Source organism: Sphingomonas crusticola (assembly GCF_003391115.1).
Classification (GTDB): Bacteria; Pseudomonadota; Alphaproteobacteria; order Sphingomonadales; family Sphingomonadaceae; genus Sphingomonas_I; species Sphingomonas_I crusticola.
This window is the reverse complement of the sequence record NZ_QTJP01000001.1, coordinates 2,871,737-2,929,002: the sequence shown is the minus strand read 5'-3', so window position 1 is coordinate 2,929,002 and position 57,266 is coordinate 2,871,737. Positions and strand designations below refer to the sequence as shown.

Here is a 57,266-nt window from a genome sequence, read left to right as displayed (position 1 = left end):
GATCCTTGGCGCGATCCTTCATCCCCATCGCCCGGATCGCGTCCGCCGGCGGACCGATGAACGCGATGCCGGCGGCCGCGCAGGCGTCGGCGAAATCCGCGTTCTCGGATAAGAAACCGTAGCCCGGGTGGATCGCGTCGGCGCCGGTGGATCGGGCGGCTTCGATTATATGATCGATGCGTAGATAGCTTTCGCGCGCGGCGGCCGGCCCGATGCAGATCGCCTCATCGGCCATGGTGACATGCAGTGCATCGACGTCGGCTTCCGAATAGACTGCGACCGTCTGTTTTCCCAGAAGGCGGCAGGACCGCATGATCCGGCACGCAATTTCGCCGCGGTTGGCGACCAGAATCTTGCCGAGCCTTCGCATCAGTCTAACTCGAGCACCGCGAGCAGCTGATCCTCGGCAACGACGTCGCCGATCGCGACCGATATCGTGCCGACGCGACCGGCTCGCGGGGCGGCAACCGGGATCTCCATCTTCATCGATTCAAGCAGGATGAGCGTGTCGCCCTCCTCCACCTGCGTGCCCGGGGAGGCCTCGACGGCGATCACGACCCCCTGACACTCATTGACGACCTTGAACTCGCGCACGGACATTCCTTCCTGGTTAGAGCGTGGCCCGAGTGCCGAAGAGAGCGGTGGTCTGGGCGGAAAGCAGGCCGCCATTGCCGTGCGCCAGCGCGATCTGAGCGCCCTCGATCTGGCGCTGGCCTGTGCCACCACGCAACTGCTCGACCGCCTCGATGATGGCGAAGATGCCGTACATGCCGGGATGGACACAGGCGAGGCCGCCGCCATTGGTGTTGACCGGAAGCGCTCCACCGGGAGCGATGGCGCCACTGGCGACCAGCGCCCCGGCCTCGCCCTTCCGACAAAAGCCAAGGTCCTCGAGGAACAGGAGGACGTTGATCGTGAAGGCATCGTAGAGTTGCAGCACGTCGACATCGGTCGGTTTGAGCCCCGCCATCGCGAATGCGCGAGGCCCCGACTGGGCGGCGGCGGTCACGGTGAGGTCCGGCATCTGGCTGATCTGCCGATGGGTCTGCGCGCTGGCGCAGCCGAGCAGATAGACCGGCGCAGCATGGTGGTCGGCCGCGCGATCCGCCCGGGTGAGCACGACCGCGCCTGCCCCATCGGTGACGAGGCAGCAGTCCAGCAGGCTCAGCGGATCCGAGATCATCCGGCTCGCCAGCACATCCTCGATCGTCAATGGATCGCGCGCGAAGGCGGCCGGATTGAGTTGAGCCCACTTGCGCGCCGAGACCGCTACCAACGCCAGTTGCGCGCGGGTTGTGCCGAACTCGTGCATGTGGCGGGCGCAGGCAAGCGCATAGGACGAGATCGGCTCGCGCGGCCGATAGGGCGTCTCGTAGGGCGGCGCATCGGGCGGCGGTCCGGGTCGGCTGCGCTGGGTGCTGCCGTAGCAGATGAGTGCATAGGTGCATAAGCCAGCCTGCAGCGCCAGCGCCGCCCAGAGGAGATGGTCGACGAAGGAATTGCCGCCGGTGTTGGTGCCGACGGCGACGCTCGGCGACACGCCGAGATACTCGCCTACCGCCAATGTCGGCAGGATGTTGGCCATGTTGGCCGTGAACAGCCCGTCGATGTCGGTCATGCGCAGGCCGGCGTCGGTCACCGCCTTGTGTGCAGCGATCCCGATCAGATCGAGATGCGTGAAGCCGGAAGCGTCGCCAAGGCCAGCCAGGCCGGCCCCGATCACGGCGGTCGTGCCGCGGATGTTCGCGCTCATAGTTCGGCCGCCTTGAAGATGATGAGCGGCACGTCATTCTCGCGGATGATCGCGGCATCGACAGCCATGCCAATGTGGACATCCGCCGGAGGCACCCCTTCCACCCGCGACAACATGCGCGCGCCCTCGGTCAGTTCGACGATCGCTACGTTATAGTCGCCGCCGCGATCCGGTCGCTGGCGAACGGTGGTGGTCGAATAGACCCGCCCGGCACCGCTCGCGCGGCGCCATTCCAGCGAGATGTCACCGCAATGCGGGCAAAGCGTGCGCGGATAAAAGATCTGGCGATCGCACGACGTGCACCATTGCAGCCGCAGCTCGCCCTCGGTCAGCCATTTAAGGTAGGTCGCGCCGGGCGGCTCGGCCGCGCCAGTCAGATCGGTCATGCGTCTCGTTCCCCGGTCATGGCAAGGAGGTGGTTGGTTCCGGCAGTTCGGCGCGATCCCTGCTGGGGTCGGCGAACAGCTGCACGAGCCCGTCGCGGGTCGCGCTCTGCCGATGCGGTGCCGCAGCGCGATCGTGCCTTATGAAATCCTCGAAGATGCGGCGCGCGAACAGAGCGGTCGTGTCGGTCTGGACGTGGTAGTCCTGCGGTTCCGCCGGCAGCGCTGCGACCATCTGCTCGAGCGCCTCGACTGCGATGATGTCTTCAGCCAGGACCGCCTGCCCAGCCTGCCTGAGCGCTGCCGAGAAATCGGCATTTCCCAAGGCGAAGTCGCGTCCGCTGGCGAAGAAATAATGGGTCGTGTTGCGCGTGGCTGGGGTGATCGCGTGATAGATACGGAATGTCGCGAGATGGCGCTCGGTGTCGGGCGCGCCCGGCGCCGCGGTGCGGTCGAAGCGATCATAGCCCACGTGCAACGAAGGACAGATCAGTGTCAGGCCGAACGCACGGTCGACCCGCCCGTCATAGCCCAACATGTCACCAAAAAAGGGCGGGCAAGGTTGGCGCTTAAGGGTGCGGTGACTGCCGATCCAGTCGGCGCCGCGATGCCTCACTTCTTCGGCGGATCCGATATCGTCCGATCCGATGCTGCTTTGGTGCAGAAAACTGAGATGGGTCAGGTCAGCGAGATTGTCGTGCAACGCCATGTACCGGCAGCGTACGAGGTGGTGAATGCCGCAAACCATCTCGCTCTGAGGATCGCCCAGCCCGAGCAGCATGTGGTCAGGGATCAGGCTCGCGTCGGCCAGTTCCGGATCCCCCATCCAGATCCAGACCCACTGCCAGCGCTCCGCGACCGGATAGCGATTGATATGGCAGGCAGCAGGCACTGTTTTCTGCCCGGGGACGCTCACGCATGTGCCGTCCGGGGCGAATGTCTGTCCGTGATAACCGCAACGAATATTGTCGCCTTCGACGATGCCGCGCGCGAGCGGGAAGTGGCGGTGGGGACAGTGGCCGGACAGCGCGACCGGGCTCCCTTTCGCATCGCGATACAGAACGACCGGTCGATCTAGGAACCAGCGCTCCATCGGTGCGCGTGTGATCTCATTCGACCAGGCCGCGACATACCAGCAATTTTCCGCGGCGAAGAGGCCTTCGGCGAGTGGATACATGGCTAACCGCCATTCGCGCGAGGCGCGTGGCAGCGATGCCGGCGGCGGCACCGGTCATGCATCGATTGGCACCAGGTCGGCCACCGGACGCGTGGCGCGACCCGCCCGGATCGGCGTGCAATCCACCGGAAAATCCTGCGAGAAGGTGACCCCTTCATCAATCAGCATGCCCAGAAATGTGTCGAGCTGCTGCATGGCGCCGGTCGGCAGATCATGCAGCACCGGCACGGCCCATTCATGTTGCCGGCACAGCTCAAGCGCCGGCGCCATCCACGCATCCGGCCGCTCCCATTCGCGGCAGATGACGTTCCAGACCACGCAGGTATAATTATGCCGCTCGAGATATTCCCACACCTGCCGATTGAGCAGGTGGTGGCCGATGGTCGCGCGGCCGAACGGCCGGAACAATCGCTGGTCGCCGGCCAGGCATCCGAGCGCGCCTTCCGCCCGGATGACTTCTGCCACCGCGTCGAGGGGGTCGGGCATCAGCCCGAGCGGCGTGGTGTGCGTGTAGGAGTGATTGCCGAGCTGATGCCCCTCATCGTGGGCGCGCTCGGCGATGCTGCGCGCTTCACGACCAGCGAGATTGCTGCCGACCAGGAAAAAGGTCGCGCGCACGCCTCTTCGAGCAAGCGTATCCAGAACCGCAGGCGTGATTTGCGGGGTAGGACCGTTGTCAAAGGTGAGCGAAATTCGCATGAAAGCCCCGATTTCACGCAGCGAACTGCAAACGTTTGTCGAAGCATTATAGAAGCGCCGCGATGATGTAAACGGGGCGGTCTAGTTTTTTTAGGGGAGCGGCCAGCGGCCGGGAAAGCGCCCGGCGGGCCTCAAGAGGCGGGAGCGGTGGTGCCCCGGAGGATCAGATCATACCCCATGGCCAGCCGGGTCTTGCCATCGGCCTTGTTCAGCGGGTCGGCGATCTGGGCCTGGAGTAGCGAGAAGGCGGTTTCGCTCACCCACTCGAGCGGTGCGTTTAGGGTGGTTACGCCCGGGCCCCACAACCGGAACAGATCGCCATCGCCACACCCAATGAACGAAAGCGCCTTGGGCACTTTAGCGCCCGCTCTGGAGATGGCGTCGAGCGCTCCCACCGCGAGCACCGAGTTGCCCGCGATGATAGCCGTCGGCGGCTGGCGCAGCTGTAATAGCGCACTCGTGGCCGTGCGGGCCGCATCGGCGCGCAACGGTACGCTTACCAGCAAGCTTTCATCGATCGGGATTGCCTCCTCCACCATCGCAGCTTTCACGCCGGCGACGCGGTTAGCGGACGTGGTCAGCGCGCCGGGCCCGCCGAGGAAGGCAATCCGGCGGTGGCCGAGCTGGATAAGATAGCGCGCCGCGCTGTGGAAACCTTCATGGTCCTCGGTCGTCACGGACGGAATATTGAGGTCGTTATTGCGCAGCGCGAGCTGCACTGCCGGGACGGCCGCCAGCAGCCGCTTGGTTTCCGGCAAGGTGCCGGCGCTTGCTGCTATGACGAGGCCGGCGACCTGCGCTTCGCGCATGGCCTGGACATGACGCAATTCGGTTTCGGGGTTGTCGTCCGAGATGGAGAGGACGAGCTGATAACCAAGCTTGCTGCAATGATCAGCGAGCACCTTCGCGCACGTGGCGAACAGCGAGTAATTCTGGATATCGGGCACGATCAGGCCGATCTGCATGCCCGGTGATCCGCGCATCAGGCGCGCAGCGGTATTGGGAACATAGCCCATCGCTATGGCTGCGTCGCGCACACGCTTCTTCATCGCCTCACTGGTGTGAGGATGATCGTTCAGCGCCCGTGAAACCGTAGAGTAAGCGATTCCCAGGGCGTTCGCGACGTCCTTGATGGTGGCCATCGCTTTACGTCCCGGCTCGTTCTCGCTCACCAATCCCCCGCGGCTGTCGGCCTGCTTGCAAACCTTGTCTTAAACTGGACCCGAGCGAGTTCCAACAGCTCAATTCTGCAGCCGTTTGCACGCACTACCTACTCGGCAGCGTTCGCCAATTTCGCCGCAACAAGTCGAAAAGCAGAATACGTTTGCAGAAAGTTTTTGGTTCTGCTTGAAGGCGGGAGCAAAGGGAGAGATTGAATGCGGCTTATCGCCTATCAGCGCGGCAATGAGGCCCAAGTCGGGGTGCTCGATCGGGATAACGGCTGCGCCGAGCTTGCCTCGCGCGGCGAATTCTGGGGCGATGTTGACGGGTGGGTGGAGCGCGCGCGCTCCGTTACCGATTTCCCGCTCAAGACGCTGGATCTGACGCTGCTCCCACTCGCGCCGCCGAGCGCGCGCGTCGTGTGCATCGGGCTCAATTATAAGGCGCATGCCGAAGAGGCGGCGATGGCGGTTCCCGAGCGGCCTGCGGTAATCGGCCGCTGGCCCGCTTCGCTTGCCGCCCACGGCACGCCTGTTCCAGCGGTTGAGGACTGGATGGATTGGGAAGGAGAACTTGCCGCGGTGATCGGCCGCTCCGCCGCCCGCGTGACGCCCGAGCGGGCGCTGGACGCGGTGCTGGGATATGCATGCTTCAACGATATCAGCGCACGCACCTATCAGCTTCATTCGCCACAATGGACCTTGGGCAAGAATTCAGATGCGACCGGGCCGCTTGGGACGCTCGTCACCCGCGACGAGGCCGGTGATCCGGTCGCCGGGCTCGACCTGACCACACGGGTGAATGGCCGGCTTGTGCAGCAGAGCAGTACCTCCGCGATGATCCGCTCTGTTGCCGAAATTGTCGCTTATCTGAGCGAGGCGCTGACGCTCCATCCCGGTGATGTGATCGCAACCGGGACGCCGGCCGGCGTCGGCTTCTCACGCGAGCCGCGCGAAGCGCTGAAGGTGGGCGATGTCGTGGAAGTCGAGATCGAGACGCTGGGCATATTGCGCAACCAGATGGTGGGCTGGAACGCCTGACGCACCGGAAAGGACCAGATATGGATCTCGGCATAAAGGGCAAAAAGGCGCTCGTCTGCGCATCGTCACAAGGCCTCGGCTTCGCATGTGCCGAAGCGCTCCTCGCCGAGGGTTGCGGCGTGACCATCAATGGACGTGATGCGGCGAAACTGGAGCGCGCGGCCGGCGATTTGCGCGAACGCACCGGCGGTGACGTCGCGATCATCGTCGCCGATCTGATGACGGACGAAGGGCGTGGCGCCTTGGTTGGTGCCTGCCCCGATGCCGATATCCTCGTGACCAACAATGCCGGCCCACCGCCGGGGCGCATTGGCGATTGGGACCGCGACGTGTGGATTTCCGCCCTCGAGGCGAGCCTGCTCGCGCCGATCCTGATCATTCGCGAACTCCTGCCGCACATGCGCGCCCGCAAATTCGGACGCATCATCAACATCACGTCCGCGATGGTGAAGGCGCCGCACCCGATCATGGGATTATCGAGCGCGGGCCGGGCGGGTCTGACCGCGGTCTGCAAGTCGATCTCGCATGAAGCTGCCGCGGACAATGTCACGATCAACAACCTGCTGCCCGAACGCATGGACACGCCGCGCCAGGAATTCATGGCGCAGCGAATGATCCGCGAGCAGGGAATTACACGCGACGAGGCGCGCGAGCAGATGGCGGCAAATATCTCCGCCAAGCGGCTGGGTCGTCCGGCCGAATTTGGCGCGGCCTGCGCTTTCCTGTGCAGCGCACAGGCCAGCTTCATCTCGGGTCAGAATCTTCAACTCGACGGCGGTTCCTATGAAGGGCTGATTTAGGATGCGGAAAATGACCAACCGGCGAAGCTTCCGATGACCGCTGTCACCTTGCAAGATCTGCAGGCGCGCATTGGGCAGGTGATCGGGCAATCAGCGTGGCTCACGCTTGATCAGCAGCGGATAGACGGGTTTGCCGATCTCACCGAAGATCACGAATTCATTCATGTCGACCTCGAACGGGCTGCACAGACCCCGCTCGGGAGCACGATCGCGCATGGCTTCCTGACAATGTCGATGTTGTCGCGCATGGCCGAGGATGTCGTGCCGGCATTGGCCGGGTCCGACATGTCGCTGAATTACGGGCTCGACCGGCTGCGTTTCATCACGCCAGTGAAATCGGGCGCGCGTGTGCGAGGTGTGTTCACGCTCCTCGAGGTGAATTCGCGCGGGATCGATCAAGTAGTGACACGCTGGGCCGTGATCATGGAGATCGAAGGAGAGCCCAAGCCTGCGCTCGCGGTGGAATGGCTCAAGCTCAGCTATCTTGCCAGCGGCTGAAGGCGGCAGCTCAATCTCGGCCATGATGCCATGCTCGTAAGAGCATCAATGTGTGTTCCGAAGCTCCGCTGGGAGAAGATCCTTCGCGACAACGGCCGCCGTGGGGGCGCCCCATCGTCCCCGGGGGAGGGTGGGGATGCAATTACTTGGGACTTAAGATGCGTCTGCAACCCCCGATCTTGTTCGCCATCGTCGCCGGCGCGACAGCCGCATGGCCACAGACAAGGATAGCTCCCACTGCGGCACCGGATGCGCGCGACGTGGTGGTCACCGCCACGCGGCGCGCCAGTCTCCTGGCGGATGTGCCGATCGCGGTCTCCGCCGTGACGGCGAAACGGCTGGCCGAGACCGGCGCTACCGACATCCGGCAGCTCAACCAACTCGTTCCATCGCTGCTGGTATCGTCGACTTCGTCGGAGGCGGGCGGCGGCGGCGCGCGCATCCGTGGCATCGGCACGGTCGGCGACAATGCTGGTCTGGAAAGCTCGGTCGCGACCTTCGTCGATGGCGTCTACCGCAGCCGCGTCGGCGTGGCGCTGACCGAGCTCGGCCCGCTTCAGCGCATCGAGGTGTTGCGCGGGCCGCAGGGCACGCTGTTCGGCCGCAACGCTTCCGCCGGGCTGATCAACATCGTCACTGCCCGCCCCGACTTCGCTCAGTCGGAATATGGCGAGGTGAGCGTCGGCAACCATGCCTATCGCCGCCTTGGTGCAGGCTTGACCGGGCCGCTTTCATCCAGCCTCGCTTATCGCCTCGACGGTGTCTGGCAGAAGCGCCGCGGCTTCATCGAGGACGTCATCTCCGGCCGCCACCTGCAGAATCGCGATCGCTGGCTGGTCCGCGGTAAATTGCTCTACAAGCCGACCGACAGTCTCTCGCTGCTCGTCTCGGCCGATTTTTCCAGGCGCAACGAGGAATGCTGCGTCGGCCCCTATCTGCCCGCAGCCGACGTCACCAGCTCGACGCCGGGTCGGCCAGGCGGCCAGCCGCTCTATGGCCCCTCCTCGATCGAGGCGATCCTCGGCCGCACGCTCTCGGCGGTGCCGAGCGCTGGCGCGGGCCGGGTTCTGGACGATACGTTCGCCCGCAAGGTGGCGCTTACGCCGGGCCGCAGCTTCCGGCAGGACGTGACCGATGGCGGCGTCTCCGCCGAGCTTCACGGCAATATCGGAACTGCCCAACTGACCTTCATCACCGCCTATCGCGGCAACAAGTTCATCAAGGGCCAGGACGCTGATTTCGGCAATCTCGACCTGCTCGTGCGGTCGAGTGACGGCAGCGGCTTCACCCGCTTCCGCACCTTCACCCACGAAGTGCGGCTGCAGGGCAAGGCATTCGACGACCGGCTCGATTGGCTGGTCGGCGCATATTACGCCCATGAGCGGCTGACCTATGCCGACAATCAGAGCTACGGGCTCGACTTCGAGGGGTTTGCCGCAGCGCGCATCGGCACCGCTGGCCCGAACTTCGCCACCTTCCCCGCCTTTGGCTTCGCCGACCTCAACGGTTTCGCGCAAGCGTTCGCAGCCGCGCAGCTGGCGGCAACGCCTGCCGTTCCCGTCGGATCGCGGCCGGCAGTGGCCAACGCCGTCGCCAGCCAGGTCCAGAATGTGGTGCTCAACGGCACCGGCGAGCTGGATCATTACCGCCAGCGCGACCGTAATCTTGCGCTCTTCACCCACAATATCGTCGGGCTGACCGACAGCCTCTCAGTCACGCTGGGCGCGCGCTACACCGACGATCGCAAGCATCTCGGTGCTGATCTGACTTCGAACAGCGGCTGCGGGGTCTATGCGGCCAACCTCACCCGCCTGCGCGCACTGGCGGCGGCTGCGGCGGCCAATCCGGCCGGCAATGGCGGGCTCAATCCGGCGATCGCCGGCCTCGCCGCAACCCTCGCCAATTCGGTGCTGGCGCCCTTCACGGGGCTTGCCTGCGTGGTCAACAATGCCAATGGCAGCTTTGCCGCGCGCCGCCACGAGGGCGAATGGTCGGGGACCGCCGTGCTGAGCTACAAGCCGGCAGGAAACATGCTGACCTATGCAAGCTATGCCCGCGGCTACAAGGCGGGCGGGTTCAACCTCGACCGCGCGGCACTGTTCAATTCGGCGACGCTGGGCAGCACCAGTTTCGGCTCCCTCGGGTTCAAGCCGGAGCGCGTCGACGCCTGGGAATTGGGCGCCAAATATGACGGGCGCGCCGTCGCGGTGAACGTCGCCTTGTTCCACGAGCAGTTCCGCGACTTCCAGCTCAACACCTTCAACGGGCTCAATTTCTTCGTCAGCAATATCCGCGGCTGCAAAGACGATCTCCGCAATGCCGACAGCGACGCCGTCGCCGGCAATTCGGCCTGTTCCGAGACGCGCAGCGGGGTGGCCTCCCGCGGCGTCGAGATCGAGGCGAGCGCCCACCCCGTGAGTGACGTCCGCCTCGACGCCGGCTTCACCTATGCCGACACGCGCTACCGTCACGATCTGGTCGGTTCGCCGGATCCGGTGTCCGGCAACAATTCACTCCAGCCCAATCTCTTCCTGCTGCCGGGCCATCGCCTGTCGAACGCGCCGGCCTATACCTGGACGGGATCGGCGAGCTGGACGCCCGCCGTCAGTGGACGGCTCAGGGCGCTTCTCCATGCCGATATCCGCCACCAGAGTGGGATCAACACCGGGTCCGACCTGTTCGTGGAGAAAGCGCAGGGCGGCTTCGCGCTCTTCAACGCGCGGCTCGGGCTCAGCCGCGACGATGCGCGTTGGGCGATCGAATTGTGGGCGCAAAATCTGTTCGACCGCAACTACAAGCAGATCGCCTTCAGCGAACCTTTGCAGGGTGGCGGCACCGTCGGGCAAGTGACCGCATTCGGCGCGTCCTCGACCCAGCTCTATGGTGCTTTCCTAGGCGAACCCCGTACATGGGGCCTGACGGTGCGCACGAAATTCTAGGATGGGATTGGAGCGCGCACTCCCATCGCACCCTCATTCGATCGCACGCCGGCAGGCGTGCTCGACAACGCCGCGATCAGACTGATGGCGGCGGCACCGGAAAGCCATGCGCCAGGTATCGCCACGTTGCCGGTTTCCTTGATCAGCCATGTCGCCATGAAGGGTGTGAAGCCGCCGACCGCGGTGGCGAGGCTGTAGGCTAGGCTGAAACCCGACGCGCGGACATGCGCCGGCACGACCTCCGTCAGATAGACCACCATCGCGCCGTTATAGCTGGCGTAGAGGAAGGACAGCCAGAGCTCCACGAGAAGCAACTTTGTCATGGAGGGGGACGCGGCGAGCCAGGACATTGCTGGGTAGGCAGTGGCGATGGCGAGAAGCGTGCACGTGACCAAGATCGGCTTGCGCCCGATGCGATCGGAGAAGGCCCCCATCAAAGGCAGCCACAACAGGTTCGACAGGCCAACGCAGGCGGTGACGATCAGGCTGTCGCGGGACGTGAGATGAAGCGCCTTGCCGAAGGTGGGCGTGTAGGCGGTGATCATATAGAAGCTGACGGTGGTCATCAGCACCAGCGCCATGCCGATCATGACGCGGCCGCTGCTTCCCCACAAATCGCGCAGGATCGCGCCGGTTGTACGTTGCGGTCGCACCTGCGTCGCAAAGCCATGGACCTCGCGCAAGCCCCGGCGGAGCAGGAATATGACAGGAACGATCAAGCAACCGATCCCGAGCGGCACGCGCCAGCCCCAATCCAAAATCTGCTCCGGCGTCAGCAGGGAGGCGAGCGCGAAGCCGATGGCGGCCGCAAGCATCACGGCAACCTGCTGCGACGCAGACTGCCAGGACACGAAAAAACCCTTGGCATCGGGAGGCGCCATTTCCGCCAGATAAACCGACACATTGCCGAGTTCGGCACCGGCCGAAAAGCCCTGCACCAGCCGTCCAACCAGCACCAGGAATGGCGCAGCGAGGCCGATCGCCACGTAGCCAGGCGTCAGCGTCAGGATGATGATGCCGACGCTCATGAGCGACAGAGTGAGAAGCAGGCCCGCCCTGCGCCCGTGTCGATCGGTGTAACTGCCCAGAACGACCGCGCCGAGCGGCCGCATCAGGAAGCCCACGCCGAATGTCGCAAGGCTCTTGAGCAGCGCTCCGACCTCATCATCCGCCGGGAAATAGGCCCGGCCGATCGCCTCGGCGAAATAGCCGAAGATCATGAAATCGTACATTTCAAGCAGGTTGCCGCTCGCCACCCTCAACACATCACCGGCGGTCGCGGTCTGCCGGGTCGTTGCCGGGTGAGCACCCTCACCCACCCCGATTTCGTCGCTTCCGGCTCGGCCGGCCTTGGCGCTGCTGCTCGCTCGCATCGTCGCTAATATCCTATTCAATCAAGTGCGGGCCGGGATGAGGGGCAGCAGCACGTGGGAGGGCCGCTTCGCGTCCATATAGATGCTGTTGCGTGCCACCTGCCGCGTAAGGCCGACGCCTTCCGGAGCCCCGGTATTCGGATTGACGTCGAAATGCGGGAAGTTGCTCGACGAGATATCGAGCCGGATGCGGTGACCCCGCTTGAACAGGTTCGAGGTCGGGAATGCCGAAACCGTGATCGGCACCACTTCGCCTGCCTTGAGCAGCTTGGGCTTTTCCCAAGAGTCACGATAGCGAACGCGCATGATCCCGTCGGTGACGTTCATCGCGAATCCGTCGGGATAATCGTCGTTGGGAGGGTAGACGTCGATCAGCTTGATAGTGAAGTCCGTGTCGGGGGCGCTCGAGCTGATCCACAGCTTCGCATCGATCGCGCCCGTCACCTCCACGTCTTGATCGAGCCAGTCCGTTTGGAACACCAGCACGTCGGGCCTTGCCGCGAGCGGCAGGTAAGGCGGCTTGGACCCGAAGAAGCGCGCATCCTCGCGCTGGTCATAGGCCCCGGCGAGCATCAGCTGGTTATTGGTGACGGTGCCGCCGACGGTCGGCACCGGGTTGGCCGGGTCGAAATCATAGCTGACCGGATCCACAGGGTCGGACGGCGGCTGGTCCGACAAGCCGCCGCGCGGATGGAGATACATTGGCGTCAATCGGGCGGTTGGAAGCGGCCAATCCTTTTCCGACCGCCAGCGCCCGCCGTGGTCGAGCCGACCCTGGCTGTCGCGTCGGCCGCTGCCGCCGCCCATTACGAACACGCGCACCGCTGGCTCGCTTGCCACCGGCGCCGCAAGGCCGCGCAGATAGTGATCAAACCATTGCAGCCGCAGCGTCAGATAATCCTCGCCGGCCGCGCCTTCGAAAAGCGCATTCGGGCCGAATTCGACATCGCCCGAGTGGCTGACCGTCTTCGCCGTATGGGTCCATGGCCCCAGGATCAGTCGCGTCGGTCCCTTCTTGGCGCGCGACAGCGCCATGTAATTCTCGGTCGCGGCCCGGGGATAAGGGTCGTACCAGGAGGAGATGTGCAGCGTCGGAATGTCGGGAAACCGGTCATAATAGCCGGCTGCGTAGATGCCGATCTGCTTCCAATAATCGTCGAAGCGGCCATGCTCCCATTGCGCGTAGACGAAATCCTCGATCGATGGCACCAAGCTCATCGGGCTCTGGCCGCGCTTCCACGGCATGCTCTCGAACCAGGCCTTTGCATCGATCGCCTTGGCCGCGGCGCGGCGCGCCGGATCCTTGGCCAGTTCGGGGCTGTCGACCATTGCCGACAGCGCCCACGTCACCTGCTTCAGTTCGAACGCACCGCCCTGCCGGATGCCGTCCTGGTAAGCGTTCGAGAAGCCGCCGCAATCGAACACCATCGCCGCCAGGCCGGGCGCACCCGCGCTCGCCATCGCGCCTTGCGTGTGCGCCATGTAGGACGAGCCCATCGTCCCGATCTTGCCGTTGCACCACGGCTGAGCGACGATCCAGCTACAGGTGTCAAAGCCGTCCTTGCCGTCGTCGAGATATTTGACGAGCCGCCCCTGCGAACGGGATGTGCCGCGGCAGTCCTGATAGACGACGACATATCCGCGCGCGGCGAAGAAACGGCCGTCCTTGTCGGCGGTTTTATCATAAGGCGTGCGCATCAGCACGACCGGGAACCGCCCCGGCAGCGGCGCATCGCCCTGCGCCGGCCGGTAGATATCGGTCGCGAGCAAGATGCCGTCGCGCATGGCGACCATGACATTCGACTGAAGCACGACGTCGTTGCGTTCGGTCGCGCCCGATGCCGGCAAAGCGAGGCCGACACAGCCGCCCACCGCAGCTCCCGTCGCCAGCAATTGCCGACGCGACCATTGCCTGCTGCCCATGTCCCGCTCTCCGCTCCGATCCCGCCGGATCAATATTTCACACGGATGCCCACTTTGAACATCGGCCCGATTACATCGTACATGGGGGAAGCGTTCAGGCCATAGCCCCAGCCAAAACCCTTCGGCGGCTTCACATTGAAGACGTTGTCGACGTTGAAGAATATCTCGCTGTCCGAGCCAAGCCAGTCCGCCGTGTAGTTGATGTTGAGGTTGGTATAGAGACGGCTTGCGACATGGTTGTCGTCGATCTCATGCGGCGCGATATACAGGTTGCTGACATTGCCCGAGCCGATGAAGCGGTTGATCGCCGTGACCTGCCATTTGCCGGCCTTGACATAAGCGGTCGACTGCAGCGTCCACTTCGGCTGCTGCGAAGACATGTCCGCGGCGAATTCCTGGACCGTCACGCCGTCCGAAGACCTGAACTCATCGACATAGTTGGCGAGCAGCCGAAACCCGACTTCGGCATCCGAGCTGGGAAACAGCCCGGAAAGACGCGTGTGATAGCTCGTCTCGATGTCGAGACCGCGCGTCTTGAGCGAGGCGAGGTTCAGGTAAGGCGAGCGTATCTCGATGATGTCGCCGTTGAGCCGGGTAATCTGCCCGCACAGCGCATCATTGCCGGCGAAGCACCGGTCCACGATCTGCTGCGGGGTAATCGTGCTGATCACGTCGGCGATCTTGATGTTGTAATAGTCGACCGAAACCGAAAAGTTGGGAAGCCAGCGCGGCTGATAGACGATGCCGGCCGAGAAGGTGTCGGCGCGTTCCGGATTGAGGGCCGCATTGCCGCCGCTGTACAATTGCGCGTTGACCGTCGCGGAGCTGTTCTTGGTCGGATCGGTCACGCTGACGCGGCTTTGCAAGGCGCCGGTGTACAGTTCCTGGAGGCTGGGCGCGCGGATGTCGCGCGACCGCGTCGCCCGCAGCCGCAGGCCGTCGAACGGCTCGTAACTGCCGCCGATCTTCCAGGTGAAGACGCGGCCGCTGGTGCTGTAATCGGTCACCCGCCCCGCGAGGCTAAGATCAAGTAGCTTGATGAACGGGATGTCTCTGGCGAGGGGGATCGCGAGTTCCGCGAAACCCTCCTTCACATTGTAAGAGCCGGAATAAGGCTTGGGATTGCCGATCCCGAAGGCACTCTCGATTGAAAGCGGATCGGAGACCGCGCCGATCTTCTCGGTGCGATAGGACAGCCCGGTTGCCAGTGAGATCGGCCCTGCCCACAAGGAGAACAAATCCCCGTGGACCGACGCCTCGACGACATGCTGCTGATAGGTCTGGCGGGTATATTGATCCCCCAGGACATAGTCGATCGCGTCCTGCGACGCCGCGCCTACCCCGAAGATGTTGAGCGGCTTGCAGCCATTGCCCGGGTTGGTGAGCGTCGAGCGGCAGATGATGGTGCCCGCAGGAATGCCCGCCGCGTTGCCCGCCGGCGCCGCGATGGCGTCAACCGCAAGGTTGACGTTACCGGCTGCAGGCACGCCGCCGCGTGACGTGATCAGATTGTCCTGGACCGTGCCGGCATAGGTGTTGCGGCCATATTGATAATAACCATCAAAGCCCCAGCTGCCGCCGAGACTGCCCTTGGCACCGACGACGCCCCGGTAGGTCGTGTTGGTGTTGTTGATCTCCGAATTTCCGACCCAATCGTCATTGATGCGGCCGACGTTCAGCGCAAAGGGGCCTGCGGGATTTCCGCCGCCAGGTCCTGACATCTGGGCCTTGATCGGCGCAGGCAAATAGGGATTGTCGGCGGTCACCGACAGCCACGTCGTCGCGCTCGTGCCGAAGCGGTACGGCGGCACCGTATAGGACGGCCCGACCTTGCTGCGCGTGTACATGCCTTCGGCGAAGATCGTGATGCGGTCGGTCAGTTCGTGATCGATATGCGAGAACAGGCTCACCCGGTCCGACGGGTTGACCATGTTGATGTTGTCGTAAAGCGACGTGTAGTCGTTCACATAATCCGAGCCCGGCGGGGCAATCATGTTGCCGGTCGGATTGACGTAGGTGCCGTACGTGAATTTGTACGGAACACCTCCGGCACCGAAGGCGGTGCCCTTGAGCGCGCAATTGGCGATGTTCGCGCCGGTCGAGGTGCGGCATCCGTCGATCAGGCCGCCATGCGTCATGTAGGAGGTCACGATCCCTTCGGACACGAGGATACGCTTGTCCTGGCCGTTGGCGGCGGTCGCGGTCGGATTATTGATGATGCCGGGCTTTTTGGCGAGCCAGCCGCGGTCGAGCAGCTTCTGATTGCCCCCGCGAAAATATTCGACCGACCCGATGATGTGGGTGCGATCGCCAAGGTCGGTGCCGCCGGCCAGTCCGACGCTGCCCTCTTCATCGTCGCCGTGGCTGGATATGCCGCCGATCGCTTCGGCACGCACGCCCTTGAACTTGGTGTCGAGCACGAAATTGACGACGCCGGAGACCGCATCCGAGCCCCACGCCGCCGACGCGCCGCCGGTGACGACGTCGATGCGCGACACGAGCATGTTGGGAAGAATGTTGGTGTCGACGATGCCATTGCCGGTCGAGGGAACGACGCGGCGCCGGTCAAGCATGATGAGGTCGCGGTTTGCGCCGAGCCCGCGCAGGTCGAGACTGCCCTGACCGCCATTGGCGCTGCCGTTGCTGCCGCTGCGGGCACCGCCTTGGTTGCGGAACTGGGGCAGGTTGCGCGAGAAGTCGACGAGGCGGGTCACCGCCTGCTGCTGGAGCTGCTGGGCGCCGAGCACGGTCACAGGCGTCGGTGCCGAATAGCCGTTGCGCACGATGCGCGAGCCGGTGACGACGACGTCCCCGGCGTCAGCCGTATCCGCCACCGGCGCGTTGGATAGTCCCTTGGCGGAGCTGCTCGCGGGGATGCCGTCGACGCCATCCTGTCCTGTCGCGCCCGTCGCCGGCTGCGCGGCGCCTGGGGTCGCGGGCGAGGCGGCCTGCGCCGCGTCCTGCGGCTTGGACGGGTCGGTGCCCATCGGCGTCTGGCCGAAAGATGGAAATGCCAGCATCGTGGCGATAGCAACGAGCGACGGCTTGGTAGCGAGCCTCATATTTACTCTCCTCCCTGTCGGCGCTTGGTCGCGCCGATCTTGGGTCGGCCCCCGGTCTCCCGGTGCTGCCTTAGGATCTCGCTAGAGGGGCTTCCTGTCTTGAACCTGTCATCGCGCCGCGACGCCGTTTTTCTTCGCTTCCGCCAAGTCTGCGGCCGGATCGCGCGGCGCATCAGCGGGGCGAAGCGCCTGCCGCCATTCGCGGATCATCCGCTCGCGCCGCGCCCTGTCCTGAAGCGTCAGCAACAAGGGCGACACGACCGCCTGGTCGAGCAGCGCGTCCGCGAGCGCGCCGGCACGCCCGGCCGGAAGATCGGGCGCCATCAACTGCCGACGCGCCAGCGCCCGTCCCTCGCCCGATGTCAGGAAGCGCGCGAATTCCTCCGCGCCACGAATGTCGCGCGCCCCGGTCGGGATCATGATCGAGCGCGTCTGGATCGCCTGATAGTCGGTCGGAAGAATGACGCCGATGCGGCTGCCGGACCTCTGCGCGGCGTAAGCGTAAGACATCTGGACATTGTAGGCGAACAGGATCTCGCCGCGATCCACGGCGTCGACCATCGCGTTGGAGCAGCAATAGAGGCGGACCCGGGTCCGACCGAGGCTCTCGATCAGGCGGCCATAGATCGCCGACTGCTGGGCATCCTCGGCGACGAAATTATAGCCTGTGCCCGAACTCTCGATGTCGTAGGTGCCGATCCGCGCGCCAAGGTCGCTTCGGTTTCGCAACCATTCGATCAGCATGACATGGCTGCGCGGCACCTGGCGCGGCCCGATCGACCTGCCATAGACGAACACGGCAGGCTCGACCGTAAAGGCGGCAACCTCGTCGCGCCATTGCGCCCCGCCTGGCGCGAGTGCGGCAATTCCGCCGCGCAGCTTGAGCGCGCAGCCGCGGTTGGCGAGCAGCACCAAATGATCCGACGAGGAGGAGAGATAGAGGTCGGCGGTCCGCGCGCGGGTGCGGCAAGCCTGATCGGCGCGCGCCAGCAGCGCCGTGCTCAACGAGTCGATATAGGCGACCGGCACGGTCTGATGATGCGCCTGAAATGCTTCGATGAAGGCGCGCATGAAGCTCACGTCGGTGGCCGCGCCGATCACCAGCGGCTGATGGACCTGCCCGTCACGCGCGGGGAAGAAGCTCACTGTCACACCCTCTGGCGGCAGGTAGGATCCTTGCGCGCCTGCATGGTGCGCCCGATCGAGGATGAGCAGCAGGCAGACGGCAAGGACGGTCAGCCCGCAGAGCGTCCGGGTCAGTGTCCGCCGGGTCATGCGAGGCGCGGCCCGTCGGCAAAGATCAACGTCGCCTGGAAGAAGCCGTCGGCCGCGTAGCCGAATTCGATGCGGCCGTTATGGGCACGCGCAATCTCGCTGACGATCGATATCCCCATGCCCGCTCCTTCGCGATCGGCACGCGCCAGCTTGAACGGCTCCTGCGCCGCTTGCCAATGCTCGGGCGGAAAACCGGGGCCGTCGTCGGCGACGCGGATCCAGGTTTCGGCCGCACTCGCGCCCACGCCGATCCGGATCTCGCTCGGCGCCCCATGGGCCACGGCATTGTCGATCAGGTTGGCCACCGCCTCGCGCAGGCTGACGCCGTCTCCTACGAACTGCGTCGGCACGACGTCGCTATGGCAATCCACTGCCAGATCGCGGTCGAGCGAGTGGGGAATAGATTCGTTGACGACCGAGCGGACGAGGTCGGCCAGGTCGAGCCGGATGCGCGGCGCGGTTTCGCTCCGGTAGCTGATCATGGCTTGCCCGAGCAGCTGGTTGGTGACGCGGCTGAGCTTGGCGACATTGGCCTGGACGCGCTGGATGCGCTCACGCCGTGCCACGGACGTACGGTCCTGCGCGAGCAGTTCCGCCTGCGCGCCAAGCGCGGCGAGCGGTGTGCGGATCTGATGGGCGGCGACCGCGGTAAAGGCCTGCAGCCTCGCCATGCGCAGGCTGAGCTTCTCCATGACATCGTTGATCGCGCGGATCAGGCCGACGGTTTCGCGCGGACTGTCGACCTTGAGCGGGGTCAAATCGTGCGCCTGCCGGTCGGCCAGGGCATGTTCGATCCGGTGGAGCGGCATGAAGGCGCGCCGGATCGCGATCAGCGCGCCAGCAAGGCCGAGACCACTCACCAAGAGGATGATCCCGCCGATCTTCTCCATCAGGTGGACCGCCATGCGCTGCCGCGCTTCGCGCGTCTCGGCGACCACCACCCGACTCCAGCCGCGGACACCCGGCGCCGCCACGAAATGATCGATGCGCGCGACCCGGACACGTGCACCGGCATAGCGTTCCGAATGGAGGCGCGGCAGCGCTCCGCCACGCGGCCGGCCTTCCGGCAAGAGGTCCGCCTCGCCCGTGAGCAGACGTCCCGCCGGATCTCGCACCGAATAGAAGAAGCGGTCATTCTCCGACAAAGCGAGCGTCTCGAAGGCGGAATCGGGCGGCGTCACGATGACGTTGCGGTCCTCGACCTCGATCGATTCGGCGATCTGCACCGCGGCGCTGATCAGCAGCCGGTCATACGCCTCCGACGCAGCCGAGATCGCGAACAGCCAAGCGGCTGCAAGCGCCGCCAGCGCGCCCCCGCCGAAGAGGATGGCAAGCAGCAGCCGAAGCCGCTCGAAGATCGATGCGGGAAGCCGGGGCCGAATGCCGCTTCGGAAATTCACGTCGCCGAGATGCGATAGCCGACGCCGCGATAGGTGTGGATCTCGATGGAGGCATGACCGAGCTTTCGGCGCAGCCGCGCGATCAAAACCTCGATCGCATTTTCGTTCGGTTCGGACCCGTAGCCGAACAGCTGGTCGAGCAGCTGGCTTTTGCTGAAGAACAGGGTCTGCCGCGTCAGCAGGATCTCCAGGAGCGAGAGCTCGCGACGCGTCAGACTGACGGGCTCGCCGCCGACGCGTACGATGCGCGTCGCCCGATCGAAGACCAGGTCGCCGCAGGTCAGCTGGTTGCTGCGTCCCCCGCTGTTACGCCGCATCAGCGAGCGGACGCGCGCCTGCAACTCGCGGAAGTCGAACGGCTTCACCAGATAGTCATCCGCGCCACTGTCGAGGACGTCGACCCGGTCGTCGACCGCGGATCTTGCCGTCAGAATCAGCACCGGCGTCACATCCTGGCGGGCGCGCATGCGCTTGAGGATCGTGATGCCGTCCATGCGCGGAAGGGTCAGGTCCAGCACCATCATTTCATAGGATGCCTCGCTCAGCATGGCGTCGCCGTCCGCCCCGTCGCGTGCCCAATCGACGGCATGGCCGAGACCCTCGAGACAGGCCACCACCCCTTCGCCGACATCGTGCGTATCCTCCACAACCAAAACTCGCATCTTCCTCGCCTACCCTTGTTTGCGCATAGTGTGAGACCAAGCGGCGCCGCAGGCAAGCGGCCGGCTGCATCGTCGAGACGCGGCATGGCCGCCGTCATTGGCCCACACCGGCAGACGCACCGCCGAGGCGATGACAGGTTGGCGAAAGGTGGAGCGCCTAGCCTTCATATCCGAACGAGCGGCGGCGCGAGCGACCGTCCGCCAAGGAGAGGCGATAGATGAAGCGGATTGCGACGATCCTCCTCGCGGCGGCGCTGTCGTCCTGTTCGGGCGGCAACCGGGATGTCACGACGCTGACCGTTGCGACCGTCAACAACAGCGACATGGTGCGGCTCAAGGGCCTGTCGAGCGCGTTCACCAAAGCGCATCCGAACATTCGCCTCAACTGGGTCACGCTCGAAGAGAATGTGCTGCGCCAGCGGGTCACGACCGACGTGGCGACACGCGGCGGACAGTTCGACGTGATCACGATCGGGTCCTATGAAGTTCCCATCTGGGCGCAACGCCGCTGGCTGCTGGGGATGGACGACCTCGGGCCGTCCTACCGCGCCGACGATTTGCTGCCCGCTATCCGCGACGCGCTCAGCGCGAAGGGCGTGCTCTATGCCGCACCGATCAACGGCGAGGGCTCGTTCACGATGTACCGGACCGATCTGTTCGCGAAGGCGAAGCTAGTCATGCCGCAGCATCCCAGCTGGGACTTCATCGCGACCGCCGCCAAGAAACTCAACGATCCCGCGCATGGCGTCTACGGTATCTGCCTGCGCGGCAAGGCCGGCTGGGGCGAGAATATGGCGACGATCGTCGCCATGTCGAACTCCTTCGGCGCGCGCCTGTTCGATGAGCATTGGCGCCCGCAATTCGACACGCCCGAATGGAAGCGAACGCTCTCCGTCTATGTCGACCTGGCGCGCAACGCAGGTCCGCCCGGCATGATCGCCAACGGCTTCAATGAGTCGCTCGCGCTCTATGCGGCGGGCAAATGCGCCATCTGGTTCGACAGCACGGTAGCAGCGCCGTTCGTGACCGATCCCAAGACGTCGGTCGTCGCCGACAAGACAGGCTTCGCCGCCGCACCGGACGCCGGCTTGGGTCGCACCGCCAACTGGCTTTGGACGTGGGCGCTCGCGATCCCGGCAAGCACGACCAAGGCCAAGGCGGCCAAGAGCTTCGTCGCCTGGGCGACGGGACCGGATTATGCCAAGCTGGTGGCGGGCCGCTTCGGTTGGGCCGCAGCGCCGCCCGGCACGCGCACATCGCTTTATGCCAATCCCGCCTATCGCAAGGCGGCACCGTTCGCGGAAGCGACGCTCGAAGCGATAGGTGCAGCCGATACGCACCATCCCACCGTGAAGCCGGTGCCCTATGTCGGGGTGCAATATGCCGCGATCCCCGAATTCCAGGGTCTCGGCACCGAAGTCGGCCAGCAATTTTCCGGCGCGGTCGCAGGCACGATGACGGTCGACCAGGCGCTTGATGCGGCGCAAACGTCCAGCAAGCGGCAGATGGCGGCGGCCAGCCGGCAATGAGCCCCACGATCGGGAAAACCGGCGCGGCGCGCCTCAACTCGGTCGGACGGCTGATGCTCGTGCCCAGCGTCGGCGCGCTGCTAACGTGGATGGTCATTCCGCTGGCGATCACGATCTGGCTGTCCTTCCAGGACTATCGTCTTCTCGATGCGGACCAGCGCCACTTCGCCGGGCTTGCCAATTATCGCGGGCTCTTCGCCGATCCGGCATTCGCCGGGGCGATCCTCAACACCCTGCTGCTGATCCTGTTCGTGCTCGCCGCCACGATTTTTGGCGGCATCCTGATCGCCCTGCTGGTGGAGGCCGCGCGGATCGGGCGGAGCTTGTTGCGCGTCCTCATCATCTCGCCCTTCTTCGTCATGCCCGGCGTGAGCGCCCTGCTTTGGAAGAACCTCCTGATGCAGCCCATCTCGGGCCTGCTCGGCTGGCTGGGCGGCCTCATCGGACTGGCGCCGTTCGACTGGTTCGCGCGCCAGCCGCTGCTGTCGGTGAGCATCATCGTCGCCTGGGAGTGGCTGCCATTTGCGGCACTGGTCTTCCTGACCGCGCTGCAATCGTTCGACGCCGAGCAGAAAGAGGCGGCGCAACTCGACGGGGCGTCGGGCCTGTCGATGTTTCGCTATCTGACGCTGCCCCATCTTGCCCGCTCGATCACGATCGTGATCATGATGGAGACAATCTTCCTGCTCAGCATTTTTGCCGAGATCTTCGTCACGACCGGCGGCGGCCCGGGCACGGCGACGACCAACGTTGCCTATCTGATCTACACGCGCGCGCTCCTGCAATATGACGTCGGCGCCGCCTCTGCCGCGGGCGTGGTGGCGGTCGTCATCGCCAATGTGATCGCCTTCCTGTTCGCGCGCGCCGTCGGCCGGTCGTTGGACAGCTAATGGCGCGACGCACCTCCTTGAGCCGGGCCGCGCCGGCGACGCTCATCGCGTGGCTGGCCGCTTTATTGGTAGCCTTTCCCCTGCTGTGGGCGCTCGTCACCAGCTTCAAGCCCGAGCTCGACGCGATCCAGCTGCCGCCGCGGCTGCGCGGCGTCGACTGGACGCTCGACAATTATCGCGAGGTGCTTGCCGACGGCGCTTATTATCGCTGCGCGCTCAACTCGGTTCTGATCGCAGGCGGCGCCACGCTCGCTGCGCTCATGCTCGCCTTGCCGGCCGCCTGGGCGATGGCGTTCGCGCCGACGCGCCGGACGCGCGGCCTGCTCCTGTGGATGCTTTCCACCAAGATGCTGCCGCCGGTCGGCCTGCTCGTCCCGGTCTACCTCATCTGTCGCGATCTGAACCTCCTGGACACGCGCGCCGCCGTGATCGCGATGCTCTGCGTGGGCAATCTGCCGATCGCGATCTGGATGCTCTATGCGCATCTGCGCGAGGTTCCCGCCGCGATCGTCGAGGCGGCACGCATGGACGGCGCACGGCTGCTGGACGAGATCGTCCAGGTTCTGCTTCCGCTGATCCTGCCGGGGATCGCCTCGACCTTCCTGCTGAATTTCACCCTGGCCTGGAATGAGAGCTTCTGGAGCCTCAACCTCACAAGCACGCAGGCAGCGCCGCTCACGGCATTCATCGCCGGTTTCTCCGCGCCGCAGGGATTGTTCTGGGCGAAGCTTTCCGCGGCGTCGATGCTGTCGATCGCGCCGGTGCTCGTCATCGGCTGGTTCTGCCAGCGGCAGCTCGTCCAGGGCCTAACCTTCGGAGCCGTGAAGTGAGCGCCATCGTTCTGGAACAGGTAACCAAGCGCTTCGGCGATCATCTGGCGGTCGATCACATCGACCTGACGATTCCCGACGGCAGCTTCACCGTCTTCGTCGGCCCGTCCGGTTGCGGCAAGACCACCTTGCTGCGGTTGGTCGCCGGGCTCGAGGATGCCGATCATGGCCGCCTGCTGCTCGACGGCGAGGACGTCTCGCGCATGCGGCCGGCCCAGCGCGAGGTGGCGATGGTCTTCCAGAGCTATGCGCTCTACCCGCACATGTCGGTTCGCGCGAATATCGGCTTCGCGCTCAAGCTTGCCGGCATGCCCTCGCGCGACATCGAACGCCGCGTCGATGCAGTCGCCGAACTGCTCGGCCTGGAGGCATTGCTCGACCGCAAGCCAGCCGCGCTTTCCGGGGGACAGAGGCAGCGCGTCGCGATCGGGCGCGCGGTGGTGCGCGAACCCCGGGCATTCCTGTTCGACGAGCCCTTATCCAACCTTGACGCGGCGTTGCGCGGCCGCATGCGGCTTGAGATCAAAGGGCTCCAGCGCCAGCTCGGCACGACCGCGATCTACGTGACGCACGATCAGGCGGAAGCGATGACGATGGCCGATCAGATCGTGGTATTCCGCGATGGCCGGATCGAGCAGGTCGGCGCGCCGCTCGACATCTATCATCGCCCCGCGAACCTGTTCGTGGCGCAATTCATCGGCTCTCCGCCGATGAACGTGGTCAAGGGCGATGGCGCGGTCGGCCTCGGCGCGCCGATCATCGGGGTCCGCCCGGAACATCTCGCTCCCACACCGGACGGGCGCTGGCAGGCGGCGGTCGTGTCGGTCGAGCAGCTTGGCAGCGACGCCTATGTCTATGGAGAATTGCCGGACGGCACTTTGCTCTGTGCGCGTCAGAGTGGGACCGCATCGCTCGTGCCGGGTCAGACCGTGCGGCTGGAGCCGGACCCGGCCCACGTCCACCGTTTCGATTCAGCCGGGCTCGCGCTCGTCTGATGCGGTGGCTTCGCAATCCCCACGCGTGGCGCGCGGCGCCAAGCAAAGGCTTGTGCCGGTCGCGGTCGGAGAAGGTGAGTAGTAGATGATAAGGCTTGATCGGGCGGGACGGTCCGGCTTCGGGAACGCCGCGGGCCCCCATTATGACGCCACCGCGGTCGGCACCGGCATCGTTCATCTCGGTCTTGGCGGCTTCCACCGGGCACACATGGCCCGCTATAGCGACGAGTTGATGAACCTCGATCCGGGCGCGCTGGAATGGGGGATTGCCGGGGTCGGCCTCAGGCCGCAGGACGCGCGCCTGATCGCCGCGCTGCAACGGCAGGACGGGCTCTACACGCTGGTCGAGCAGGAAGGCGAGCGGCAGGAGGCGTTTGTCATCGGCGCCATCGCTCGAGCGATCTTCGCGGGCGATCGCCCCGCGCTGACGCTCGCCGCATTGGCCAATAAGGCGGTGCGGATCGTGAGCCTGACCGTGACCGAGAATGGCTATCATCTCGAACGCGCGACCAAGCGGCTGGACCTGGCCAGCCCCGAGGTCCGGCACGATCTCGCCAACCCGCGCGTCCCGCACACCGCGATCGGGGCACTCGCTGAAGCGCTGGACCGGCGCAGGCGCGCCGGCGAGCCCGGCTTCACGATCCTTTGCTGCGACAATATCCAGCATAACGGCGACGTGCTGCGCGCCGCGGTGCTCGCTTTTGCCGAGGCGCGCGGCCAGGGCCTGGCCGACTGGATCAGCCAGAATACAAGCTTTCCAAATAGCATGGTCGACCGCATCACCCCGGTCGCGCAGCCCGCGCAGATCGCCGCCTTTCGCGACAGATACCAGCTGGAGGACGCCGCCCCGATCTTCGCGGAGCGGTTTCGCCAATGGGTGATCGAGGATCGCTTCCTCTACGGCCGGCCCGCCTGGGAAAAGGTCGGCGCGCAGTTTGTCGGCGACGTGACCCCTTATGAAATGATGAAGCTGCGCCTGCTCAACTGCAGCCATCTCGCCATCAGCGGCCTTGGGCAGCTGGCCGGCTACCATCTGATCAGCGATGTGATGTCCGATGCGGCCATCGTCCAATACATGCGCGCGCTGATGGATCTCGAGACCGGGCCGACGCTCGCGCCCGTTCCGGGAGTCGACCTCGACCACTATAAGCAGACGATCATCGAACGCTTCGCGAATATAGCGATCGAGGACACGGTCGAGCGGGTCAACACCGACGCCCCGCTCAATCTGCTGCTGGATCCGCTGCGCGACCGGCTGCGGCGCGGCGAGGGTATCGAATTGCTCGCGCTCGCGCTGGCGGCCTGGCTCCGCCGTGTCAGAGGCGAGGATGAGCAGCATCGTCCGGTAGCGGTGAGCCACCCACTCGCTTCCCTTCTGCGTGAGAAGGCCCTCGAAGGCGGGGCGGATCCGCTTCCGCTGCTTTCGATCACGAGCTTGTTCGGCGAGGTCGGCGAACACCCTGTTCTGCACCGAGAGGTCGGCCGGTGGCTCGCCTCGCTCTATCAATATGGTGCCCGGGAGACGCTGCGCCGCGCGGTGGAAGCCGGTGTCTTTTGACCCCGGAGCCCTCCCGAAAAGGCACAACCGTAAACATCGCCCGGCTTAGGCGCCCCTCCGGCTGGAGCGGAATCTGGAGGACTCGCGGATGAGCTTGGCGATTGACGAGGCGGCGCCGATCGTCACCGGGGTCGAACTGGGAGGAACCAAGGCGATTGCGGTCATCGGCCGAGGCAGCACCATCTTCGAGAGCATCAGCATTCCGACAGCGGGGCCGGCGGAAACGCTCGCCGCATTGGCGAGCCAGCTGGACGTGTGGGCCCGCCGCTGGCAGCCGCAGGCGCTCGGGATCGCAAGTTTCGGCCCGATTGCCATTCATCCCGATCGCGCGGACTATGGTCACCTTCTGCCGACACCGAAAGCGCAGTGGGCCGGCGTCGACATTGTCCGGCCGCTTGCCCGCTTGATCGATGGCCCGTGCCTGCTGCATACGGACGTCACCGCAGCCGCGCTTGCCGAAGGACGCTGGGGCGCGGGCAAAGGCCTCGCCGATTTCGTCTATGTGACGGTCGGCACCGGGATCGGGATGGGCATCGTCGTCAATGGCAATCCCGTCGTCGGGCAGATGCATCCCGAAGCCGGCCATCTCGCTGTCCGGCGAATATCAGGCGATGCGTTCCCCGGCGTCTGTCCGTTTCACGGTGATTGCCTGGAAGGCCTCGCATCGGGCCCAGCGATCAGGGCGCGCAGCGGCGTGGCAGGTTCCGACCTTTCACCCGCCGATCCGGCCTGGACTTACGTCGCCGATGCGCTCGCGGAAGCATTCGCGAGCCTATTGCTCACGCTCGCGCCGCGGGCGATCATCGTCGGCGGTGGGGTGGGACTGGGGCAGTTGCATCTCCTCCCCCGGATACGGGCGGGCGTGCGGGAGAAGATCCGTGGCTACCTTCCCTACGTCGACCAGGCGACGCTCGATCGAACGCTCGTGAGCGCCGCCCTGGGCGACCAAGCCGGCCCGCTCGGCGCGCTCAGGCTGGGGGCAATCTCACTGGCACGATGATGGTTCGGACGCGCGTCGAGCCTTTGCGTCATGGCCGGGACGCGAGCCGACACAACCGGGCCGCAGTTGGCGGCTTCGGCCCGCTTAGGGACACTTCGTGAACTGGCCCTTCTTCGGCCCGCTGGCGAAGTGGCATTTGCCCTTTGCGTCCTTCACCACTGACGTCGAAGCGGAAGGACATTTGACGAACTTGCCCTTGGCATCGCGGCAGTTGACGGCAATGGCCGGCGCAGTCAGCAAGGCGGCGGCAGTGAATGCGATCAGCAGCTTCATGGCTTCTCTCCCAAGTCGAAGAGCAATGATGCGCTTTGCGCGACGCACGTGCAATATGCCCGCATGATCCTGCCCCTCCTAGCGCTCGTCACGGCTGGCAAGCAGTTCCCCTGCAAGGTCGTGTCGGTCCACGATGGGGACGGCCCAATTCATTGCGCCTCAGGCGCGTCGGTTCGGCTGGCGGGCATCCAGGCGCCCGACTTCGCCGATGCCGAGCCTTGCCGGAAGGGCCGTGCCGAATTCGTGTGCAGCGACCGCGCCGCGACCGAGGCGCGAGACCGGATGCGAAAACTCATCCAGGGGCGGACCCTCGATTGCACCGCGGCGGGCAGGAGCTACCGGCGCATCGTGGCGACCTGTCGGTTGGGCGCAGCCGACCTGTCCTGCCTCGCCATTCAGCGCGGCATCGCGACGCGCTGGCAGAAATATGACCGGCAGCGGGTGCTGGTGCGGTGCGAGCCGAAGCGGCTGCTTCACCTCAACGCCGGTTGAACGCCGCGAGCGGTCGACCGCGGCGGACCAGCGCTTGATGGCGGCGTTTCCTTTGAACGCCGCGAGATCCCGGTCTGATTGAGCTTAGCTTGGAACCACCCTGTCGCACGAGGAGCGTGTGCCGCCGTCGCCGTCATCGCACTGTGAAGGCGAACCCCCTGTGGCGACACCCGCCTGGCCGGCGTCAATCGCTCCCGATCACCAGATGTTTCAGACTTCGATATGGGATCAGGGTGGTGCGGCCCACTTTATGCGTTGCCAGATCTCCCGACTGGATCAGTTCGTAGATCCGCGAACGGCTGAGACCGGACAGTCGGACCGCCGCCGATACGCGGATCGTCAGGGGTTCGCTCGCTACCACCATGTCTGCCGGGGGGTCGCCGAGATCGGGAAGGTGTGAATTGCGGATCATGGCTACGCCTTCCTGCGTGAGAAAGTGCGGTCGCTGTCGATAAATGCGGCCAGCATCGCCGGGATCAGGTCCGCGAGAGCTTCTTCGCGGCCATAGGCTTCGCGATAGAGGCCGGCATAATCGATCAGTCGGTCGTGCAGGTCCGGCATCACCGACAGGGTGAGCTTGACTGGGGTGCGATCGGGAAGTTTGGCGAGTTTCAAATCGGGCATGAGGCGGCTCCTATCAACGCCAGGGGGCAAGTATCAGGTCACGATGGACAAGCAGCCGGATGCGAAATCCGGGTCGGACGGTGATGCTCGGCTGGATCTGCAGATTGCGCGAGGTGAGCTGGTTGCCGGCATCGGCGGCATTTCGCTGGGCGGACTCGCGGATCGCCTGAACCAGGTCGCTCTCGCCCGTCAGGGAAAAACTCGTCCCCGCGCCGAGCAAGGTCGAGAGCGCCACGCCCCTGAGCAACGTCCAGGTGTGGAAATCCACCTGGTCGGCGACGCCGGCATAGCCGCTCGGGTCGGTCGCGGGCTCGTTGTCGAGCTTGACCGAGCCTCCATCGGGGAAGATGATGCGCTGCCATACGACCAGAGCCCGCCGCTGGCCGAAAGCGATGACGCTGTCATAGGTGCCGACCAGCCGCGCGCCCTGCGGCACAAGCAGGTAGCGCCCGCTTGCGCTGTCGAAGACATTCTCGGTAACCTGGGCTGCGACCAGGCCGGGAAGGTCGGAGCGCAACCCCGTGATCAGGCTCGCCGGGATGATGCTACCGGCTGAGAGTATATAAGGCGACGCCGGCGCCGTCAGCCGATGCGCATTGACGTCGCCGCGCTCGTCGAGGGCACCAGCAAAGCCGATCTTGCGGGCCTGCGCGTTGGGATCGCGCGCGGCGTCAACGGTGGAGGGACTTGAGTCCGCCGCGCCCGTCGCAGCAGCGACCGGGGCAAGGGCCGCGACTCCGTTCGCGGCATCCTGTCGCGGGAATATCAGGCCCGACTGGCGGGCGGCCCTCACGTCGTCGAGACGGCGCTGCCGCGTTTCCGCATCAACCGTCACCGCTGGAGCAGGGTCTTGCGCAAGCTGGCGCTGCCGCTCGAGGATCGGCCGGCCGAGGTCGCCCGGGAGCGGCGGGCCGAGCTTGGGCACGGCGGTATAGTCGGCCGGCAGCTGGCTGACCTGATCGGACGGCCCCTTGCTTTCACGAAAGGTCTGATCGGCAGGCGGCACCGGCGCGGGCGCCCTGAGTGAAAGCCAGATCGTGCCCGCGAGGGCCGTCGCCCCGACCGCGGCTGCCCCGACGATCATGCGCCGCCGGAAGCGGACCGGGCGCGGCGGCCGGCCGCGCAACGTGAGCGTCGCGGGGTCGAGCTTGGCGGCGGGCTCATCGGGCCATTCGTCGCGCTCCAAGGCTTCGGCGGTCATGACGGCCGTCCGCCCTTGCCGACCGCTTGCTTCGTGATGCGAACCGTCGTGGCGTCCTTGCCGCCGATGCGCAGCTCGGCGGTCTCGAACAGCCGGTCGACGATGTAATAATGGCCGCTGACGCGGTAGTTGACCAGTTGCACCCCGCCATGGTCGAGGAGAAACAAGGGCGGCGCCTCGCCGGCGCCAAGCGCCGGTGGGAATTCGATGAAGGTCTGCCGGCCGTCATCGAACGCACGCAGCGGCCGCCATGCGGTGGCGGGACCGGTGACCGCATAGTTGAAGTTAAGCTGGTCGGGGCTGATCCCGGGCGCGATCGGCTGGGCCTGGTCACGCTCGGCTTGCGCCTTGTGCAGCGCGAGCAACCCCTCGGCAGGGTAGGTCCAGGACAAGGCCGACATGGACGCGCCGCGCGTGCTGGCGAGCGTCAGATGGTAGGTACGCCGATCGGTCGTGATGATCAGGTTGGTGCGCAGGTTTGGCGCGAACGGCTTGACCAGCACATGGCTGCGTTTGCCCTCGCCGCTGCCGCTGGTGGTATCGCCAATCAGCCAGCGCGCCGTATCCCCGCTCGCGACCGCGCCCAGCGCCTCACCCGGTTGCAGCTCGATATCGGTGATGCGCTCGGGCGCGGTCAGGACCTGGTAGATCGCACCGTCCGCGAACGGATAGACCTGGTTGGCATTGACGAAGGCCGCACCGGTCGGCGCGATCGTGGCCGTCCGGTTGGCGCGCTCGACCGTGGCGGCGGCAGCCATCGGCTGCCGCTTCGCCGGATCGGCGGCGAATGCAGGTAGCGCGACAAAAGCCGCGGCGGCAAAGGCGGACCATGATGACAAAGGGGTCATGATGCAGTCTCCTCGACGGTGTGGGGTGCAGGAAGGGGAGCGGGTGCAGGCGGCGGCGCTGCGAGTTCGAGTTCGCGGCTCCAGTCGATCGCATCGACATAAAGGCCGAGCGGATTGCGCCGCAGCGTGTCGGCGGTGGCGGGCGGCTTGAGCTGCAGGGTCACGAAGGCGGTCCAATGCGCCACGGCGACGCGCGCGCCGCGTTGGAAGGTCGTCTCCACCCATTTCACCTGGAAGGTGCGATCGGAGGCACGCACGACATTGGTCACCTCCACCGACGCGGTCTGCTCGCCGATATGGGCGAACGGATCGGCGCGCCGGGCATAGTCGCCGAGGAACTGGGCCCCGCGATCGGTCACGAAATCATAGGCCCGCAGCCATTGGCGGCGCATCAGCACCGGGTCGAGCGAGACGGTGCGAACGTCCTCGATGAAGCGCGCCACGCCCCACGCAATCTGCGGATCGGTCGGCCGGAATTTCGCGTCGGCGGGGCTGAGCGCCTGCGGCTCGCCCAGGCGATCAACCTCGACCACATAAGGCACAAGCCGGCTCTGTTGCGATTGCCACAGCAGTCCGCCCGCCATCGCGGCCGACATGCCGAGCATGCCGAACGCGACCAGCCGCCAGTTACGCGCCTGCACGCGTGCCGCCCCGAGCCGGTCGTCCCAGATCTGGCCCGCGCGCTGGAAAGGCGTCTCGGCGGGCGGGGTGCGGCCATAGCGCTGGATGCTGCGCCTGAAGATCATCTCACTCCTCCTTTTCACGGATGTCGGGCGCCGCCGAGGCGCCGCCACGATCGCCCTCGCGCAGCGTCTGGACGGCGGCCTGGCCGTGATGGCGCGCCTCCTGCCGCCGCATGGCCGTCGCCCAGGCAGGCGCGGTCGGTTGCGGCGTGCCGGGGGCGGCGGGGCCGTGGCCGGCCATGGCATTCCACGCGGCGTCGCGCCCGCGGTTGGCCGCCGCGCGCAGGCCGAGGCCCTCGCTGACCGAGCCGCGCGCAGCATTGCCGGCGGCGCGCGCCACGCCATGCATGCCGGCACCGAAGCTGTTCGAGCCCGACGCGGTCTGGCCGAGTTCGTAGGCGGCATGCGCCGCCGCCGCCATGGTGGTTCCGGCGCGCACCGCGGAAAGCGCCCCGCCGCCGGCGGCACGCACCGCGCCCACCGTCGCCAGCCCGCCGAGCGCGGTCACCCCTGCCGCCCCGGCGGCGGTGCCCAGCGCCGCCCCTGCGCCGAGCTGGGGTGCGCCTGCGACCAGGCCGGAGGCGATGCCGGGCCCGAAGATGCCGAGGCCGAACAAGGTGAGCGAGGCCAGCGCGAGGCTCATCGCCTGCGCGATGTCGGGTTCCTGCCCGTTGAGGCTGTCGGTGAAGTCGCTGAAGATATTGGATCCGATGCCGACGATCACCGCCAGCACCATCACCTTGATGCCGGACGAGACGACATGGCCGAGCACGCGCTCAGCCAGGAAGGCGGTGCGATTCCACAAGGCGAACGGCACCAGTACGAAACCGGCGAGCGCGGTCAGCTTGAACTCGAGGATGGTGACGAAAACCTGCACCGCCAGGATGAAGAAAGCGAGGATCACCAGCCCCCAGGCGAACAGCAGGACGATGATCGTCAGGAAATTGTCGAAGAAGGTGGTGAAGCCCGCCAGCTTCGAAATCTGATCAAGCAGCGGCCACGCCGCGGTGAAGCCGGTGCCCGCGAGGGTCCCGGGCTGGAGCAGCTGATCGGAGGTCATGCGGCCGCCGCCGGCGGTGAGGCCCGCCGCCGCGAACGACCGGAAGATGATGTCGGCGAGCGTGGAGAATTGGTTGATGATGTAGGCGAACGCGCCGACGTAGAGGATCTTGCGGATCAGGCGTGCGAGCACGTCGCTCTCGCCTCCCATCGCCCAGAACAGGCCGGCAAGCGTGATGTCGATCCCGATCAGCGTCGCGGTCAGGAATCGCACGTCGGGTCCGAGCAGACCGAAACCGCTGTCGATGTAGCGGATGAAGGTCTGCAGGAATTGATCGATGACGTTGATGTCGCGCACGTTGTCCGACCTCTACGTGGAGAAAAGTGCCGGTTTATTGCGGCGTGTAGATGTGCCCGTTGCCGATGAAGCGCCGGGTGGCATTGCGCGCATCGCTCGCGCTCTGCGCGCGCGCCTGCCGCTCGATCGCCTGTGCCCTGAATTGCGCCGCGATCAGGTTCTGGATCTGGAACTGCTGCTTGGACGCGAGTGCCAGCAGCTGGTTCGTCACCTGCGCCGCCTCAAGCCCGCCTTGCGCCCCCTGGCTGCGCGCGATCAGGGCCGCGAGCGTCGGCGCATCGTCCTGGACCGCGGTGACGATCTCGCTCTGCACCTGCATCGTCTGGCGGAAAGCGGCGGTGGCGGCGTCGAGCCGCGCCTTGGCCTGCACGGCAAGCGCGGCCGAACTCGTGTCGGTCGGCGGCGATTGCGGGAACAGCCGGTCGAACTGGCCGTCGAGATCGCCGGCCTTGAACGTGATCCCCTGCCCCTGCCCCATCAACTTGTCGATCGCGGTGAGCGACTGGGTGAGGCGCTCCACCTCGGGGAAGCTCGCCTGCTTGAGGTTGCGCGCCATATTGGCCAGCATCGTCGTCTGGTTCTGGAGCGCCTGGATCTGATTGTTGATCTGCTGCAGCGCGCGCGCGGCGGTGAGCGCATTCTGCGCATAATTGCCGGCATCGAACACGGTGAGCTGCGCATGCGCCGATGGACAATGCGGCCCGCCCACCACCGCCAGGCCGACACCGCCAATCGCAGCAATCGCGGCCAGGCCGATGCGGCGGTCGCGCACGAAGTTTAGCACAGTCATAAACCTTCTCCTTTTGGGGATACGGGGGACGAGAAGTCGGCAGCCATGCGCGCGGCCCAGCCGAGGCCGGCGGCGGTGAGGAATGCTGCGAGGAAGCCGGTGCGCCCGCCGGCCTCGAGCGCGGCATCGATATGCCTTTGGCTGTCCGCGCCGCTGCTGCCGCACAGGGCCAGCCCGACCGGTCCCAGTCCCAGTTCGAACAGGCGGTTACCCCGCGCCGACTGCAGGTAATAATGCCGCTTGGGCGTCGCCCGCGCGATGAGCGTGAGCTGGCGCTCGTTGAGCCCGAACCGCTGGTAGGCGGCCTGCGACTGCGGCTCGCTCGCGCGATCGTTGGGCAGGAAGATGCGCTGCGGGCAGCTCTCGATGATCGCAGGCGCGATGCTGCTCGCCGCTATGTCGGCCAGACTCTGGGTGGCGAAGACGACGGCGACGTTGCGCTTGCGCAGGGTCTTCAGCCACTCGCGGATGCGCCCGGCGAACAAAGGATGGTCGAGGAACAGCCACGCCTCGTCCAGCATCAGCAAGGTCGGGCGCCCGTCGAAGCGCGCCTCGAGCCGGTGGAACAGGAAGGACAGGACCGGCGCGACCAGCCCCGGCGTGGCCATCAGCGCTTCCATCTCGAAACATTGCAGGTCCGCACCGCGCAGGGATTCGTCCGCGGCATCGAGCAGCGCGCCATAGGGCCCCTCGAGCGTGAACGGCTGCAGTGCGGCCCGCAGCGCATTGGACTGCAGCACCATCGACAGGCCGGTCAGCGTGCGCTCGTGCATGGGGGCGGAGGCGAGGCTGGTGAGCGCGGTCCAGAGCGCATCCTTGTGATCGGGCGTGAGCGGCACGCCCTGCTGCTCGATCAGCGCGCCGATCCACTCCGCCGCCCAGGCACGTTCGGCGTCCCCGCCAATGTCGCGCAGCGGCTGGAAGGCGAGACCCTGATCGTCGGCCGCGACGCCCAGCATATGATGGAGGCCGCCACCGGCGAGCACGGCCCCGCGCGCGGAGCGTCCCTTGTCGAACAGGATGACCTGCCCGCCCGCATAGCGCCGGAACTGAAGCGCCATCAGCGCCAGCAGCACCGACTTGCCCGCGCCCGTCGGACCGACCACCAGCATGTGGCCGACATCGCCAACGTGCACCGCCAGCCGGAACGGGGTCACCCCGTCGGTCTGCGCGTAGAGCAAGGGTGGCGCGGCGAGGTGCCGGTCGCTGGCGGGCCCGGCCCAGGCGGCCGACAGCGGCATCAGGTGCGCGAGGTTGAGCGTGTGCACCGGCGGCTGGCGGACATTGGCGTAGACGTGGCCGGGCAAAGACGACAGCCAGGCTTCGACCGCATTGACGCTTTCGCGCATGGCGACGAAGCCGAGGCCGTTCACGATCCGCTCGACCTCGCGCAGCTTGGCGGCGAGCGCCTCGCCCGAGCGGTCGGCGAGCGTGATGGTGGTGGTCAAATAACCGAAGGCGACATGGTCGCCGCCGAGCTCCTGCAACGCGAGATCGGCGTCGACGACCTTGTTGTCGGCGTCGCTGTCGAGCAATTGCGCCGGCTGGTTGTACATCACCTCGCGCAGCAGCGCGGTGACCGACTTGCGCTTGTTGAACCATTGCCGGCGGATGCGGGTGAGCGCGCGGCTCGCCGCCTTCTTGTCGAGCGCGAGGAAGCGCGTCATCCAGCGATATTCGAAGCCTAAATGGTTAAGCGCGTCGAGCAGCCCCGGGCGGCTTAGGTTGGGAAAGCCGGTGATGGTGAGCGTCGCCAGATGCATGTCGCCGAGGCGCGGCGCGAGCCCGCCGGTCAGCGGCGTGTCGGCGAGCAGGACGTCGAGATAAAAGGGCGTCTCGGGCAACCGCACCGCATGGCGCCGGGTCGAGATTGCGCCATGGAGGTAGGTCAGGGTCTCGTCGGCCGACATCAGCCGGATCTCGGCGAGAACGTGATCGAGCAGGTCGAACAAGCGCAGGCTCTCGGCGACGAAGCGGGCGAGCTCGGCGCGCCAGTCGCGCGCCTTGGCGCCGTCCGGCCGCTGGACCAGCGAGCGGCCGGCCGCGTCCTCGGCATCGGCCGGCGGCAGCCACAACAAGGTCGCGATGTAGCGGCTTTCGAAATGCGCGCCCGCCGCCTCGAACGCGGCGCGGCGCTCCTCGTCGACCAGCCAGGAGGCGGGCTCGGGGAAGTCGCTGGCGGGATAGGCCTGCGCCTCCACCCGCGATGCCTCAAAGAAGAAGGCCCAGCCCGAGCCGAACCGCTTGAGCGCGTTATTGACGCGCGCGCAGACCGCGATCAGTTCGACGTCGCTCGCGCTTTCCAGGTCCGGGCCGCGATAGGCGAAGCTGCGCTGGAAGCTGCCATCCTTGTTGAGGATGACGCCGGGCGCCACCATCGCCGCCCACGGCAGATGGTCGGCGAGGCGGTCGGCGCGCTGGCGATATTCGGCGAGCTTCAGCACGACCAGTAGCTCCGCTGGCGCAGGTGGCGCAGCAGCACCGGCAGGAAGTCGGCGTCGCGCCGCGCCGCCATCACGCACAGGCTATGGCCGACCACCCACAATACCAGCCCCGCCACCAGCTGCTGAAGGCCGAGCCCGACGGCGGCGGCGGCGGTACCGGTGACGATCGCGAGCCCACGCGGCGCGCCGCCGAGCAGGATCGGCTGGCCGAGGCTGGCGTGGATCGGCACCTCGAGACCTTCAGGCGCGCTCATGCGACCAGCGCTCCGCCGCCGAAGCTGAAGAAGGACAGGAAGAAAGAGGAGGCGGCGAACGCGATCGACAGGCCGAACACGATCTGGATGAGGCGGCGGAATCCACCGGCGGTCTCGCCGAAGGCGAGCGTCAGGCCGGTGGTGATGATGATCATCACCGCCACGATCTTGGCGACCGGGCCCTGGACGGATTCGAGCACCTGCTGGAGCGGCTGCTCCCACGGCATGCCCGAGCCGCTCGCATAAGCGGGCGCGGTGCCATTGAGGGCGATACCGATGCCGACACCGGTGAGGAACAGGCGGGCATGGCCGACACGATGCTGCATGGTCATTCTCCTTGAGCTGAGGGATCGGGGGAAAGGTCGGTGAGCGCGTAGCTGCCGTCGGCGGCGAGGCCGGCGACGCGCACGAGACTGTCGATCCGGCGCGAGGCGCCGCGACCGGCGACGAACACGATCAGCTCGATCGCCTCGGCGATCATCTGGCGCGGCACCGTGACGACCGCTTCTTGGACGAGCTGCTCGATCCGCAGCAAAGCCGCAGGCGCGCTGTTGGCGTGGATCGTGGCGATCCCGCCCGGATGGCCGGTATTCCAGGCCTTGAGCATGTCGAGCGCCTCAGGCCCGCGCACCTCGCCGACGATGATCCGGTCGGGCCGCAGCCGCAGTGTCGAGCGGACGAGGTCGGCCATGGTGACGAAGCCGGCGCGCGTCCTGAGCGCGACCGTGTCGAGCGCCGGGCAGCGCAATTCGCGCGTGTCCTCGATCAGGATGACACGCTCGTCGAGACTGGCGAGTTCGTGCAGCAGCGCATTGACGAGCGTGGTCTTGCCCGAGCTGGTGCCGCCGCAGACGAGGATGTTCTGGCGGTGGATCACGGCGAGCGACAGCAGGCGCGCCATGCCGTCCGACATGATGCCGTCGCTCACATAATCGGCGAGCGTATAGAGGCGCTGCGCGGGCTTGCGGATCGAGAAGCAGGGCGACGCCGCGACCGGCGGCAGCACGCCTTCGAAACGCTCGCCGGCATGGCCGCGCTCGGCCGGGAGTTCGGCCGAGACGATCGGCGCGGTCGCATTGGCTTCGGCCCGGACGTGGCTGGCGACAAGGCGCACGATGCGCTCGATCTGGCCGGCGTCGAAACGCACGCCGGTATCGCTGCGGCCATGGCCGAGCCGGTCGAGCCGGAGCGCGCCATCGGGGTTGACCATCACCTCCATCACCAGCGGGTCGGCCAGGGCCGAGGCGATGGTCGGGCCGAAGGCGGTGCGCAGCATGGCGCGGCGCCGTTCCTCGCTGGCGGCCGCGGTCACGACGCCGCCTTCGCCGGCTCCGGCTCGCGCAGCGTGCGCTTGCCCGAGGCAAGCTGGCGCCCGACCTGGCCGATGAATTTCTCGAACCGGTCGCGCCCGACCGCGAGCGCGGCGGTGTCGGCTTCAGGCAGCGGCGCGGTCACCAGCAGCTGGTAGCGCACGAACAAGGCGAAGCTTTCGAGCAGGATGTCGAGATCGCGCGCGATGCGCGCCTGGTCGCGCGACATGCGGTCGAGCCGCAGCTTGAGCATGTCGTCGAGCTGGCTGGAGGCGCGCCGCGCGAGCCAGCCGGCGAGCGCGTCATTGACGATGCGCGACTTGTTGCCGCCGGGGCCGGCGGCAAGCGCCTCCAAGGCGTCGGTGACCTTGCGGTCGAGATAGAGGTTCTGGCGGACCTTCATCACCGGCTCACAGGTCCGGCACGAGGTCGCGATCGGCCTCGCGTGCGCCATAAGCGCGTTGCACGGGGGACAAGCCGCCGGCCTGCTCGAAGGCGCGCGCATCGGCAGGCGCGGTCTCGTCGTCCTCGTGCAATGCCAGCTGGCCCGGATCGGCCTCCGCCACCGCCCAGGGCTGCGCGTCGTCAAGCGCCGGCGAGCGTTGCTGCTCAAGCCCGCCCTCCCCGTCCCCGAAGCCGTCCGCAGCGGCGGGCTCTCGCGCAGCATCGGGCGCGACCACGCATGTTTCCCAGTCATGCCCGCGCCGGCGCGGGCGATCGGTATAGGAACCGTCGGCGAGCAGAGGCGCGGGCAGCAGCCGCGCGGTAAAGCTGCGGTCTTCATAATAACGCAGCTTCGAGGCGCGGATCGGGGGGCAGCCGGAGACGAGCACGAGTTCGTCGCTTGCCGGCAGTTGCATGACCTCGCCCGGCGTCAGCAGCGGGCGCGCGGTTTCCTGGCGCGAGACCATGACGTGGGCGAGCCACGGCGCGAGCCGATGGCCGGCATAATTGCGCATCGCGCGCTGCTCGGTGGCGGTGCCGAGCGCGTCCGAGATGCGCTTAGCGGTGCGCTCGTCATTGGTCGCGAACGCCACCCGCACATGGCAATTGTCGAGGATCGAATTATGCTCGCCATAGGCCTTCTCGATCTGGTTGAGGCTCTGCGCGATCAGGAAGGCGCGGATGCCGTAGCCCGCCATGAAGGCGAGGCTGGTCTCGAAGAAGTCGAGCCGGCCGAGCGCGGGGAATTCGTCCAGCATCATCAGCAGCTGATGGCGCCGCGCGCCGTGGCCATGGTCGAGCCGCTCGGTCAGCCGGCGGCCGATCTGGTTGAGCAGGAGCCGCATCAAAGGCTTGGTGCGGCTGATGTCGGATGGCGGGATCGCCAGATAGAGCGACAGCGGCCGCGCGCCTTCGATCAGGTCGGCGATGCGCCAGTCGCAGGTGGCGGTGACCGCGGCCACGGTCGGATCGCGATAGAGGCCGAGAAACGACATCGCGGTCGACAGCACGCCGGAACGCTCATTGTCGCTCTTATTGAGCAATTCGCGCGCGGCCGAGGCGACCACCGGGTGGACCTGCGGGCGTTCGGGCGTGCCGAGATGGTTGGTGGTCATCATCTGGCGCAGCGTGGCGACGAAGCTGCGGTCGGGATCGGACAGGAAGGTCGCGACGCGGGCGAGCGTCTTGTCTTCTTCGGCATAGAGAATGTGGAGGATGGCGCCGACCAGCAGCGCGTGGCTGGTCTTCTCCCAATGGTTGCGCCGCTCGAGCGCGCCTTCCGGGTCTACCAGGATATCCGCGATATTCTGGACGTCGCGCACCTCGTCGGCGCCGCGCCGTACCTCGAGCAGGGGATTGTAGCGCGCCGAGCGCGGGTCGGTCGGATTGAACAGCAGGCAGTGCGAGAACAGCGCGCGCCAGCCGGCGGTCAGCGTCCAATTTTCGCCCTTGATGTCGTGGATCACCGCCGAGCCGGTCCACGAGAGCAGGGTCGGGACGACCAGCCCGACGCCCTTGCCCGAGCGGGTCGGCGCGAACGCCATGACATGTTCAGGCCCTGCGTGGCGCAGGTAGCGTCCCTCCAGGCAGCCAAGCACCATGCCGCTGTCGCCATGCAGCCCCGCATGCTCGATCTCGCGCGATGAGGCCCAGCGCGCCGAACCGTAGGTGGTGACCCGGTGCGTCTGCCGCGCCCGCCACAGCGAGCCGGCCATCGCCGCGGCGCAGCCGAGGAAGCCGCTCGCGCCGGCAAGCATTCCGGCGCGGTCGAACACCGGCCGGGCATAGGCATCATAATGATACCACCAGCGAAACAGCGCCCACGGCCGGTAGAGCGGCCAATGCCCGAGTACGAGCCAGGGCGAGCCCAGCTCGGGTTGATAGGCGAGCATCGACGCGGCCCACTGTGTTGCGGCCCACAATCCCGCGAGCACGATCGCAAGAACAATGAGGATTTGGCCGATCAGCAGCTTGGTGGGCGTCACGTCGATGCTCCCGCCGGACATCAGCCGGCAGGTAAGGACTGGCCGATCAGGCGAAAAAACTGAACGGTGACGATAGGCCCGGAAGGGCTATCAAGGGGTAAGTAGGGCTATCAACGGCTACCGCCGCTCACCGCCATTGCCCGTCAAGGTGAGTTCTCGACGGGCAGCGGCGCCGACCCGGGGATCCGGTGGCACTTCCTATTGTGGGGCTTGACCCTCAAGCTCGGCCAGCCGCTCGTTGCACAAGCGCGCAACGAGATCGCGGAGCCGGGCAATGGCTGACGCCAGCGCCTCAAGATCCTCAGGCGTGATCGTGTAGCTGGCCGAGTAGCGCGCCTCGACGTAGGCGCGCTTCAGCCGCTCGAAACGGGCGCGATCGATCTTGGTGGTGCGCGGCCAGGCCTCGACCAGACGGGGCTCCTCGTCCTCCGCCAAGGAGCGGAGGAACTTGATGTTGTGCGAGCGCGGGAAATACAGCGTCCGCACGAGTAGGAAGCAGATGTAGAGCCGCTCGGTGGCTTGATGCAACATGAAGGCCGCATCACGAAGCACTCCGTTGTCGACACTGGTGCCGAAGAGCGATTGAGCGTGATCGGCAAGCGGGAGCCAGTAGTCGAAATACTCTTGAGCCATCCGATGGGCGTCGCGCGACGTGAGCGGCATCGGCATGGCAAGCGCGTGGCCGGGCATATCGTAGAGCGCTATCCCGTCACGCGCGATGTCAGTCCAGAAATATTCGCCGCGCTTGAGACCGTTATTCACCTCGTCGAGCGAATGGACGATGATGTTGACCGGCCGGCCGATGGCGGGATCGCGGGCGATGCGATCCTCGGCGACATACCAATAGTCTGCGATGTCGGTTAGATCCTCATGACTGACGATGATCAGCAGATCGAAGTCGGACTGGTAGCCATTATCGGGTTCGTCGACCCAATCGGCACGCGCGTAGCTGCCGAACAGGATGATCTTGTAGACTTTGCCCCCGCGTTTGTGCGGCTGGGTGGCGGTGCGAATGGCGCCAGCAAACTCTTCCTGCAGGATCTCGCGCACGCGTTCCAGTTCGCGCTGTTGCCGCTCAGGCAGATGGTCAAATTCGCTACGCATGGTCAGGTGGATTCTGGCATGTGCCTCCCGGATGGCAAGACCAATCGGTCCGCCCCGTTCGGTAGTACGTGACCTCCTACCATGCCGTTCACCGCGACGAGAGTAGGATCATTGACCCGGGTAGCGGCGAAGATTGGGGGAGAACGGACGGTCCGCTTTCCGGCGCCGAGGCCGCGTTCTCGGCCGTTCGTTCAGACGGCATCGGAAGACAGCTAAGCGCCCTAATTACGGTCATTGCAACGCCATATTGCGAACCCGAAACCGGTCGTTGCTCTATCAGTCCGTCCCCCATTCTTGTATATCAGGCGGAACACGCGCTTTGGCGTCCAGGCGGCGCACGATTGTCAGGGGATTGGGTGGCGTCGTCACGAAAAGGCTCGATCAGACAACGGAGCGACGCCTTCTTGGCTGAGCGTCTTCAGTCGATCCTAATCAACGCAGCAGATGGTCGCCGTAGTATCGGGGATGACAATCAGTATCCCAACCTCAGGCGCGAGTTGCTTCGGCGCGTAAGAGCAGCGCCCCAGCTTCTCACGACGCATCCCACGGTCGATTCCTTCACCGCCCGTATCAAAGGCGTCAACGGCAAGCCCGCTCGAGTCCAGATGGTGCGGGATGAGTTCTCTGCGCTGATGGCAGCGTTGCCGGGACAAGATTCCACCGCCGTCGCTGCATCGGCGTGGACTGGCATCGAAAGCCGCACGGAGAAATTGCGGGCGGTGCGTAATCTCCTCCCGCTGGCGCAAGCGGCAGTCGAAGGAATGATCGTCAGCTTGTCTGATACAGGAGGTAACGGCGCACCACTCCTAGATGAGCGCGAGGAGGCAGTCGGGTATCTTCGCCAGCTTCACGGAACGCTTGGTGATCTGTTGGCGGCCGCCAAGACAGGCCATTTGGATGACGAACTTGGACAAGGTCTTGCGGCCGAAGCAGCTCGATACGCCACGAGAGCCGCTCGAGCACTGCGCGATGACCCGATGCCCTATATAACATCCGGATTGCTCCACGGGATATTGGCGGTCTGCGGGCTTCCAGCGGTCGGTAGCTTCCTCGGCGGAATAGCGCAGAACATCCGCAAGAACGCCGATCGCTAGTCCACCGCGCCTTGCCGCCAATTCTGCTTTGCGCCTCAGATTCGGTCGTTCGACCGATACACGGGTCGGCCCAGAAACTGCCGTTCGCTACTCGCGCCGCAGCCTCCGGTAAGGCTTAGGTCTTGGTTCCGACAGCATGCATGCAAGGCCGCTCGCAGTTGACTACAGTGCGGAAAAGTGTATCCACCCATTTATGGGTACAAACACTGAGGCTGATCGCTATGAACGAATGGCGCCCTTACGCGACGCTTTGCTCGAAGTGCAGAATGCGCTTAGCTTAGCCCAACTAGTCGCGCTGGTGACCATAGCAATGGAGCCCGGATTATCCGTCAACGACCTCGCAGAAAGACTTCGAATCCCCCAGCAATCGGCCAGCCGCTACGTAGCGGCACTCGCCGGCAGATATCAGCCGCTCTTGGCGGAATCGTCATTGGATCCGCTCATCGTGCAAACAATCAACGAAAGTGACCCTCGGAAGAGGGCTCTCTTTTTGACCCCGGCTGGTAGGCAGTTGATGTCTTCCATGTCGAGTGCCGTCGCAGAGACGAAGGAATAGCAATGTCCGCTGCCGACCAGTTAACCGGCCTGACGCTTGACAACGGCTGGATAGTTTCCAAGCATTTGGCCCGCAATCCAAACGGCACAGGCGGCACCTTTTCTCAAAGCTACGAAGTAGCGAATGGCGAAAAGCGCGGCTTTCTAAAAGCGTTCGACTTTTCAGAGGCATTCGATCCTGGCGTTGATACAGTCGAGGCTATTCGAATTCTCGTCGAGTCGTACAACCACGAGCGCGACATCCTTGATCATTGCAGCGACCGTCGCCTCTCGAATGTCGTGATCGCGATTGATCATGGCAGTGTACAGGTTCCTGGTCTCGGCCAAATGGAAGGGCGAGTTTTCTACCTGATTTTCGAGATGGCCGACAGCGATGTGCGCGTCCAAATGGACGTCACGAAACGGTTTGACGCCCTTTGGTGCATGCGGGCTCTGAAAGATGTGACTCTTGGTCTCTACCAAGTTCATAAGGAGATGATCGCACACCAAGACACGAAGCCCTCGAACGTGCTCGCTTACGGTAGTGATGGCTTCAAGATCGCAGATTTCGGCCGGTCATCTCGGAAGGGCCAATCGGTCCGTCATGACGGATTTACGATCGCGGGCGATCCTGCGTACGCGCCGCCGGAACTTCTCTACGGATATTTGCACCCAGATTTCGTTCCGCGGCGCATCGGCTGCGATTTATATATGCTTGGCAATCTTGCCTGCTTCCTATTTTCTGGCGTGAATGTCACTGCCAGCTTGCTGGCTGCTCTCGATCCTCAACATCATCCAACACAATGGGGTGGCACGTATCAAGAGGTTGTCCCCTATCTTCAAAACGCGTTCACGAAAGTGTTGAGCGACATAGCGCCGATGGTCGATGAAGCCATTCGGGATGATGTTATTCGACTCATTCAAGAGCAGTGCAATCCTGACGTCGGTCGCCGTGGTCACTCCAGGGCGATTGGTCACTCAAGCCAATACTCATTGCAGCGCCATCTGTCGCACCTCGATCTGGCCGCTAAGCGCTTGGAAATCCGGCTTCGCACACAAGGGCGCTTTGCCGCATGAACCCGTCGCCTTGGCAGACCCAGCGGAGGATGGTTCCGCGCTGGCGGAGCCTGACGGCCACTCTAAGATCCAACGAGCTCAGTGTCCCGATTGGCGCGGTTGCCAAATCAACCAATCCACCATCGATATCAGCATCGTTCTTGCGCAGCCTGGAGCGATGGAGCCTCGAGCCGAGTCTCGTAACCGCGGCGGAACTAGTTGAAGCAAGCATAGTCGAAGGCCGAGAAGGCGACGCTGTTGAAGCGGCGCGTCGTTTGGTGTCGATTGATAGGAACGCCGCTCCGCTGATAAGGGAGCAAGCGGCAAGCCTACTTGCTCGAACTGGAAACGCCGACGATATCCCGACACCCTTCGTCAGGCCGACGACTTCACACGTCAACCCTCGGCGCCTCACCCAACTCCACCCATATGATCCGCTCGCGTGGGTCGAGCTTGCGCTTCACCAAACCATCCGCGGCTCGTCGAAAGCTGCCGTGCGATCGATGATGATCGCGCTCAATCTCGCACCAAACAACCGGCACGTGCTTCGATCGGCGGCTCGCCTCTTTTTACATACAAACGATCCGGAACGCGCGCTCGCAATAATCGCGCGAAATTCCGCCACGAAGACTGACCCGTGGCTCATCGCCTCGGAAATTTCTCTTGCCCAGGTTGCAGATCGGGCTTCGCGATTTCTGAAAGCTGGTAGCTTAATGCTCTCTGATGCGAGCTCGCCCCCCCGGCAGATCACCGAGCTTGCCGGCGCAATTGCGACCGAAGAATTGGTTCATGGCAATCGCAGGAAGGCGAGGCGGTCGTTTACGCAAAGCCTCGCTGACCCCACTGGCAGCTCTCTCGCTCAGGGAGAGTGGGCAACATCTGCGCTCGGCGGAGAGCTCGTGAGCGAGAGCAGCCTTGATTCTACCTTTGAGAATGCAGAGGCAAAGGCCTTTCATCTTTTCCGGACGGGTCAATTGGCTCACGTACCGGGTGCCTGCATTCAGTGGGCGGAGAACGACCCATTTTCGGTGCGCCCATTTGAGTTTGGAGCAGTTACGGCGGGCCACATTGAGGATTTTGAGGTCGCAGTCCGGTTTGCCCAGCGCGGCCTCGAGCTGCGACCAACGCTGCCCAGCCTATTGAATGTAATGGCTTTCGCGGCGGCATCACTCAATCGAACCGAAGAGGCTGCCGCTGCTATGGCGAAATTCAAAGCGGCAGACGCGACCAGAGTGCAACAACTCGTCGCCGCGGCGAATAAGGGGCTGATTGCTTATCGCAACGGAGACGGTGCCGGAGGACGCGCTTCTTACTCGGAAGCAATCGAGGGTTTCCGTCGTGATGGTGAACACGAGTTGGCAGCCCGTGCGAAAATCTATCTTGCCCGTGAGGCCATGCTCGCCAAAACCAACGATTGGCAGGAGCTACTGAAGGAAGCCCAAGAGGCGGCCGGCAAATTCAAAGATTCTGAGATTATTCCGATCCTGCGGCGCGTCGAAAAAGGCGCAGAAGAACGACGTAGCAAAAGCCAGTCCGAGAAAACACCTATCATCAAAGCGGAAAAAAGCCCCGTTGTAAGCGTGCGAGTTTCGTTCTCCCCCGCTCAGCTTTCCCTGCCGCTGACTCAAGCTGACGGCAAGATCGCCGGCCGTCCGAAGGTGGCGCTATAGCCTAGCAGGTTGGGTGTGCCTTCACCGGGCTATTCGACCCAGCCGGTACTCTAAAATGTTATAACTAGGTCTTCGATAATGTTGCTGTTAGCCGCTGATAGGCGGCTGTGACCATGCCGATCATTGCTTCCCGGCCCTCGGAGTTCAGGCCAGCGTCAGCGTTCAAGAGCGTCGTGATTTGGGACAAAGCTTCCGGGCGTTGGCGTTCTCCGGTGACAAACTCGTCGGCTGACAATCCGGACCACGCGACAAGCGCAGCCATGCTGTCGACGTCTGGACGCTTGCCCTGTGCGATCCGCGTCAGCGTCGAGGCGCTGACCCCGGACTTCTCTGCGACCTGCTTCCAGTTCATCCGGCGGGCCGCGCGGGTCGTGTCAAGCGCCTGGTAGAAACTCCGCGCATCAAATTCGACATTCGGCATTCAATTTCACTCTTGCAATTATCAAATCTCGATTCCATATGAGACGTCAGTTGCAGGAATGCAATCGAAAACCGATCGTGAAAGGAGCCCATGATGGAACAGACCCTCACTTCGCCGAATGCCGCCCACGCCAACGTTGTCGACGTCGCCGGCACCGACCTCGTCTTCCGCCCGGTCCCGGTCACTGACCGCACGCCTACCGCACGGCAGGTGCTGGCAGCCATGAATCTCGCGCCCCACGATGAATATGTGGTGCTGCAGTGGCTGCCGGGCCGCGACATCGAGGAGGTCCGCCCGGAAGAGCTGGTCGACATGTCGGACGCGACCACGTCCAAGCTGATTATCGCCAAGTCGGACCGGACCTATCGCCTGATGCTGAACGATCATGCGCTTGAATGGCCGGAAGCCGAAATCACCGAGGAGGCGCTTCGCATCCTCGGTGCGATCGACGCCAGCCTGCAGATCTTCCTCACCCGCGACGACGAGGCGGACCGTCTGCTCGAGCCGGGCGACAAGGTGAACCTCCGCGCGGAGGGCGTCGAGACGCTCTACGCCAAGTCGAAGGAGTGGAAGCTAAACGTGCAGGGGGTGGTGATCGAGAGCGACGCGCCCGAGATCGTGGTCCGCGACGCGATCGCGAAGGCGGGCTTCGATGTCGAAACGAAGTGGATCATCATCCTGAAGACGGCGACCGAGAGGAAGCAGGTCGACCTGAACTACGTGATCGACCTGCGCGAGCCCGGCATCGAGAAACTGCGTCTCACCCCGCGCGAGATCAATAACGGGGAGGTCTCGGCGGGTTTCCGACGCGACTTCGCGCTGCTGCCGGCCGACCATGCGCGGCTCGACGAGCATGGCTACGATTGGATCGCGATGATCGAGAACGGTCGCCGCTGGCTGATCCTTCGCAACGTGCACCTGCCGGCCGGCTACAATCTGTCGGTGGCGACGATCGCGATGGAGGTACCCTCCGCCTATCCGATGGCGGAAATCGACATGTTCTACTGCTCGCCGCACCTCGCTCGCCTCGACGGACACATGATCCCGCAGACGCAGGTCAACGAGAGCATCGGCGGCCGCACCTTCCAGCGCTGGTCGCGCCACCGCGGTGCCCTGGCTCCTTGGGTGCCCGGGAAGGACAGCGTCGTCACCCACCTCCTCCTGATCGAAGAATCCCTGAACCGCGAAGTGGACAAGTGATGAGCCGTACCCTTGCTTTCTCGGGTGTGCTGCACGCGAAGGCAGCGGCGCACCTTCTTCCGAAGGATGGCTGCGAAGCCGCGGCCATCCTTCTCTGCTCGATGGGTCACGGGTCTGATGCTAACATGCTGGTCCGCGACGTCCTGCCGGTCCCGCATGACGAGTGCCCGGTGCGCAGGTCCGACTTCATCGTCTGGCCGGGGCAGCGGCTTTCCGATGCACAGTACCGTGCCGAGCAGGAGGGGCTGACGCTCGTGCTGATCCATTCGCATCCGGGCGGCTTCTTCGATTTCTCCGAAGCGGATGACGCGAGCGATGGCGTCGTCGTGCGGCATCTGTTCGACGGCTGGTGCGGCTCGGTGCCGGCGGTGATCGGCTCAGCCGTGATGGTTCCTGGCGGCGCAATCCGCGCGCGGTACTATTCACAGGGAGGCGAGTGGCACAACATGAACGTCCGCATCGCGGGCAGCGACATCCTCCATTATCGTCCGGGCAGCCGCGAGGCCTCGAGGCCGATGGCATTCGGCGACGGGATGTCGCTGGAGCTCCGCAGGCGCACGGCCTGCATCATCGGCGTATCGGGCACGGGCTCGATCACGGCGGAGCAGGCGGCAAGGCTCGGCTTCGGCCGCATCATCCTCATCGACTTTGATCGGATCGAGCGGAAGAACCTGAACCGCATCCTGAACTCGACCCTCGCCGATGCAGCTGGCGGCCTGCTGAAGGTCGAGATGTTCGAGAAGGCGATCGTCACTTACCGTGACGACGTCGAAGTGATCGCGATCAGCGACACGATCCTGTCGCGCGAGGCGGTGATCGCAGCGTCGCAGGCAGACGTGATTTTCAGCTGTGTCGACTCGTCCGAGGGACGCCAGATCGCAGACCTGATCGCTCAGGCGTATCTCATCCCGCTCATCGACATGGGCGTGACTATTCCGACCCGTCGAACGGTCGACGGCAAGCCGGCGGTGGCGGACGTGCTTGGTCGTATCGACTACGTCCAGCCTGGACGTTCGAGCCTTGGCAGCCGCGGGGTCTACACGCCGGAATCCCTGCGCGCCGAATATCTCGAGCGCGTTGCGCCGGAAGCGCATGCGGACGAGGTGGCGGAGGGATACATCAGGGGCACGCACACCGAGGCGCCGGGCGTGATCGCGCTCAACATGCGCGCCGCGTCGGGTGCGATGCTGGAATATGTCGCGCGCGCCTTCCCGTTCCGTCACGAGCCGAACGAGAACTATGCGCGCATTACGTTCAGCATGGCCGAGATGGAAGAAGACCACTTCGCGGAAGGCCACTTCGACGCCGCCAGGAGCAGCGTCCTCGGCATTGGCGCTATGGAACCGCTGCTCGGCCTTCCCAGCCTGGGGCTCGGCGGATGATCGGGTCGCTCCTTCGCCGCGTCCGTTTCTGGCTGAGTGGCTGGTTTCGACCGGCGCCGCCGGCGCGCTACGCTTTGGCTTATGTCGATAGCGACGAGCTTCCGAGCGTCATTCCCGACCGTACCGTCGTGGTGGCGCGGGAAGCCGGCGAACTGTGGTCGGCTGGTCTGATCTGCCCGTGCGGCTGCGGACGCAGGATCGAGCTCATGCTTCTGCCGAAGGTGAAGCCTCGGTGGGACATTCGGGAGAGCCAGAATGAGCGGCCGACGCTGTGGCCGTCCATCTGGGCGAATGACGGATGCCGGTCTCACTTCTGGCTTCGAGACGGCATGGTCGAGTGGTGCAAAGACTAACCGCGGAACGTCCACATACAGCTATTTTTTCCGGGAAGCTGTTAGTCCGCTAACGCCGCACTTGCGGTCAGATGCCGGACGGCGTGAGCTACGTCTGATCCTGGTCCGACAGCTGCCTTTCGCCTCTTGAGATTACGATCTGAGAAACGGACGCGGTCCCGCGGTGCTTGGGAACTAAATCCCCAGCCTCGGCCCCTCACGACGAATATTGCACAGCGCCGCCCGTCTCAATCCTAGCGATTTATCGGATCCTGCTTCTGGAGGGCGTCGCGCCGTTTCCGCAACCGAGCGAGATGCCGGCGTTTTGCGATGATCAATTGGGAGGACAATTCCACAGCCAACTCTCCTTGAACAGACGTTGACACGGTCTGCTCGAAGAGCCGACTGCATCCATCGATTTCAACAAGATCATAGATGAAGTCACAGGTCTCATCGCTGACATGCGGCCACTCCTGCTCCTGGTCGCACCGCATCAGGCGGTTAAGCAGGCGCCTAGCGAGAAAATATTCATAGAAGGAGGTGTGGACGAAGCTGAAGGCATCCTCGGCTGACCTCACTAGCAAGCTGGCATTACGCAGTTCCGTCTGCAGTAGGCCGCGCGCGTCGATATGGGATCGCAGCACCGACCGGATACCCGCCACGTTCTCAGCATAGTCATCGAACCAAAAATCCAGCGCGTCCGCCGAGATCGATGGCCTTCGATTTCGGTAGAGCTGCTCCGCCAGATGCTCGAGCAGCATCTGCCGGTCGGCGAATTTCAGGATCGGTCTTTTGTCATGGTCTCGCTCAAGGGCGCGCCTAAACAGGTGCCCGTAAATGCGCGCCACGTTCACCGGCCGGCCGGCGTTTATGTCATCGATCAGATCTCCGGCAATCTCGCTAATGTAACGGGCCATGATTGGCCTCTTGGCGAGGCCGGCGAGATCGTGCAGCGCCGCAATTGACGCGAAAGCCGCTTCGCCCTCTTTCGTGCCAAGGCTCTTACGGAAATATGACTGGATCTGCTCGGGCGTAAAGGGCGCCATGTAGATCGTCCGGATGGGATCGTGACCCTGGACCCGCTGCAGCCCTGCCATTCGGTCTCGGTCGCGAAGGATGCTCTCCTGCTCTGCAAAATCGCGAAAGAAATGCGTCCGGCACGTCAGCAGAATGCGGGTCGGACATTCCTCCCAGTCGACGCGCTTCAGCGCTCTGTCGGCCAGCCATGCGCGCGCCGGGATCAGCTCGAGCATGGTCCGGTATAGCGCGGACAGGCGCTCCACCCCGATGCGCGTGCCCACTTCGTCCAACCCGTCGAAGACGACGATACACCGCTCCGTGCGCAGGAAGTTGAGCAACTGGTCGGCATCGATCTGGTCACGGATATCGGGATGGAGCGACGCGCGAACGAGCGCCGCTAGTGATGGGGGCTCGCCGTGCCGATCGTAAATCGCGTTCAACCGGCGCAGGTCGAGATAGATCGGAACGGGCGCTGCCTCGTCGCATTCCTGGTCCCTTTTCTCGATAAGTCGGCGGACGAAAAGCTGGCTCGTCGTTGTCTTTCCGGACCCGAAACTCCCCAGGAGGGCAAAGACGCGATTTTTGGCCAAGCTACTGCATGCCCAACGAATGAGCAGGTCGATGCCATCGACCGCGTCGCCGCCGCCTTCCTTCGGCGTTAAGTAGGGATCCTCGGCGTTATCCTGCTCGACCACTATCTCGTAGTGGTTAAGCTGGGGCCTGTTCAGGAGCTGCGACCTCATCTCCAGATTGGACGCGCGCGCGTGCTTCGCCGGAATGAGGTATTCCTCCAGCGCCGAACAGATCTCGTCACGCACGCGGTTCACGAAGGCATCGCGCTCGGCGATCGACAGGTTCCATACCGTGAGAAGGTTGGGCACGTCTGGCTGCCACATCATGGGGAAGCATGGGACGTTGGCAAATCTGGGATCGCCGTGAGAAAACGAACCGGAGGATTGAATTAGCAAAAAGCGATTTCCGGCTGGCCCATCGGCGCTGAAATGTATCGACTCGCGCTTGCATTGTGCGCTGTCGTACCAGCGATCGCTGAGCAGGAAGATTGCAATCTCTGACCTTTTACATTCCTTGTCGGTCTGGGCTTCGAAGTGCCGGTTTCCTTTCATCGATAAATGATCAGCCCACAGACGGATATCGAACAGCTCCTTATATTTGTAAGGGAGGTGGCGAAGCTTGCGCTCGAGGTCAGCCGCGAATTCCTTGACGATGGCCTCGATTTTTTCGCTCTCGTGAGCATGCGACAGGAAAATCTGGACCAACCTTCGCTGCCCTAGCTCGCTGCCGGTGCCCTCACGGAACACCAGGGGGTCCACGATTTCCTCGACCAGGATTCCGGAATCCTCATTTGCAGAGCGCGCGGCCTGCACGCCCGCCCTTTGCCGAGCCCTCGCCTTTTCCCAGTCGGCATCGAAGCTCAGCTCGAAGGCGAACTTGCGTGAGCGCAGGGTAAAGGGCGTCCGCCCCCCGTAACGCTGCACGCCCAGTAGCCTCGCTGCATCATTTACCTGCTTGATGCGAGCGCGTTGCGTCTCAGCGGTTGGCGCGCTTCCCTCCGCCTCAGCCAGCTGACGGAGCACGTCGTTCTTGGCGGCCAAAAGGAGCGGCCCGCCTTGGCCCCCCTGAGACTTTCCGCAGGCCACGACCGCATCGAGCAACCGCCTTGGTGCGCGACCGAGAATGTCATCGAGTTGGTCGGCGATCCCAGGAGCTAGCACGAGCAATTCCTCCATCGCGTCAGCTTTTATCACGATTTTCACAATATCCAAAATTGTGAAAGGGACGATCGCACTGTCATGAATTATGCCCAGTGAACCTATCGACCTAAAGGCTTAGATGACCGCTTCCGATGAAGTTCCTCGCTCCTGGGAGAGATCACCAACTCTATCGCCAACAGCTCGGGCTCGGACGAATGAGCTGCGGCGATACGTCGGCATCCGACGCCCAAATAGGACCGCTCGGCCGCCAGTTTGCCGCGCGAGTGGTCAGATCAGTCGCTCACGACCAACGCCCTCTTGGTACTGGGGGGTAAGAACGAACGGCAGCTCTCGGGTTCGCCATTCGACGCGCTGAACGGCACACCTGGAGCGCAAAGCTGTCACGCCTTCTGGCTTAACGAGCGTCCGCTTCTGGAAAGCGGCGGAACACATCTGAACGTCCGAAAATGGGTCTTCACTGCCCCGAAGCTGCCAGTCGGCCTCTGCCGATTGCGGACATCTACGTGCTGGCGTAGCATCTCACGTGCCCACCGTAGAAGCCTTCGATGACAAAGACGCGCTAGAACCGCTTTTCACTGCGGAGTTCGAGTTTCTGCCCCGTGTCGGCGAATATTTGGCCCGCGATACCCCACCGGGCTATTTCGTACATCACAAGGTCGTCGAGATCTGGCATCGACAGGACACCGAAGATGGCGTGTTCCGCGCTTGCATCCGCCTCGAAATAGACGACTGACGGACGTCCGCTCACCTCCCAGCGGTCCCCATTCGGCTGCCAAGTTGGCCTTTCGCCGAGATGAGCCAATGGCTGGTTTATGGAAGCCAGATAAAGGGACTGAATGGCCGAGTATGGGTCTGCACTGCCTCGAGCTGGCCGCCGGCTTTCGCCCAGTTGCGGACATTTCGGCCTTCTGAAATGCTATCCAGATGTGGAGTGCTGATCACCTGTGGAGCCTTTCCAATCCGGGGCCCGGCACGATGCTCCTCTGGCTGGAGCCGTGGGCAGAGGAGTTCGAGGTTCCTGCTCGATCGACGGTGACACTGCTTCCGTGCGGCGGGCCTGATAACTGCCCGCTTGGTCAGGTAGAATGGGCCGCGGACCATCTAGTTGTATGGGCAACCGCGCAGACTGTCGCCGTTTCAATCGATGGCATGCTTCAGCATTCGGGTTCGAGGACGATCCCTATCCCGCACGGCTTGAACAAGGAAGTGCTCGGAATCCTTTTTGCGGATCAGCCTGCTGCAAGACTCGGAGGCACCGGTTGGCTGGCGATCAAGCTACCAAGTTGGTGGCAGCGAACGAGGCGCCGCCTGGGGCTATAGTGTCACCGTCGCATGGCCGCTGCAGTGTCCGCTCACCATCACTCTGCGCCGTTAAGCCTACGCGTCGTAGGCCCCGATGGCGGCTATTTAGCCGAGATGAACAAATGGCCGCTTTCGGGAAGCGCTAAGTTGCCGCTGAACGTCTGCTTGTGGGTCCGATACGCCCTTGGGCCAGCCTGCGCAGGGACTGGCCGAGGAGCAGCAAATCCCCTCCTCGGCCCGCTGTCACATCTTGTACGCGGTATAGCTTGTGGTCGTGCCGCGCTTCTTATCCTCGGTCTTGATCCTCAAGCTCTTCCCGTTGGGGGCAAGAACGAGCGTCATGACGCTCATCACTTCGGTGCCAAGCAAATCGGTCTCCACGAACGAAGTCGGCGTGCCCTTGAGCCTCACGCCGGTCCACCCCGGGTCGCCTGTGACCGGCGCCTGGGGACCATTCAGCTTGGCTGTATAGGCTGCGCCCTGGAGGGATTTGAACGTCACCATGTCACCCTTGGTGCCGAAAGTGACAGTCAGGCCACTGTCGGACACATCCGCGTCGTTGGTCTCGACCCACGCACCGGAAAAAGCATGTGCTCCCTTCGGCGCCGCCCCCACGCGTCGCATCACGCTCCGGCCGGTGACGGCTGTGCCATTGGTGGCCGTGCGATCGACGAAGCTGGTCGTCGCGGTCTTGCCGTCCGCAGATACGGTGCGGGTCAGTTCGCTGACGACCTTGCCGTTTTTGCGCATCACCGACTTGAGCGAGCGCGCATCGACTATGGTGACCGCCATCTCATCGTAATAAGGCCGGTCGGTGAGTTTGTGGAACTTGCCGTCGCTCGGGATCGTGGTCGGCGGCACGCAACTGCAATGATAGGTGCCATCCTTGACGAGGTAGGAGGTCGGCTTCGACGGCAATTGGGCGGATTTGACGTCCACCTTCCAGGTGCCGTCTATCGACGCGGCTAAAGCCGGTGATGCGAAGACAAACGCAAGTGCGATCGCATAAGATTTAACCATGAGATTCTCCCCTTTGAACAGGACCGCGGGTCCGGGCACCCCGACGTGGATGGACGCGGTATAATCGTTCGTGCTTGACCGACCCCGTCGTCTACCCCGCCTAATTGCCCGAACCCCCAAGACCGCCTGCTGACGGCTGCAATGGACAAGCTGCCCGATTGCACCTCGAACAGCTTCAGCATCGAATAGAGGGGCCGCGACGAACGGACGTAGGGCAGTGCCCTACAAGCAAATCATTTTCCTCGTTCAATATGCTATCGCTCATCCTGGACAGCTCATGACGACCACTCCGTTTCGCCTGCTGATCATCGATGATCACCCCGTACTGCTCTACGGGTTGAGGCTGCTGCTTGACGGCAGTGCCTGCTTCGCAATCTGTGCCGAGGCAACGACGGCGGCGGACGCGCTTGCTCAGGCCGAAGCCCACCAGCCGGACTTCATCATCGCTGATCTCGTCATGGGCGGGCGCGACGGAATTTCCATGATCGAAGATTTGACGACAGTCTCTCGCGCTCGCATCCTGGTCTACTCCAGTCACGACGAACTCACCTATGCCCAGCTGTCGATACGCGCGGGCGCCAAAGGTTATATCTCCAAGAACGAACCACTGAGCAACGTCGAACAGGCACTTCATCTGATCGCGGGAGGAGACATAGCGGTCGCCCCGAAAGTGCAGGCGCAACTCATGCGCGAAATCGGCGGTGGAATGCCTCGCGCAGAGGGCGTAGCCGCGCTTTCGATGCGGGAGCGGCAGGTTCTCGCTTTGATAGCCGACGGGCTGGATCTCGCCGCGATTTCGCGCACCCTCTCACTCAGCCCGAAGACCGTGGGCACCTACCGCGACCGCCTTAAGATCAAGCTCGGCCTCGACAGTCTGCGCGCGCTGGAACGCTTTGCCGACAATGTTTCTGCCGACCGTCTCCGGCAGCCCTCCTGATGGGGGCGATCGGTGCCGCTCTGGGGCGCGTCTTCGACTATGATCCCGACGCTGAGGCTGCCGTGCCATTCAGCCAGGTCGCGGCGCACATCAACCTTCGCCGATTGGCGCTCGCCGCATCGCTGGGCCTGCTCCAGCTGACGTTCGAGATTTACCTTGGTCTGGTCGGGCCGTGGGAAACGGATACGACCATCTGCCTGGCCAGCGTGCCGGTTGAGGCAGCGTTGCTGCTCGTCGCGGCCAGACGGCCCTCCTGGCTAAGTCGCCCGCTCCATCAAAATGCCCTTGCGATCTTTTCGGTCCTATTTGGCTTGGGAATGGCCATCGCGGCAACCGCATCCCTTGCGATGCACGGCCGGCTGGTGAGCGGTTATTCCTTGATGGTGCTAGCCTTGGCGATCCTATTCGTCTTTCCGCTGCGGACGTTACTCATCATCCTGGGATCGGCCACGCTACTGTACATCATCGCGATCCAAGGCGCCCCGGTTTCGGAATATGAGAAGCTGGTGGCGGCGACCAATGCGTCGCTCGCGACCGTGGTCGGGATCGCCGGCGGATGGCTGATTCACAGCGCGCGAGAACGCGATTATCTGCAGCGCCAGCTAATCCATGCGCAGGCCCGTCAGCTCGAATCGCGCAAACAGCAACTCGATGAGTTAATGGCCATCACCGCGCACGATCTGCAAAGCCCGTTGCTCGGCCTTTACAACCTCTTCGAGCTTACCATCGAGAAATCCGCCTCGAATCCAACTCTACCGGTCCGGGTATTGCGGGATAGCCAGCCCAGCATCCGATCGATGCTGGAACTGGTGCGTCGATTATTGCTGGCGCACAATGCGGAGCAAGATTCTAGCACGCCTTCCTTGCTTGAAGACATGCGTCTGCACGTGGCGGCGGCGGTTGAGCGTGCGAGTCCAAGTGCCGAGAGCGCTTGCGTGTCGCTGGCGCTCGTTCTTGAAGCCACACCGGCGTGGGCGATCTTCGATCCGATAGCGATAGGCCAGATTTGCGATAATCTCATCGCAAACGCCATCAAGTTCAGCCCCGCTAATGGCCAGGTGACGGCGCGATGCGTCTGCTCGGATGGCGCGGTGTCGGTCACCATAACTGACAATGGTCCCGGCGTGGCGGAGGAGTTCCGGCCCTTCCTCTTCCAAAGGCGCTTGGGCAGGGGTACCGCTCCACGCTACGGCCAGCCAGGTTCGGGTCTGGGTCTTTTCATAGCCAGCACACTTGCCGCCAGAAACCGTGCGAGCATCTCCCACACGTCCCTCCACCCCCATGGCGCCCTTTTCGAGCTTAAGCTTCCGCACGAAGAGATCTCCACGTAACAGCCGTTTGCCTGGGCATTGACGGACTGGCGTCTCCACATGGACGCGTGCCTAAGCGCAGGGCGGATTTGGGCACAGGAGCGGGCGATATTCTCACATGAACGGGCGTCCGGTTCCGGATACGGACCAGCAGTGCTGAACGTCCGCAATTGGGAACTCGAAGAACCGCGCTGAATGTCTGCAACTGGGTCGAGCCAGCAACCACAGAGAGACGGTCCGGGGGATCGCTGGTCGGCAACCAAGCGCCCACTCTAAGCCGTTCAGTAGCGTTTGCGCCGATCCCGAAGCGGCCGCTTGTTCGCGTGCGCTGATGTCCCCGGCACCAGGGCGGTGAGTATCCCAACTATTCCTGCACGACGGAGGGTCAGCGGAGGCTGCAGCGAACTGACTTGCTGGGGAGCAGAATTATGGTTCCGCGAACTTGCTGAGGATTGCGTAGCGAGGCACCACAACCTCCGCCGACTAGGTGAATCGATGCGTCTCCGAAAAGCTTAAACGTCTCAATCCTTCCCATGATTAGTCGGCAAGCTGGTGTTCAGCAAACCGCGCCTAAGTCATTCATATGAAAATATTCATTCTCGCCTCCGCCGTTGCCCTTTCTGCTTCCGTTGCTGCGATTGCCGCGCCCCACGAACCGCCGCCTCAGCAAGCCAGCATCCCGTTCGTGAACCACGGTGGGATTTACAACTGGGAGGCAGTCGATCGCGATACGATCTATGTTCAGGACCGTCGGCGGCAATGGTATCGTGCCGACCTCCTCGGCCCTTGCCTAGGCCTAAATTTCGCAACGCGGGTCGGCTTTGCGGGCGGTCCGACCGACACGTTCGATCGCTTTGCGTATGTGCTGGTTGCTCGTCAACGCTGCCCGGTGGAGAGCCTCAGCCGAAGCGGGCCGCCTCCCAAGCGCGATCGACATAAGCTATCGTAAACCCCGCGGTGAGATGCCTTAGCGACAAGCCTTCGCCTCGATAACGACGGGCCGCTTTCCGGCAAATACCCGCCCTAGCTCGGATGTGCTTCTGGTGCCGGCTACTCAGGCCCGTCGCCTTTCTCGCTATGGACATTGCCGCGGGCTGGGGTGCCTCCGGGCCTCTTTTCGCGCTGGTTCCGCCGTTGAATATCGGGGATGGATCGGCGCTCTCATCGTTTGCCATCTCGACTGATGAGCTAGTCCGCTTTTCTCGTCACCTGGCTTAGCCGGTTGGTTCTCGTCACCGATGGTAAACTCCTGAACGTGTCAGATTGAACGCGCGGAGAAGTGAAGTGGCAGTACGACCGGTTCACCGAGTGAGCGCAGCTAAATAGAGGCGGTAGACATTTAGCTGCCTAGGCGTTGCCTAATGAAACTCAATTAAGGCGCGTCAATGTCGGATGGACCACAAACTGAGCGCCCGGGTTTCGCCGGCACATGCATATACGCAGCGATAGCGTTTCTTAGTTTAGTTGGCCTAGCGCTTTTTGGCTATTTGGCGTGGAAT

The 57,266-nt window shown here is 64.3% G+C and carries 53 protein-coding genes (1 of these 53 cut by a window edge); 22 read left to right on the top strand and 31 right to left on the bottom strand.

The genetic code is table 11. From position 1 onward, the window contains the following. The 7 genes from DX905_RS13880 to DX905_RS13850 all read right to left on the bottom strand — a co-directional run. Positions 1-370 carry the 5' end (the start) of an acetyl-CoA carboxylase biotin carboxylase subunit gene (locus DX905_RS13880; protein WP_116091877.1) on the bottom strand. It extends 995 nt beyond the left edge of the window, so the window shows 370 of its 1,365 coding nt (coding positions 1-370); its start codon is at positions 368-370; its stop codon lies off the left edge, out of view. Continuing rightward, positions 370-594 carry a biotin/lipoyl-binding carrier protein gene (locus tag DX905_RS13875; protein ID WP_205412264.1) on the bottom strand — a complete coding sequence of 75 codons (225 nt, stop codon included), beginning with the start codon at positions 592-594 and terminating at the stop codon, positions 370-372. Before DX905_RS13875 ends, DX905_RS13880 begins: the two co-directional genes overlap by 1 nt. Positions 595-610: 16 nt before the next feature. Next, positions 611-1,753, bottom strand: coding sequence for an acetyl-CoA acetyltransferase (locus tag DX905_RS13870; protein WP_116091875.1), 1,143 nt, complete (start codon positions 1,751-1,753; stop codon positions 611-613). Continuing rightward, complete coding sequence (locus DX905_RS13865; RefSeq protein WP_116091874.1) at positions 1,750-2,139, bottom strand: Zn-ribbon domain-containing OB-fold protein; 390 nt, start codon at positions 2,137-2,139, stop codon at positions 1,750-1,752. Before DX905_RS13865 ends, DX905_RS13870 begins: the two co-directional genes overlap by 4 nt. Before the next feature lie 16 nt (positions 2,140-2,155). Beyond that, positions 2,156-3,313 (bottom strand): aromatic ring-hydroxylating oxygenase subunit alpha, encoded by a 1,158-nt coding sequence (locus DX905_RS13860; protein WP_116091873.1) that lies wholly within the window; start codon positions 3,311-3,313, stop codon positions 2,156-2,158. Between the two features lie 54 nt (positions 3,314-3,367). Next, positions 3,368-4,012, bottom strand: a complete 645-nt coding sequence (locus DX905_RS13855) for a polysaccharide deacetylase family protein (protein WP_116091872.1) — start codon at positions 4,010-4,012, stop codon at positions 3,368-3,370. 131 nt (positions 4,013-4,143) lie between these two features. Beyond that, the gene (locus DX905_RS13850; RefSeq protein ID WP_116091871.1) at positions 4,144-5,154 is read right to left on the bottom strand and encodes a LacI family DNA-binding transcriptional regulator; all 1,011 of its coding nucleotides are present in this window, start codon (positions 5,152-5,154) and stop codon (positions 4,144-4,146) included. Between the two features lie 234 nt (positions 5,155-5,388). Between DX905_RS13850 and DX905_RS13845 the strand changes: the two genes are divergently transcribed. From DX905_RS13845 to DX905_RS13830, 4 genes are all read left to right on the top strand, one after another. Next, positions 5,389-6,213 (top strand): fumarylacetoacetate hydrolase family protein, encoded by an 825-nt coding sequence (locus tag DX905_RS13845; RefSeq protein WP_116091870.1) that lies wholly within the window; start codon positions 5,389-5,391, stop codon positions 6,211-6,213. Between the two features lie 20 nt (positions 6,214-6,233). Next, entirely contained in the window at positions 6,234-7,013 is a 780-nt protein-coding gene (locus DX905_RS13840) for an SDR family oxidoreductase (protein ID WP_116091869.1), read from the top strand. Positions 7,014-7,046: 33 nt separating this feature from the next. Continuing rightward, positions 7,047-7,511, top strand: a complete 465-nt coding sequence (locus tag DX905_RS13835; RefSeq protein ID WP_116091868.1) for a MaoC family dehydratase — start codon at positions 7,047-7,049, stop codon at positions 7,509-7,511. A gap of 158 nt (positions 7,512-7,669) precedes the next feature. Then, a complete protein-coding gene (locus DX905_RS13830; RefSeq protein WP_116091867.1) occupies positions 7,670-10,450 on the top strand; it encodes a TonB-dependent receptor in 2,781 nt (926 codons plus the stop codon). On the opposite strand, the gene tcuC is transcribed toward DX905_RS13830, so the two are convergent. From tcuC to DX905_RS13800, 6 genes are all read right to left on the bottom strand, one after another. After that, the gene (gene tcuC / locus DX905_RS13825; RefSeq protein WP_116091866.1) at positions 10,447-11,823 is read right to left on the bottom strand and encodes an MFS transporter; all 1,377 of its coding nucleotides are present in this window, start codon (positions 11,821-11,823) and stop codon (positions 10,447-10,449) included. The genes DX905_RS13830 and tcuC overlap by 4 nt on opposite strands. A gap of 21 nt (positions 11,824-11,844) precedes the next feature. Then, positions 11,845-13,746, bottom strand: a complete 1,902-nt coding sequence (locus DX905_RS13820) for a CocE/NonD family hydrolase (protein WP_116091865.1) — start codon at positions 13,744-13,746, stop codon at positions 11,845-11,847. A gap of 29 nt (positions 13,747-13,775) precedes the next feature. Further along, positions 13,776-16,808, bottom strand: a complete 3,033-nt coding sequence (locus tag DX905_RS13815; protein ID WP_116091864.1) for a TonB-dependent receptor plug domain-containing protein — start codon at positions 16,806-16,808, stop codon at positions 13,776-13,778. 108 nt (positions 16,809-16,916) lie between these two features. Beyond that, entirely contained in the window at positions 16,917-18,083 is a 1,167-nt protein-coding gene (locus tag DX905_RS13810; RefSeq protein ID WP_116091863.1) for an ABC transporter substrate-binding protein, read from the bottom strand. Next, positions 18,080-19,483, bottom strand: a complete 1,404-nt coding sequence (locus tag DX905_RS13805) for a sensor histidine kinase (RefSeq protein ID WP_116091862.1) — start codon at positions 19,481-19,483, stop codon at positions 18,080-18,082. The genes DX905_RS13810 and DX905_RS13805 overlap by 4 nt, the downstream gene beginning before the upstream one ends. Then, a complete protein-coding gene (locus DX905_RS13800; protein WP_116091861.1) occupies positions 19,480-20,145 on the bottom strand; it encodes a response regulator transcription factor in 666 nt (221 codons plus the stop codon). Before DX905_RS13800 ends, DX905_RS13805 begins: the two co-directional genes overlap by 4 nt. Positions 20,146-20,363: 218 nt before the next feature. Between DX905_RS13800 and DX905_RS13795 the strand changes: the two genes are divergently transcribed. The 6 genes from DX905_RS13795 (at position 20,364) to DX905_RS13770 (ending at position 26,947) form a co-directional block, all read left to right on the top strand. Continuing rightward, complete coding sequence (locus DX905_RS13795; protein ID WP_116091860.1) at positions 20,364-21,674, top strand: ABC transporter substrate-binding protein; 1,311 nt, start codon at positions 20,364-20,366, stop codon at positions 21,672-21,674. Beyond that, positions 21,671-22,564: a carbohydrate ABC transporter permease gene (locus DX905_RS13790; protein ID WP_116091859.1), complete on the top strand. Its 894-nt coding sequence runs from the start codon at positions 21,671-21,673 to the stop codon at positions 22,562-22,564. The genes DX905_RS13795 and DX905_RS13790 overlap by 4 nt, the downstream gene beginning before the upstream one ends. Then, positions 22,564-23,394 (top strand): carbohydrate ABC transporter permease, encoded by an 831-nt coding sequence (locus DX905_RS13785; RefSeq protein WP_116091858.1) that lies wholly within the window; start codon positions 22,564-22,566, stop codon positions 23,392-23,394. Before DX905_RS13790 ends, DX905_RS13785 begins: the two co-directional genes overlap by 1 nt. After that, positions 23,391-24,389 carry an ABC transporter ATP-binding protein gene (locus DX905_RS13780; protein WP_116091857.1) on the top strand — a complete coding sequence of 333 codons (999 nt, stop codon included), beginning with the start codon at positions 23,391-23,393 and terminating at the stop codon, positions 24,387-24,389. Before DX905_RS13785 ends, DX905_RS13780 begins: the two co-directional genes overlap by 4 nt. An 85-nt stretch (positions 24,390-24,474) precedes the next feature. Then, on the top strand, positions 24,475-25,947 hold the full coding sequence (locus tag DX905_RS13775) for a mannitol dehydrogenase family protein (RefSeq protein WP_116091856.1): 1,473 nt from the start codon (positions 24,475-24,477) through the stop codon (positions 25,945-25,947). Positions 25,948-26,035: 88 nt separating this feature from the next. Beyond that, the gene (locus tag DX905_RS13770; protein ID WP_205412263.1) at positions 26,036-26,947 is read left to right on the top strand and encodes an ROK family protein; all 912 of its coding nucleotides are present in this window, start codon (positions 26,036-26,038) and stop codon (positions 26,945-26,947) included. A gap of 84 nt (positions 26,948-27,031) precedes the next feature. Here the strand turns inward: DX905_RS13770 and DX905_RS13765 are convergent, their stop codons facing one another. Next, positions 27,032-27,220, bottom strand: a complete 189-nt coding sequence (locus DX905_RS13765; protein ID WP_116091855.1) for a hypothetical protein — start codon at positions 27,218-27,220, stop codon at positions 27,032-27,034. Between the two features lie 63 nt (positions 27,221-27,283). On the opposite strand from DX905_RS13765, the gene DX905_RS13760 reads away from it, so the two are divergent. Further along, the gene (locus DX905_RS13760; RefSeq protein ID WP_116091854.1) at positions 27,284-27,712 is read left to right on the top strand and encodes a thermonuclease family protein; all 429 of its coding nucleotides are present in this window, start codon (positions 27,284-27,286) and stop codon (positions 27,710-27,712) included. 184 nt (positions 27,713-27,896) lie between these two features. Here DX905_RS13760 and DX905_RS13755 read toward each other — a convergent pair whose 3' ends face one another. From DX905_RS13755 to DX905_RS13690, 14 genes are all read right to left on the bottom strand, one after another. Further along, positions 27,897-28,124: a helix-turn-helix domain-containing protein gene (locus DX905_RS13755; protein WP_240320852.1), complete on the bottom strand. Its 228-nt coding sequence runs from the start codon at positions 28,122-28,124 to the stop codon at positions 27,897-27,899. A gap of 2 nt (positions 28,125-28,126) precedes the next feature. Continuing rightward, positions 28,127-28,336, bottom strand: coding sequence for a DUF2274 domain-containing protein (locus tag DX905_RS13750; RefSeq protein WP_116091853.1), 210 nt, complete (start codon positions 28,334-28,336; stop codon positions 28,127-28,129). Positions 28,337-28,349: 13 nt separating this feature from the next. Continuing rightward, positions 28,350-29,537, bottom strand: coding sequence for a TraB/TrbI/VirB10 family type IV secretion system protein (locus DX905_RS13745; protein WP_116091852.1), 1,188 nt, complete (start codon positions 29,535-29,537; stop codon positions 28,350-28,352). Further along, the gene (gene trbG / locus DX905_RS13740; RefSeq protein ID WP_116091851.1) at positions 29,534-30,385 is read right to left on the bottom strand and encodes a P-type conjugative transfer protein TrbG; all 852 of its coding nucleotides are present in this window, start codon (positions 30,383-30,385) and stop codon (positions 29,534-29,536) included. The genes DX905_RS13745 and trbG overlap by 4 nt, the downstream gene beginning before the upstream one ends. Continuing rightward, positions 30,382-31,131 (bottom strand): conjugal transfer protein TrbF, encoded by a 750-nt coding sequence (trbF, locus tag DX905_RS13735; protein ID WP_116091850.1) that lies wholly within the window; start codon positions 31,129-31,131, stop codon positions 30,382-30,384. Before trbF ends, trbG begins: the two co-directional genes overlap by 4 nt. A 1-nt stretch (position 31,132) precedes the next feature. Further along, complete coding sequence (gene trbL, locus DX905_RS13730) at positions 31,133-32,425, bottom strand: P-type conjugative transfer protein TrbL (protein ID WP_116091849.1); 1,293 nt, start codon at positions 32,423-32,425, stop codon at positions 31,133-31,135. Positions 32,426-32,459: 34 nt separating this feature from the next. Further along, entirely contained in the window at positions 32,460-33,215 is a 756-nt protein-coding gene (trbJ, locus tag DX905_RS13725) for a P-type conjugative transfer protein TrbJ (protein WP_116091848.1), read from the bottom strand. Then, positions 33,212-35,659 (bottom strand): conjugal transfer protein TrbE, encoded by a 2,448-nt coding sequence (gene trbE / locus DX905_RS13720; RefSeq protein WP_116091847.1) that lies wholly within the window; start codon positions 35,657-35,659, stop codon positions 33,212-33,214. The genes trbJ and trbE overlap by 4 nt, the downstream gene beginning before the upstream one ends. After that, positions 35,653-35,913, bottom strand: a complete 261-nt coding sequence (locus tag DX905_RS13715) for a VirB3 family type IV secretion system protein (RefSeq protein ID WP_116091846.1) — start codon at positions 35,911-35,913, stop codon at positions 35,653-35,655. The genes trbE and DX905_RS13715 overlap by 7 nt, the downstream gene beginning before the upstream one ends. Next, complete coding sequence (locus tag DX905_RS13710) at positions 35,910-36,245, bottom strand: TrbC/VirB2 family type IV secretion system protein (protein ID WP_205412262.1); 336 nt, start codon at positions 36,243-36,245, stop codon at positions 35,910-35,912. The genes DX905_RS13715 and DX905_RS13710 overlap by 4 nt, the downstream gene beginning before the upstream one ends. Next, positions 36,242-37,225: a P-type conjugative transfer ATPase TrbB gene (trbB, locus tag DX905_RS13705; RefSeq protein ID WP_116091845.1), complete on the bottom strand. Its 984-nt coding sequence runs from the start codon at positions 37,223-37,225 to the stop codon at positions 36,242-36,244. Before trbB ends, DX905_RS13710 begins: the two co-directional genes overlap by 4 nt. Next, complete coding sequence (locus DX905_RS13700; protein ID WP_116091844.1) at positions 37,222-37,626, bottom strand: CopG family transcriptional regulator; 405 nt, start codon at positions 37,624-37,626, stop codon at positions 37,222-37,224. The genes trbB and DX905_RS13700 overlap by 4 nt, the downstream gene beginning before the upstream one ends. A 7-nt stretch (positions 37,627-37,633) precedes the next feature. Continuing rightward, the gene (locus DX905_RS13695; RefSeq protein WP_116092562.1) at positions 37,634-39,652 is read right to left on the bottom strand and encodes a conjugal transfer protein TraG; all 2,019 of its coding nucleotides are present in this window, start codon (positions 39,650-39,652) and stop codon (positions 37,634-37,636) included. Between the two features lie 198 nt (positions 39,653-39,850). Further along, positions 39,851-40,756, bottom strand: a complete 906-nt coding sequence (locus DX905_RS13690; protein WP_116091843.1) for a HEPN domain-containing protein — start codon at positions 40,754-40,756, stop codon at positions 39,851-39,853. A 404-nt stretch (positions 40,757-41,160) separates the two neighbouring features. On the opposite strand from DX905_RS13690, the gene DX905_RS13685 reads away from it, so the two are divergent. The 4 genes from DX905_RS13685 (at position 41,161) to DX905_RS16125 (ending at position 45,110) form a co-directional block, all read left to right on the top strand. Next, the gene (locus tag DX905_RS13685) at positions 41,161-41,850 is read left to right on the top strand and encodes a hypothetical protein (RefSeq protein ID WP_162875646.1); all 690 of its coding nucleotides are present in this window, start codon (positions 41,161-41,163) and stop codon (positions 41,848-41,850) included. A 136-nt stretch (positions 41,851-41,986) separates the two neighbouring features. Further along, positions 41,987-42,406 (top strand): MarR family winged helix-turn-helix transcriptional regulator, encoded by a 420-nt coding sequence (locus tag DX905_RS16470; RefSeq protein WP_116091841.1) that lies wholly within the window; start codon positions 41,987-41,989, stop codon positions 42,404-42,406. 2 nt (positions 42,407-42,408) lie between these two features. Next, positions 42,409-43,461: a protein kinase domain-containing protein gene (locus DX905_RS13675; protein WP_116091840.1), complete on the top strand. Its 1,053-nt coding sequence runs from the start codon at positions 42,409-42,411 to the stop codon at positions 43,459-43,461. A 485-nt stretch (positions 43,462-43,946) separates the two neighbouring features. Beyond that, a complete protein-coding gene (locus tag DX905_RS16125; RefSeq protein WP_205412261.1) occupies positions 43,947-45,110 on the top strand; it encodes a hypothetical protein in 1,164 nt (387 codons plus the stop codon). A gap of 64 nt (positions 45,111-45,174) precedes the next feature. Here the strand turns inward: DX905_RS16125 and DX905_RS13665 are convergent, their stop codons facing one another. Continuing rightward, the gene (locus DX905_RS13665; RefSeq protein ID WP_116091838.1) at positions 45,175-45,531 is read right to left on the bottom strand and encodes a helix-turn-helix domain-containing protein; all 357 of its coding nucleotides are present in this window, start codon (positions 45,529-45,531) and stop codon (positions 45,175-45,177) included. A gap of 93 nt (positions 45,532-45,624) precedes the next feature. On the opposite strand from DX905_RS13665, the gene DX905_RS13660 reads away from it, so the two are divergent. Genes DX905_RS13660 through DX905_RS13650 form a run of 3 tightly spaced genes read left to right on the top strand, consistent with a single transcriptional unit; the run spans position 45,625 to position 48,466 of the window. Beyond that, positions 45,625-46,731, top strand: a complete 1,107-nt coding sequence (locus tag DX905_RS13660; RefSeq protein ID WP_116092561.1) for a multiubiquitin domain-containing protein — start codon at positions 45,625-45,627, stop codon at positions 46,729-46,731. Then, entirely contained in the window at positions 46,731-48,113 is a 1,383-nt protein-coding gene (locus DX905_RS13655) for a ThiF family adenylyltransferase (RefSeq protein WP_116091837.1), read from the top strand. The genes DX905_RS13660 and DX905_RS13655 overlap by 1 nt, the downstream gene beginning before the upstream one ends. Then, on the top strand, positions 48,110-48,466 hold the full coding sequence (locus tag DX905_RS13650) for a ubiquitination-like system serine protease family protein (protein WP_116091836.1): 357 nt from the start codon (positions 48,110-48,112) through the stop codon (positions 48,464-48,466). Before DX905_RS13655 ends, DX905_RS13650 begins: the two co-directional genes overlap by 4 nt. 233 nt (positions 48,467-48,699) lie before the next feature. On the opposite strand, the gene DX905_RS13645 is transcribed toward DX905_RS13650, so the two are convergent. After that, positions 48,700-51,240, bottom strand: coding sequence for an NACHT domain-containing protein (locus tag DX905_RS13645; RefSeq protein ID WP_162875643.1), 2,541 nt, complete (start codon positions 51,238-51,240; stop codon positions 48,700-48,702). Positions 51,241-51,721: 481 nt separating this feature from the next. On the opposite strand from DX905_RS13645, the gene DX905_RS13640 reads away from it, so the two are divergent. Further along, positions 51,722-51,931, top strand: coding sequence for a hypothetical protein (locus DX905_RS13640; RefSeq protein WP_116091834.1), 210 nt, complete (start codon positions 51,722-51,724; stop codon positions 51,929-51,931). An 812-nt stretch (positions 51,932-52,743) separates the two neighbouring features. On the opposite strand, the gene DX905_RS13635 is transcribed toward DX905_RS13640, so the two are convergent. Beyond that, positions 52,744-53,520, bottom strand: coding sequence for a hypothetical protein (locus DX905_RS13635; protein ID WP_162875642.1), 777 nt, complete (start codon positions 53,518-53,520; stop codon positions 52,744-52,746). A 277-nt stretch (positions 53,521-53,797) separates the two neighbouring features. On the opposite strand from DX905_RS13635, the gene DX905_RS13630 reads away from it, so the two are divergent. The 3 genes from DX905_RS13630 to DX905_RS16320 all read left to right on the top strand — a co-directional run bounded on the left by DX905_RS13630 (position 53,798) and on the right by DX905_RS16320 (position 56,716). Next, the gene (locus DX905_RS13630; RefSeq protein ID WP_116091832.1) at positions 53,798-54,457 is read left to right on the top strand and encodes a response regulator transcription factor; all 660 of its coding nucleotides are present in this window, start codon (positions 53,798-53,800) and stop codon (positions 54,455-54,457) included. Beyond that, positions 54,457-55,788, top strand: coding sequence for a sensor histidine kinase (locus DX905_RS13625; protein WP_116091831.1), 1,332 nt, complete (start codon positions 54,457-54,459; stop codon positions 55,786-55,788). Before DX905_RS13630 ends, DX905_RS13625 begins: the two co-directional genes overlap by 1 nt. Positions 55,789-56,350: 562 nt before the next feature. Then, complete coding sequence (locus DX905_RS16320) at positions 56,351-56,716, top strand: DUF6491 family protein (RefSeq protein WP_116091830.1); 366 nt, start codon at positions 56,351-56,353, stop codon at positions 56,714-56,716. Positions 56,717-57,266: the final 550 nt, after the last annotated feature.

Coding starts and splice junctions, on each gene's coding strand:
- DX905_RS13650 (WP_116091836.1), top strand. CDS start 48,110: ATGATCGGGTCGCTCCTTCGCCGCGTCCGTTTCTGGCTGAGTGGCTGG.
- DX905_RS13795 (WP_116091860.1), top strand. CDS start 20,364: ATGAAGCGGATTGCGACGATCCTCCTCGCGGCGGCGCTGTCGTCCTGT.
- DX905_RS13655 (WP_116091837.1), top strand. CDS start 46,731: ATGAGCCGTACCCTTGCTTTCTCGGGTGTGCTGCACGCGAAGGCAGCG.
- DX905_RS13835 (WP_116091868.1), top strand. CDS start 7,047: ATGACCGCTGTCACCTTGCAAGATCTGCAGGCGCGCATTGGGCAGGTG.
- DX905_RS13745 (WP_116091852.1), bottom strand. CDS start 29,537: ATGACCGCCGAAGCCTTGGAGCGCGACGAATGGCCCGATGAGCCCGCC.
- DX905_RS13800 (WP_116091861.1), bottom strand. CDS start 20,145: ATGCGAGTTTTGGTTGTGGAGGATACGCACGATGTCGGCGAAGGGGTG.
- DX905_RS13840 (WP_116091869.1), top strand. CDS start 6,234: ATGGATCTCGGCATAAAGGGCAAAAAGGCGCTCGTCTGCGCATCGTCA.
- DX905_RS16320 (WP_116091830.1), top strand. CDS start 56,351: ATGAAAATATTCATTCTCGCCTCCGCCGTTGCCCTTTCTGCTTCCGTT.
- DX905_RS13690 (WP_116091843.1), bottom strand. CDS start 40,756: ATGCGTAGCGAATTTGACCATCTGCCTGAGCGGCAACAGCGCGAACTG.
- DX905_RS13845 (WP_116091870.1), top strand. CDS start 5,389: ATGCGGCTTATCGCCTATCAGCGCGGCAATGAGGCCCAAGTCGGGGTG.
- DX905_RS13635 (WP_162875642.1), bottom strand. CDS start 53,520: ATGGTTAAATCTTATGCGATCGCACTTGCGTTTGTCTTCGCATCACCG.
- trbJ (WP_116091848.1), bottom strand. CDS start 33,215: ATGACTGTGCTAAACTTCGTGCGCGACCGCCGCATCGGCCTGGCCGCG.
- DX905_RS13625 (WP_116091831.1), top strand. CDS start 54,457: ATGGGGGCGATCGGTGCCGCTCTGGGGCGCGTCTTCGACTATGATCCC.
- DX905_RS13830 (WP_116091867.1), top strand. CDS start 7,670: ATGCGTCTGCAACCCCCGATCTTGTTCGCCATCGTCGCCGGCGCGACA.
- DX905_RS13665 (WP_116091838.1), bottom strand. CDS start 45,531: ATGCCGAATGTCGAATTTGATGCGCGGAGTTTCTACCAGGCGCTTGAC.
- DX905_RS13675 (WP_116091840.1), top strand. CDS start 42,409: ATGTCCGCTGCCGACCAGTTAACCGGCCTGACGCTTGACAACGGCTGG.
- tcuC (WP_116091866.1), bottom strand. CDS start 11,823: ATGCGAGCGAGCAGCAGCGCCAAGGCCGGCCGAGCCGGAAGCGACGAA.
- DX905_RS13630 (WP_116091832.1), top strand. CDS start 53,798: ATGACGACCACTCCGTTTCGCCTGCTGATCATCGATGATCACCCCGTA.
- trbF (WP_116091850.1), bottom strand. CDS start 31,131: ATGATCTTCAGGCGCAGCATCCAGCGCTATGGCCGCACCCCGCCCGCC.
- DX905_RS13770 (WP_205412263.1), top strand. CDS start 26,036: ATGAGCTTGGCGATTGACGAGGCGGCGCCGATCGTCACCGGGGTCGAA.
- DX905_RS13755 (WP_240320852.1), bottom strand. CDS start 28,124: ATGATCCGCAATTCACACCTTCCCGATCTCGGCGACCCCCCGGCAGAC.
- DX905_RS13700 (WP_116091844.1), bottom strand. CDS start 37,626: ATGAAGGTCCGCCAGAACCTCTATCTCGACCGCAAGGTCACCGACGCC.
- DX905_RS13870 (WP_116091875.1), bottom strand. CDS start 1,753: ATGAGCGCGAACATCCGCGGCACGACCGCCGTGATCGGGGCCGGCCTG.
- DX905_RS13810 (WP_116091863.1), bottom strand. CDS start 18,083: ATGACCCGGCGGACACTGACCCGGACGCTCTGCGGGCTGACCGTCCTT.
- DX905_RS13710 (WP_205412262.1), bottom strand. CDS start 36,245: ATGACCATGCAGCATCGTGTCGGCCATGCCCGCCTGTTCCTCACCGGT.
- DX905_RS13820 (WP_116091865.1), bottom strand. CDS start 13,746: ATGGGCAGCAGGCAATGGTCGCGTCGGCAATTGCTGGCGACGGGAGCT.
- DX905_RS13760 (WP_116091854.1), top strand. CDS start 27,284: ATGATCCTGCCCCTCCTAGCGCTCGTCACGGCTGGCAAGCAGTTCCCC.
- DX905_RS13790 (WP_116091859.1), top strand. CDS start 21,671: ATGAGCCCCACGATCGGGAAAACCGGCGCGGCGCGCCTCAACTCGGTC.
- DX905_RS13850 (WP_116091871.1), bottom strand. CDS start 5,154: ATGGCCACCATCAAGGACGTCGCGAACGCCCTGGGAATCGCTTACTCT.
- DX905_RS13855 (WP_116091872.1), bottom strand. CDS start 4,012: ATGCGAATTTCGCTCACCTTTGACAACGGTCCTACCCCGCAAATCACG.
- DX905_RS13860 (WP_116091873.1), bottom strand. CDS start 3,313: ATGTATCCACTCGCCGAAGGCCTCTTCGCCGCGGAAAATTGCTGGTAT.
- DX905_RS13750 (WP_116091853.1), bottom strand. CDS start 28,336: ATGCCCGATTTGAAACTCGCCAAACTTCCCGATCGCACCCCAGTCAAG.
- DX905_RS16470 (WP_116091841.1), top strand. CDS start 41,987: ATGCATGCAAGGCCGCTCGCAGTTGACTACAGTGCGGAAAAGTGTATC.
- DX905_RS13765 (WP_116091855.1), bottom strand. CDS start 27,220: ATGAAGCTGCTGATCGCATTCACTGCCGCCGCCTTGCTGACTGCGCCG.
- DX905_RS13715 (WP_116091846.1), bottom strand. CDS start 35,913: ATGAGCGCGCCTGAAGGTCTCGAGGTGCCGATCCACGCCAGCCTCGGC.
- DX905_RS13815 (WP_116091864.1), bottom strand. CDS start 16,808: ATGAGGCTCGCTACCAAGCCGTCGCTCGTTGCTATCGCCACGATGCTG.
- trbG (WP_116091851.1), bottom strand. CDS start 30,385: ATGACCCCTTTGTCATCATGGTCCGCCTTTGCCGCCGCGGCTTTTGTC.
- DX905_RS13775 (WP_116091856.1), top strand. CDS start 24,475: ATGATAAGGCTTGATCGGGCGGGACGGTCCGGCTTCGGGAACGCCGCG.
- DX905_RS13660 (WP_116092561.1), top strand. CDS start 45,625: ATGGAACAGACCCTCACTTCGCCGAATGCCGCCCACGCCAACGTTGTC.
- DX905_RS13865 (WP_116091874.1), bottom strand. CDS start 2,139: ATGACCGATCTGACTGGCGCGGCCGAGCCGCCCGGCGCGACCTACCTT.
- DX905_RS13785 (WP_116091858.1), top strand. CDS start 22,564: ATGGCGCGACGCACCTCCTTGAGCCGGGCCGCGCCGGCGACGCTCATC.
- DX905_RS16125 (WP_205412261.1), top strand. CDS start 43,947: ATGATCGCGCTCAATCTCGCACCAAACAACCGGCACGTGCTTCGATCG.